47 protein-coding genes and 2 pseudogenes are annotated in these 54,269 nt (G+C 63.8%); 23 read left to right on the plus strand and 26 right to left on the minus strand.

Annotation, left to right across the window (positions count from 1 at the left end):
• The first annotated feature begins 196 nt into the window (after positions 1–196).
• Positions 197–994, plus strand: coding sequence for an NAD-dependent epimerase/dehydratase family protein (locus GCT19_RS28855; protein ID WP_018433100.1), 798 nt, complete (start codon positions 197–199; stop codon positions 992–994).
• 505 nt (positions 995–1,499) lie between these two features.
• Here GCT19_RS28855 and GCT19_RS28865 read toward each other — a convergent pair.
• From GCT19_RS28865 to garL, 4 genes are all read right to left on the minus strand, one after another.
• Entirely contained in the window at positions 1,500–1,790 is a 291-nt protein-coding gene (locus GCT19_RS28865; protein ID WP_026228220.1) for a contact-dependent growth inhibition system immunity protein, read from the minus strand.
• A 9-nt stretch (positions 1,791–1,799) separates the two neighbouring features.
• On the minus strand, positions 1,800–2,636 hold the full coding sequence (locus GCT19_RS28870; protein ID WP_152853836.1) for an RNase A-like domain-containing protein: 837 nt from the start codon (positions 2,634–2,636) through the stop codon (positions 1,800–1,802).
• Positions 2,637–3,030: 394 nt separating this feature from the next.
• Positions 3,031–3,960, minus strand: a complete 930-nt coding sequence (locus GCT19_RS28875) for a 2-hydroxy-3-oxopropionate reductase (protein ID WP_227749346.1) — start codon at positions 3,958–3,960, stop codon at positions 3,031–3,033.
• The gene (garL, locus tag GCT19_RS28880) at positions 3,957–4,757 is read right to left on the minus strand and encodes a 2-dehydro-3-deoxyglucarate aldolase (RefSeq protein ID WP_018433104.1); all 801 of its coding nucleotides are present in this window, start codon (positions 4,755–4,757) and stop codon (positions 3,957–3,959) included. Before garL ends, GCT19_RS28875 begins: the two co-directional genes overlap by 4 nt.
• Before the next feature lie 239 nt (positions 4,758–4,996).
• Here garL and GCT19_RS28885 point away from each other — a divergent pair, with 239 nt between their 5' ends.
• Positions 4,997–6,580 carry an aldehyde dehydrogenase (NADP(+)) gene (locus GCT19_RS28885; RefSeq protein WP_152853838.1) on the plus strand — a complete coding sequence of 528 codons (1,584 nt, stop codon included), beginning with the start codon at positions 4,997–4,999 and terminating at the stop codon, positions 6,578–6,580.
• 150 nt (positions 6,581–6,730) lie between these two features.
• Here GCT19_RS28885 and GCT19_RS28890 read toward each other — a convergent pair whose 3' ends face one another.
• From GCT19_RS28890 to kdgD, 3 genes are all read right to left on the minus strand, one after another.
• Entirely contained in the window at positions 6,731–7,474 is a 744-nt protein-coding gene (locus GCT19_RS28890) for a FadR/GntR family transcriptional regulator (RefSeq protein WP_013091513.1), read from the minus strand.
• A 225-nt stretch (positions 7,475–7,699) separates the two neighbouring features.
• Positions 7,700–9,058: an MFS transporter gene (locus GCT19_RS28895; protein WP_018433106.1), complete on the minus strand. Its 1,359-nt coding sequence runs from the start codon at positions 9,056–9,058 to the stop codon at positions 7,700–7,702.
• Between the two features lie 190 nt (positions 9,059–9,248).
• Positions 9,249–10,166, minus strand: a complete 918-nt coding sequence (gene kdgD / locus GCT19_RS28900; protein ID WP_013091515.1) for a 5-dehydro-4-deoxyglucarate dehydratase — start codon at positions 10,164–10,166, stop codon at positions 9,249–9,251.
• 254 nt (positions 10,167–10,420) lie between these two features.
• On the opposite strand from kdgD, the gene garD reads away from it, so the two are divergent.
• The 7 genes from garD to GCT19_RS28935 all read left to right on the plus strand — a co-directional run bounded on the left by garD (position 10,421) and on the right by GCT19_RS28935 (position 18,850).
• Entirely contained in the window at positions 10,421–12,010 is a 1,590-nt protein-coding gene (gene garD, locus GCT19_RS28905) for a galactarate dehydratase (RefSeq protein ID WP_013091516.1), read from the plus strand.
• Positions 12,011–12,110: 100 nt separating this feature from the next.
• A complete protein-coding gene (locus GCT19_RS28910) occupies positions 12,111–12,962 on the plus strand; it encodes an NAD-dependent epimerase/dehydratase family protein (RefSeq protein WP_018433107.1) in 852 nt (283 codons plus the stop codon).
• Positions 12,962–13,891, plus strand: coding sequence for an SMP-30/gluconolactonase/LRE family protein (locus GCT19_RS28915; protein WP_018433108.1), 930 nt, complete (start codon positions 12,962–12,964; stop codon positions 13,889–13,891). The genes GCT19_RS28910 and GCT19_RS28915 overlap by 1 nt, the downstream gene beginning before the upstream one ends.
• A gap of 609 nt (positions 13,892–14,500) precedes the next feature.
• Complete coding sequence (locus tag GCT19_RS28920) at positions 14,501–15,493, plus strand: TRAP transporter substrate-binding protein (RefSeq protein ID WP_018433109.1); 993 nt, start codon at positions 14,501–14,503, stop codon at positions 15,491–15,493.
• Between the two features lie 177 nt (positions 15,494–15,670).
• Positions 15,671–16,180, plus strand: a complete 510-nt coding sequence (locus GCT19_RS28925; protein WP_035490509.1) for a TRAP transporter small permease — start codon at positions 15,671–15,673, stop codon at positions 16,178–16,180.
• A gap of 13 nt (positions 16,181–16,193) precedes the next feature.
• Positions 16,194–17,546 carry a TRAP transporter large permease gene (locus tag GCT19_RS28930; RefSeq protein WP_013091521.1) on the plus strand — a complete coding sequence of 451 codons (1,353 nt, stop codon included), beginning with the start codon at positions 16,194–16,196 and terminating at the stop codon, positions 17,544–17,546.
• Positions 17,547–17,623: 77 nt separating this feature from the next.
• On the plus strand, positions 17,624–18,850 hold the full coding sequence (locus GCT19_RS28935; protein ID WP_018433111.1) for a porin: 1,227 nt from the start codon (positions 17,624–17,626) through the stop codon (positions 18,848–18,850).
• 165 nt (positions 18,851–19,015) lie between these two features.
• Here GCT19_RS28935 and GCT19_RS44445 read toward each other — a convergent pair whose 3' ends face one another.
• Together GCT19_RS44445 and GCT19_RS28945 are read right to left on the minus strand one after the other, a co-directional pair.
• On the minus strand, positions 19,016–19,327 hold the full coding sequence (locus GCT19_RS44445) for a 4-oxalocrotonate tautomerase (RefSeq protein WP_152853839.1): 312 nt from the start codon (positions 19,325–19,327) through the stop codon (positions 19,016–19,018).
• Positions 19,245–19,751 (minus strand): annotated as a pseudogene (locus GCT19_RS28945) (class II aldolase/adducin family protein); the annotation flags it as partial. The gene GCT19_RS44445 and the pseudogene GCT19_RS28945, both read right to left, overlap by 83 nt.
• Before the next feature lie 312 nt (positions 19,752–20,063).
• Between GCT19_RS28945 and GCT19_RS28950 the strand changes: the two are divergent.
• Complete coding sequence (locus GCT19_RS28950; RefSeq protein ID WP_018433114.1) at positions 20,064–20,882, plus strand: sulfite exporter TauE/SafE family protein; 819 nt, start codon at positions 20,064–20,066, stop codon at positions 20,880–20,882.
• Positions 20,883–21,199: 317 nt separating this feature from the next.
• Here the strand turns inward: GCT19_RS28950 and GCT19_RS28955 are convergent.
• Both GCT19_RS28955 and GCT19_RS28960 read right to left on the minus strand, forming a co-directional pair.
• Positions 21,200–21,544, minus strand: a pseudogene (locus tag GCT19_RS28955) (class II aldolase/adducin family protein); the annotation flags it as partial.
• 171 nt (positions 21,545–21,715) lie between these two features.
• Positions 21,716–22,588 carry an urea transporter gene (locus GCT19_RS28960; protein ID WP_152853862.1) on the minus strand — a complete coding sequence of 291 codons (873 nt, stop codon included), beginning with the start codon at positions 22,586–22,588 and terminating at the stop codon, positions 21,716–21,718.
• 187 nt (positions 22,589–22,775) lie between these two features.
• Between GCT19_RS28960 and GCT19_RS28965 the strand changes: the two genes are divergently transcribed.
• Positions 22,776–23,330, plus strand: a complete 555-nt coding sequence (locus GCT19_RS28965) for a putative glycolipid-binding domain-containing protein (RefSeq protein WP_152853840.1) — start codon at positions 22,776–22,778, stop codon at positions 23,328–23,330.
• Positions 23,331–23,404: 74 nt separating this feature from the next.
• Here GCT19_RS28965 and GCT19_RS28970 read toward each other — a convergent pair whose 3' ends face one another.
• The 3 genes from GCT19_RS28970 to GCT19_RS28980 form a co-directional block, all read right to left on the minus strand.
• Positions 23,405–23,959: a GNAT family N-acetyltransferase gene (locus tag GCT19_RS28970; RefSeq protein WP_152853841.1), complete on the minus strand. Its 555-nt coding sequence runs from the start codon at positions 23,957–23,959 to the stop codon at positions 23,405–23,407.
• Between the two features lie 75 nt (positions 23,960–24,034).
• Positions 24,035–24,943 carry a sap1 transcriptional regulator SapR gene (gene sapR / locus GCT19_RS28975; protein ID WP_018433119.1) on the minus strand — a complete coding sequence of 303 codons (909 nt, stop codon included), beginning with the start codon at positions 24,941–24,943 and terminating at the stop codon, positions 24,035–24,037.
• A gap of 120 nt (positions 24,944–25,063) precedes the next feature.
• Complete coding sequence (locus tag GCT19_RS28980) at positions 25,064–25,951, minus strand: DMT family transporter (protein ID WP_152853842.1); 888 nt, start codon at positions 25,949–25,951, stop codon at positions 25,064–25,066.
• 110 nt (positions 25,952–26,061) lie between these two features.
• Here GCT19_RS28980 and GCT19_RS28985 point away from each other — a divergent pair, with 110 nt between their 5' ends.
• Positions 26,062–27,501, plus strand: coding sequence for an aminotransferase-like domain-containing protein (locus tag GCT19_RS28985; RefSeq protein WP_152853843.1), 1,440 nt, complete (start codon positions 26,062–26,064; stop codon positions 27,499–27,501).
• A 44-nt stretch (positions 27,502–27,545) separates the two neighbouring features.
• Here the strand turns inward: GCT19_RS28985 and GCT19_RS28990 are convergent, their stop codons facing one another.
• The 3 genes from GCT19_RS28990 to GCT19_RS29000 form a co-directional block, all read right to left on the minus strand.
• Positions 27,546–28,619, minus strand: coding sequence for a TAXI family TRAP transporter solute-binding subunit (locus GCT19_RS28990; protein ID WP_152853844.1), 1,074 nt, complete (start codon positions 28,617–28,619; stop codon positions 27,546–27,548).
• A gap of 255 nt (positions 28,620–28,874) precedes the next feature.
• On the minus strand, positions 28,875–30,065 hold the full coding sequence (locus GCT19_RS28995) for a hypothetical protein (RefSeq protein WP_152853845.1): 1,191 nt from the start codon (positions 30,063–30,065) through the stop codon (positions 28,875–28,877).
• Between the two features lie 418 nt (positions 30,066–30,483).
• The gene (locus tag GCT19_RS29000) at positions 30,484–32,031 is read right to left on the minus strand and encodes an MDR family MFS transporter (RefSeq protein WP_152853846.1); all 1,548 of its coding nucleotides are present in this window, start codon (positions 32,029–32,031) and stop codon (positions 30,484–30,486) included.
• Positions 32,032–32,148: 117 nt separating this feature from the next.
• Between GCT19_RS29000 and GCT19_RS29005 the strand changes: the two genes are divergently transcribed.
• The gene (locus GCT19_RS29005) at positions 32,149–32,919 is read left to right on the plus strand and encodes a TetR/AcrR family transcriptional regulator (protein WP_176137158.1); all 771 of its coding nucleotides are present in this window, start codon (positions 32,149–32,151) and stop codon (positions 32,917–32,919) included.
• A 48-nt stretch (positions 32,920–32,967) separates the two neighbouring features.
• Here the strand turns inward: GCT19_RS29005 and GCT19_RS29010 are convergent, their stop codons facing one another.
• The gene (locus tag GCT19_RS29010) at positions 32,968–33,699 is read right to left on the minus strand and encodes a ribonuclease activity regulator RraA (protein WP_152853848.1); all 732 of its coding nucleotides are present in this window, start codon (positions 33,697–33,699) and stop codon (positions 32,968–32,970) included.
• Positions 33,700–34,247: 548 nt separating this feature from the next.
• Here GCT19_RS29010 and GCT19_RS29015 point away from each other — a divergent pair.
• Positions 34,248–34,760: a response regulator gene (locus GCT19_RS29015; RefSeq protein WP_013091538.1), complete on the plus strand. Its 513-nt coding sequence runs from the start codon at positions 34,248–34,250 to the stop codon at positions 34,758–34,760.
• Positions 34,761–34,917: 157 nt separating this feature from the next.
• Here GCT19_RS29015 and GCT19_RS29020 read toward each other — a convergent pair whose 3' ends face one another.
• Positions 34,918–35,493 carry a Fur family transcriptional regulator gene (locus tag GCT19_RS29020; RefSeq protein ID WP_152853849.1) on the minus strand — a complete coding sequence of 192 codons (576 nt, stop codon included), beginning with the start codon at positions 35,491–35,493 and terminating at the stop codon, positions 34,918–34,920.
• 105 nt (positions 35,494–35,598) lie between these two features.
• Positions 35,599–36,225, minus strand: a complete 627-nt coding sequence (locus tag GCT19_RS29025; RefSeq protein ID WP_018433128.1) for a glutathione S-transferase family protein — start codon at positions 36,223–36,225, stop codon at positions 35,599–35,601.
• A gap of 238 nt (positions 36,226–36,463) precedes the next feature.
• Here GCT19_RS29025 and GCT19_RS29030 point away from each other — a divergent pair, with 238 nt between their 5' ends.
• The gene (locus GCT19_RS29030) at positions 36,464–38,131 is read left to right on the plus strand and encodes an ATP-binding domain-containing protein (protein WP_152853850.1); all 1,668 of its coding nucleotides are present in this window, start codon (positions 36,464–36,466) and stop codon (positions 38,129–38,131) included.
• Positions 38,132–38,176: 45 nt separating this feature from the next.
• Here the strand turns inward: GCT19_RS29030 and GCT19_RS29035 are convergent, their stop codons facing one another.
• Entirely contained in the window at positions 38,177–39,124 is a 948-nt protein-coding gene (locus tag GCT19_RS29035) for a phosphoribosyltransferase (RefSeq protein WP_018433130.1), read from the minus strand.
• 266 nt (positions 39,125–39,390) lie between these two features.
• Here GCT19_RS29035 and GCT19_RS29040 point away from each other — a divergent pair, with 266 nt between their 5' ends.
• Complete coding sequence (locus tag GCT19_RS29040) at positions 39,391–39,960, plus strand: molybdopterin-dependent oxidoreductase (protein ID WP_018433131.1); 570 nt, start codon at positions 39,391–39,393, stop codon at positions 39,958–39,960.
• Complete coding sequence (locus tag GCT19_RS29045; protein ID WP_152853851.1) at positions 39,930–41,777, plus strand: ATP-binding response regulator; 1,848 nt, start codon at positions 39,930–39,932, stop codon at positions 41,775–41,777. The genes GCT19_RS29040 and GCT19_RS29045 overlap by 31 nt, the downstream gene beginning before the upstream one ends.
• A 45-nt stretch (positions 41,778–41,822) precedes the next feature.
• Here GCT19_RS29045 and GCT19_RS29050 read toward each other — a convergent pair whose 3' ends face one another.
• From GCT19_RS29050 to GCT19_RS29060, 3 genes are all read right to left on the minus strand, one after another.
• Positions 41,823–42,677, minus strand: coding sequence for a helix-turn-helix domain-containing protein (locus tag GCT19_RS29050; RefSeq protein ID WP_152853852.1), 855 nt, complete (start codon positions 42,675–42,677; stop codon positions 41,823–41,825).
• Positions 42,678–42,989: 312 nt separating this feature from the next.
• Positions 42,990–44,330, minus strand: coding sequence for a type II toxin-antitoxin system HipA family toxin (locus tag GCT19_RS29055; RefSeq protein WP_152853853.1), 1,341 nt, complete (start codon positions 44,328–44,330; stop codon positions 42,990–42,992).
• On the minus strand, positions 44,331–44,585 hold the full coding sequence (locus GCT19_RS29060) for a helix-turn-helix domain-containing protein (RefSeq protein WP_018433135.1): 255 nt from the start codon (positions 44,583–44,585) through the stop codon (positions 44,331–44,333).
• 230 nt (positions 44,586–44,815) lie between these two features.
• Here GCT19_RS29060 and GCT19_RS29065 point away from each other — a divergent pair, with 230 nt between their 5' ends.
• From GCT19_RS29065 to GCT19_RS29090, 6 genes are all read left to right on the plus strand, one after another.
• Positions 44,816–46,156, plus strand: a complete 1,341-nt coding sequence (locus tag GCT19_RS29065; RefSeq protein ID WP_152853854.1) for an NAD(P)/FAD-dependent oxidoreductase — start codon at positions 44,816–44,818, stop codon at positions 46,154–46,156.
• A gap of 42 nt (positions 46,157–46,198) precedes the next feature.
• Entirely contained in the window at positions 46,199–46,831 is a 633-nt protein-coding gene (locus GCT19_RS29070; protein WP_152853855.1) for a C39 family peptidase, read from the plus strand.
• Between the two features lie 89 nt (positions 46,832–46,920).
• Positions 46,921–47,199: a hypothetical protein gene (locus tag GCT19_RS29075; protein ID WP_018433138.1), complete on the plus strand. Its 279-nt coding sequence runs from the start codon at positions 46,921–46,923 to the stop codon at positions 47,197–47,199.
• 83 nt (positions 47,200–47,282) lie between these two features.
• Positions 47,283–48,215 carry a bifunctional Delta(1)-pyrroline-2-carboxylate/Delta(1)-piperideine-2-carboxylate reductase gene (lhpI, locus tag GCT19_RS29080; protein WP_152853856.1) on the plus strand — a complete coding sequence of 311 codons (933 nt, stop codon included), beginning with the start codon at positions 47,283–47,285 and terminating at the stop codon, positions 48,213–48,215.
• 234 nt (positions 48,216–48,449) lie between these two features.
• Positions 48,450–49,931 carry a glucose-6-phosphate dehydrogenase gene (gene zwf / locus GCT19_RS29085; RefSeq protein ID WP_152853857.1) on the plus strand — a complete coding sequence of 494 codons (1,482 nt, stop codon included), beginning with the start codon at positions 48,450–48,452 and terminating at the stop codon, positions 49,929–49,931.
• Between the two features lie 168 nt (positions 49,932–50,099).
• Positions 50,100–51,245 (plus strand): nucleoside hydrolase, encoded by a 1,146-nt coding sequence (locus GCT19_RS29090; protein WP_152853858.1) that lies wholly within the window; start codon positions 50,100–50,102, stop codon positions 51,243–51,245.
• A gap of 33 nt (positions 51,246–51,278) precedes the next feature.
• Here GCT19_RS29090 and GCT19_RS29095 read toward each other — a convergent pair whose 3' ends face one another.
• Together GCT19_RS29095 and GCT19_RS29100 are read right to left on the minus strand one after the other, a co-directional pair.
• Positions 51,279–52,235, minus strand: a complete 957-nt coding sequence (locus tag GCT19_RS29095; RefSeq protein ID WP_026228225.1) for a LysR family transcriptional regulator — start codon at positions 52,233–52,235, stop codon at positions 51,279–51,281.
• A gap of 744 nt (positions 52,236–52,979) precedes the next feature.
• On the minus strand, positions 52,980–54,032 hold the full coding sequence (locus GCT19_RS29100; protein WP_152853859.1) for an NAD(P)-dependent alcohol dehydrogenase: 1,053 nt from the start codon (positions 54,030–54,032) through the stop codon (positions 52,980–52,982).
• Positions 54,033–54,269: the final 237 nt, after the last annotated feature.

Below are 54,269 nucleotides of genomic sequence, written 5' to 3' on the forward strand. Positions count from 1 at the left end.
TTCTTAAGGGAATGCGAAACCCGCTCCGGGCATTTTAAGGGTAAATGCGGAGTTGAAATCCGCTTGTCCATCGCCGATAGTACGTTATCGTACAACTCGGTCGGTTATGCGACGCGCTCAGCGCGATCCGCCGGCCGCTCAAACCCTCTGTCTGTTCTCTGCAGACCTCGCGCGCGGCGCAGTTAAAGGAACCCCTATGAAGAAGATTGCCCTGAGTGGCGCCGGCGGCCAGCTCGGCTCCGTGGTACGTGCTGAATTCGTCGCGCGCGGCGTGCCGGTGCGTTCGGCCGCTGGCTCCAAAGTGCTGACGCCGCTCGTCGACGGCGAAGACGTGATGAACGGAGACCTGCGCGATCCGGCGGTCGTCGACCGTCTGCTGAACGGCGTGGACGTGCTGATCCATTTCGCCGGCACGAGCGTCGAGCGTCCGCTGCCCGAGATCATCGAGAACAACCTGCGCGGCCTCGTCGAAGTTTACGAAGGCGCGCGCCGCAACGGCGTGAAGCGCATCGTGTTCGCGAGCTCGAACCACGCGATCGGCATGTATCCGGTCACCGAGCATCTGAGCCTCGATTGCGAACTGCGCCCGGACGGCTTCTATGGTCTGTCGAAGGTGTGGGGCGAAGCGCTCGCGCGCATGTACTGGGACAAGCACGGCATCGAAAGCGTGTGCGTGCGCATCGGCAGCTGCCTCGACAAACCGACCGAGCAGCGCCACCTGAGCACCTGGTTCGGCCACAAGGATCTGATGCATTTCCTCGATCGTTGCATCGAAGCGGAAGACGTCGGCTTCCTGACCATCTGGGGCGTGTCGGCCAATACGCGCAGCTGGTGGGACAACAGCGTCGGCGCCGCGCGTCTCGGCTACGAGCCCAAGCAGAACGCCGAAGACTACGCGCAAGACATCCTGTCGCGCCCGAATCCGCTCGATGAACTGGGCCAGCGCTTCCAGGGCGGCAGCTTCGTCGGCATCGACTACTCGCGCAAGGATTAAGTCCCGGGCAGTTCGACGGGCAATGCATCAATTTCGGGGCGATCGGTATTCCGCGGATTCTGTCCGGGCCGGCATGGCAAACGAAGCGGCGCGCATGAGTAGGTGCCGCTTCTTTGGTCAGTTTTGCGGCCGATTGCGAGATGGCAGTCCTGCGCCCTGAGCGTTACAGGCGGCAAGCAGATCAGTCGCCCCGCAGACGTTTTAATCCGTCAAAGAACGATACGGTTATACGGTTACTTGTCCCCGCAATTTCGGATAAAAAATTAAATCCATAATCTTCGTAAAATTTTTGGTCGAGATTTTCGCCTGCTTCTTTTTTTTATATCTGTCTATTTCGGCGGGGTCAACATATAACCTCCTCCTGGCTATCGCCTAACAGATCGCTACCCTGGTTGAGATATCCGCCAAACAGGGCATGGAACTGAGGATATGACTCTTCGTCATCACTTGTGGGATCTGAGGCGGTTGACCGGATGCAGAGTGGTGGCGCGAGCATCGCGACAAATCACTGGCTGAGAAGCCTTTTTAGTTCGTCAAGAAATGAGGCAGTCGTGTAGCCCCACAATTCGGGAGAAAAATCCCGGCCATAGTCGTTTTTGAACGCCGAGTCCAGATCGTCCCGGTGTTCGCTCATGAATGAATTGATTTCATGAACCATCTCGAGGTGGCTCTCGCGTGGGCAGTCTCTCTTGTAGCAAGCGATGATATCGGGAATCGTATCTCCCCATATATCGAAATCCTCATTCAGGTATGCGCCAAACAGCTGATACATTTTGGGGTAGCGAGTTGACAGCATAAATTCTCTCTATCTAATGAAAGCAGTAACAATATAGTATGGCATTCCGTTGTAGGTTTGATATTTCAGAACGACTACAACCTCATTCATGGGCGTCAGTTTTCCTGTCTCCCTCGTTATGCCATAGCCGACGTTGCCCGCCACGCGCCGCGTTAGAGCGAGAGGGCCGCCTCTGCCCGAAGACTGCGCCCATTCCCGAATGATGGTCGCATTGGCACGCATGACTTCTGAGATGGCCGATTCGGCCCGCTCAAGGTTCGTGAACGACGAAACCTTCTCTCGACGCGGCTCGCGTTTGAGTCTTTCTCGCAACTGCGCTTCGGTCCGTCCGACATGCTTCAAGAGCGTGTGTCCGCCAATCCCGCTCCCAGCCTTCGCTTCGTGCATGTCCAGACTGATCCGGCCCATCGCGATACGCGAAGCCCGTATAGCCTTGATCGAACTAGCAAAGCCAAACGGCACGACCATATCGAGCCACAGACCGATATTGTTCGCCATATCGGGACTGGCCTTCATCGCTTCCGCGAGTTTCGTCGTGCCCTGTTGGGTCAGCGTCGCCGTATCTCGCGCCGTCCAGATCTGACGCAAGCCAGCGGCCGCCGTGTCCGAGCCATGTACGCCGAACACAACGCATCCAGCCTTGCTCGCCATGGTCGGTTCAGGCATCACACACAGCGCGCCGGCCCCGACCATTTCCAGCAAACCGCCGACAAGTTGCAATCCGCCCCATAACCGGTTGGAAAGCATTTCGCTGTGGCTGATCGATTGGCGGGTCAGCACCGCCGCTAGTTTTTGCGGCGCACTCAGCACGACACGCACGCCGTCTCCATCTTGTTCGCGCGACATTCGGTATTCCTCTGTGATTGCTCGAGGCCGCCAACGTAGCTGTCGACCACAGGGCCAGGGAATGGGCGATGGATGATTCTCGTGTCTACTTAGTCCGAGGAGGGGGAAGCTTTCGACTGCATATCGATCCCGGTCATGCACTAGCCAGGCGGGCTAACACGAAGGAGCAGACGGCAATCCGAGGAGACATGGGGCGGGGAGTCGCCATCGCTAAACACGATACGAACGTGTCGCGTTAGCCGGCAAAAGAGCTCTACGGCCCGGAAGAGGGGAAAGGGCATCACGCGCGAACTACGCACGACACCCAGGAAATGCAGCGTGCAATCGAGCCGGCCATCGGTCAAATGAATGCCGACGCACAACCCGATCGCAACTATTTCGAACCTACATCAAATCAAGCAGCCTTCTGCCCAATCTCGTGATTCGCGAGCACTTCGAGTGCGCGCACCATCGCCGAGTGGTCCCACGCCTTGCCGCCGTGTGCGACACACGCGTTGAACAGTGCCTGGCAGGTGGCGGTGTTCGGCAGCGACACGCCGAGCGCCTGCGCGGTCGACAGCGCGAGGTTCAGATCCTTCTGGTGCAGCTCGATGCGGAAGCCGGGATCGAACGTGCGCTTGGTCATGCGCTCGCCGTGCACTTCGAGAATACGCGACGACGCGAAGCCGCCCATCAGCGCCTCACGCACGCGCGCCGGATCGACACCCGCCTTCGACGCGAGCAGCAGCGCTTCGCCGACCGCCTCGATGGTCGCCGCGACGATCACCTGGTTGGCGACCTTGCACACCTGACCCGCGCCGACCGCGCCGATCAGCGTGACGTTCTTGCCCATCATGTCGAACATGGGCTTCACGCTGTCGAACGTGGCCTGTTCGCCGCCGACCATGATGGTCAGCGAGCCGGCCTTCGCACCGACTTCGCCGCCCGACACCGGCGCGTCGAGGTAGTCGGCGCCGGTTTCGCGCACGCGCGCCGCGAAGTCGCGGGTCGCCATCGGCGAGATCGAGCTCATGTCGACCACGGTCTGGCCGGCGCGCAGCGCGCTCGCGAGGCCGTTCTCGCCGAACAGCACGCGCTCGACGTCCGGCGTGTCCGGCACCATGATGAAGATCACGTCCGCGTTGGCGGCGACCGCGGCGGGGTTGTCGCATGCGACGGCGCCGGCCTGCGTCAGTTCGGCGGGCACGCCGCTACGCGTGAACGCTGCGAGCGACACGCCGTTTTTCAGAAGATTGGCGGCCATGGGCTTGCCCATGATGCCGAGTCCGATAAAGCCTGCTTTTTTCATGGAATGCTCCGAAGATGTCGTGGCGGCCGCGTTCAAGCTTCGCCCGCCGGTTTCTGCATGAAGTGTTTCTGCGCCGCCTGCGCGGCGCCCTTGAGCAGCCCGAGATCCGCGCAGACGGCGACGACGCGCGCGCCCATCGACAGATAACGTTCCGCGTCGGCCTGCACCGGCGCGAGAATGCCGCTCGACTTGCCGGCCGCCTGCGCGCGCTCGAACACATGCGCGATCGCCTGCTGCACGTCCGGATGGCTCGCATTGCCGAGGTGGCCATACGATGCCGCGAGGTCGGACGGACCGATGAACACCGCGTCGATGCCGTCCACCGCGAGGATGCTGTCGATCGCCTCGACCGCCTTGCGGCTTTCGATCTGCGGGATCACGCAGATGTTGTCGTTGGCGATCGCGAAGTAGTCGGGCACTGTGCCATAGCGGTTGCCGCGATGGCCGACCGACACGCCGCGGATGCCGTGTGGCGGATAGCGCGTTGCCGCGACCGCGCGGGTGGCGTCGTCGGCGCTGTCGACGAACGGCACCAGGAAGTTCGAGAAGCCGCTGTCGAGGAATCGTTTGATCACGACGCTGTCGTTAGCCGGTGGTCGGACGACCGGCGCGCTGCCGCTGTCCTTGAGCGCCATCAGTTGGGGGATCAGCGTGAGCACGTCGTTGGGCGCGTGTTCGGCGTCCAGCAGCATCCAGTCGAAGCCGACCGTGCCCAGCAGTTCGGTGGCGATCGGGCTGGCAAGCGACGCCCAGCAGCCGATCTGGGTTTTTCCCTCGCGCACCGCGCGCCGGAAGCGGTTGGGCAAGGACTCGTAAGGCGTGACGGCGGGCATGCGGTGTCTCCTCGAACTACGATGGATCGGGAAAAAAGCTCTGGCGACCGCGACAAACCACGCAGAACGCGAGGTTATAAGTCGTCGTATGACTAACGGCAGATTAGCACTGCGCCCCTCGGTTGTAACCGTCGTGTAAACCCGAATCACCCTGTCCGACAAGCGTTTCGGGTTGCATGGAACCCCCGCAATGTTGTAGGATGACCTATATCTGAAGCCTTCATTCAAGGAAAGCCAAAATGCCCATTACCGGTGAAATGCTGATCGGTCGCAAAGCAGTGCGCGGCGAAGAAAAACCGCTGCGCGCGTTCAATCCTGCCACGGGGTCCGAGATTGCCGAGCCGGTGTTCGGCAGCGGCACCGTCGAGAACGTCGAGCAGGCCTGCGTGCTCGCGCAACAGGCGTTCGACGCCTACCGTCAACTGCCGCTCGCAGTGCGCGCCGAGTTTCTGGATCGTATCGCGGACGGCATCACCGCGCTCGGCGACGAGCTGATCGAACGCGCGATGGCTGAATCGGGCCTGCCGAAGGCCCGTCTGGAAGGCGAGCGCGGCCGTACCACCGGCCAGCTGAAACTGTTCGCGCAAACCGTGCGCGCGGGCCAGTGGCTCAACGCGACGCTCGATTCGCCGCTGCCGGATCGCAAGCCGTTGCCGCGTTCGGATCTGCGCATGCAAAAGATCGCGCTCGGCCCGGTCGCCGTGTTCGGCGCGAGCAACTTCCCGCTCGCGTTCTCGGTGGCGGGTGGCGACACCGCCGCGGCGCTGGCCGCGGGCTGCCCGGTCGTCGTGAAGGCGCACCGCGCGCACCTCGGCACCTCGGAGCTGGTCGGTCGCGTGATCCAGCGCGTCGCGCAGGAAATGGATCTGCCCGAAGGCGTGTTTTCGATGATCGTCGGCGCGGGCAACTCGGTCGGCGAGGCGCTGGTGGCGCACCCGGCCATCAAGGCGGTCGGCTTCACCGGTTCGCGCGCGGGCGGCACGTCGCTGATGCGCGTCGCGGCGGCACGTCCGGAGCCGATCCCCGTCTACGCAGAAATGAGCAGCATCAACCCGGTGTTCCTGCTGCCGAACGCTCTGACGGCACGCGGCGACAGCATCGCGCGCGGTTTCGTCGACTCGCTCGTGCTCGGCGCTGGCCAGTTCTGCACGAACCCGGGCCTCGCCATCGCGATCGACAGTGACGCGCTGAAGGGCTTCGTCGCGACCGCATCGGAAGCGCTCGCTGCCAAACCGGCGCAGACGATGCTGACCTCGGGCATCCACGCCGCGTATGAAGACGGCGAAGGCAAGCTGGCCGCAACCAAGGGCGTCGAAGTCGTGGCACGCGGCGTCGCCGCTACCGGCCCCACCCAGGCTTGCGCGGCGCTGTTCGTGACCGACGCGCAGACGTTCCTCGCGAACGCGGCGCTCGAAGACGAAGTGTTCGGCCCGGTGTCGACGATCATCCGCTGCAAGGACGAGCAGGAAATGCTGAAAGTCGCCGAGCACTTCGCCGGCCAACTGACCGCGACGCTGCAAATGGACAGCGCCGACGTGGCGACAGCGAAGAAGCTGGTGCCGATTCTCGAGCGCAAGGCCGGCCGCATTCTGGTCAACGGCTTCCCGACCGGCGTCGAAGTGTGTCACGCGATGGTCCACGGCGGCCCGTTCCCGGCGACGTCGGACAGCCGCGCGACCTCGGTCGGCACCACGTCGATCGACCGCTTCCTGCGCCCGGTCTGCTACCAGGACTTCCCGGCCGAGCTGCTGCCGCAAACGCTGGCCGACGGCAACCCGCTGGAACTGTGGCGTCGTCGCGATGGCGAACTCACGCGCGCTTAGTCGCGTGACGCCGTCCTGAACGGATGCGCGCCCGGTGCCGATATCGGCGCGGGCGCGCAGCGAAGGGAAGAGCGCAAGCAGGCAATCGCAGGATAAAAAAATGGCCGGGAATTTCCCGGCCATTTTTTTCGCCCGCGTGCTTCGTGAAAATCAGCTATTCGCGTCGCTCGCTTCATTCGCGCGACGCAGCCGCTCGCGGCTATTCGACAGATGCATGCGCATCGCCGCGCGCGCGCCTTCGGCGTCGTGCCGGCTGATCGCCTCGAGAATACTTTCATGCTCGAGGTTCACGAGCGACAGATACGCATCAGGATCGGCGCGCGCGATGCCGGCCGAGTCGAGCCGGTTGCGCGGAATCAGTGCGCTGCCCATCTGCGACAGGATGTCGACGAAATAGCGGTTGCCGGTTGCACGCGCGACCGAGATGTGGAACTGCAGATCGGCCTCCACGCTGTCGAGCCCGTTGTGACGCGTGGCCTCGATCGCGTCGAGTGCGGTACGCATGTGCGCGAGGTCGTCCGGTTTCGCGCGTTGCGCGGCAAGACCGGCACATTCGGTTTCGAGGCTGATGCGCAGCTCCAAGATGGACAGCACGTCGCGCAGCGTGGTGGCGGGCACCATGTCGATGCCGAGCTTTTCGCGCTGCGGCTCGAGCACGAAGCTGCCGATACCGTGCCGCGTCTCGATGATTTTGCCTGCCTGCAGGCGCGAGATTGCTTCGCGGATCACCGTGCGGCTCACGCTGAGCGTGTTCATCAGCTGCGATTCGGTCGGGAGTTTGTCGCCCGGCTTCAGCACGTTGGCCGCGATCTGCTCGGTGACGTAATTGACGACGAACTCGGCAAGATTGCGAGCGCGTCGTGGCGGTGCCGCGGATGCTAGTGGTGTAGCCATCGAAAACGCTCCTTGTCTGAAAAATCGCTGGGAATCCTGCATTTTTATTATATCGACGTCTGACGACTGATTATATAAGCGCCGGTTCGATTTCGGCGCGAATGTCACATATATCGGAGGACGCCTGAAGTTTGGCGCCCCGACGCGCATGGGATCGCGCGAGGCGCCGGGCGGCCGCCGGCCGGAAGTACGATAACCGGAACGATAACCGAGCCTATAACGGGCTCACGCCGCGCGCAACTCGACCCGCCGGATGTCCTTGACGATCACCAGATAGCTGATCACCGTCATCAGAGCATTCGCGCCGACGAACACCAGCGCGCCATTGAACGAGCCCGAACGCGCGACCAGATAACCGATGACGATCGGCGTCACGATGCCGGCGATGTTGCCGAACATATTGAAGATCGCGCCGGACAGACCGAGCGCTTCCTTCGGCGCCGTATCGGCGACAACCGCCCAGCCGAGCGCACCGATGCCCTTGCCGAAGAACGCGAGTGACATCAGCGCGACGACGATCCAGTCGGTCGACACGTAGTTGCAGCCGATGATGCAGGTCGACAGCAGCATGCCGCCGACGATCGGCACCTTGCGCGCCACGGTCAGCGACCAGCCGCGGCGGATCAACCCGTCCGACAGCACGCCGCCGAGCACTCCGCCGAGAAAACCGCAGATCGCCGGCAGCGAGGCCACGAGGCCCGCCTTCAGGATCGTCATCCCACGCGCCTGCACGAGGTAGATCGGAAACCACGTCAGGAAGAAGTAGGTCAGCACGTTGATGCAGTACTGCGCGAGATAGACGCCGAGCAGCATGCGGTTGCCGAGCAACTGACGCACGAGCGTCCAGCCGCCGCTCTTCGATACGTCGTCCGGACGCGCCTTGCGCGCACCGCTGACGAGGCCGCCGCCTTGCTCGATGTACTCGAGTTCGGCGCGCGACACGCCCGGGTGGTCGGCGGGATTCTTCATGACCTTCAGCCACGTCAGCGCGAGCAGTAGCCCGACCACGCCCATCACGACGTAGACCGTCTCCCAGCCGAACGCATGCGTGAGCCACGCCATCAGCGGCGTGAACACGACCGCGGCGAAGTATTGCGCGGCGTTGAAGATCGCCGATGCGGTGCCGCGCTCGTTGGTCGGGAACCAGCTCGCGACCACCTTCGCGTTCGCCGGAAACGCCGGCGACTCGGCCGCGCCCATCACGAAGCGCAGCACGAACAGCGCCGTGATCGCCGCACCGGCGCTGCCGAGCAGGCCGACCGAGCTCTGCAGCAGCGTGAACAGCGACCACAGGAAGATGCTCGCCGCGTACACGCGGCGCGCGCCGAAACGGTCGAGCAGCCAGCCGGCCGGCAGTTGCGACAGCACGTAGGCCCAGCTGAATGCGGAAAAGATATAGCCCATGCGGATCGCGTCGAGGCTGAACGCGGTGCGCATCGCGGAACCGGTGACGGACAGGGTCGCGCGGTCGGCATAGTTGAGGGTGGTGATCACGAAGATCAGCGCCAGAATCCCGTAGCGGACCTTGGTGCGTGCCGCGCTAGAGGCGGCGTCGGTAGAACTGGCCGTGCGGCTCAAGTCCATGGGTCATCTCCTATATGGTTGGGCGAGGTGCGGTCTCTATGCCGGGCGATCCGCGGACCACCTGCCTGTCGCGCAAATGCACGAACGCCCGGCGACGTTGCCGTGCCGGGCGTTCGCAACGGGGCCGTCTATGCGGCCCTCGTCGATGAGGCTTGCGAGCTTCTTCGCTCGAAGCCCCGACGCCGGTGCCTTACTGCGGTCCGAGCTTCTTGATCAGCGCGTCGAGCTGTTCCAGTTCTTCGGGAGTCAGGTCCGTCAGCGGTGCGCGCACCGGACCTGCGTCGTGGCCGACCAGCTTCGCGCCAGCCTTGACGATGCTGACCGCGTAGCCTGCGCGGCGGTTGCGGATCTTCAGGTACGGCAGGAAGAATTCGTCGATCAGCTTGCCGGTCGTTGCGTGGTCGTCAGCGGCGATCGCGCGGTAGAAGTCCATCGCGGTCTTCGGAATGAAGTTGAACACCGCCGACGAGTACACCGGCACGCCCAGCGCCTTGTACGCTGCTGCGTAGACTTCCGCGGTCGGCAGGCCGCCGAGGTACGAGAAGCGGTCGCCGAGGCGGCGGCGGATCGTCACCATGTTTTCGATCTCGCCCACGCCGTCCTTGAAGCCGATCAGGTTCGGGCAACGGTCGGCCAGACGCTCGAGCATGTCGGCGTTGAGCTTCGAGTTCGCGCGGTTGTAAATGATCACGCCCATGCCCGGAACGGCCTTGCAGACCTCTTCGGCGTGCGCGGCGATACCGTCCTGGCTCGCTTCGGTCAGGTAGTGCGGCATCAGCAGGATGCCGTGCGCGCCGAGGCGCTGCGCTTCCTTCGCGTAGGCGATCGCGACGCGGGTCGGGCCGCCTGCGCCGGCGAGGATCGGTACCTTGCCCTTGCAGACTTCGACGGCGGTCTTAACGACTTGCGTGTAGTCGTCTTGCGTCAGCGAGAAGAATTCGCCCGTGCCGCCGGCGACGAACAGCGCCGAAGCGCCGTACGGAGCGAGCCATTCGAGGCGCTCTGCGTAAGTGTTGGCGCGGAAATCGCCTTTAGCGTCGAAGTCGGTGACGGGGAAGGACAGGAGGCCTTCCGAAACGATCTGCTTGAGTTCCTGCGGTGTCGTCATGATCTAAATATCCAGGCGTCGGATGGGGTCGTTAGTAGGATCCAACTAGTACAACGGACGTCGTACTAGTAGAAAATCTTGGAATCAGATTTCTTATACGTCATCGTACAACAATGAATCCGGTAACTCAACGGGGTTTTCACGGCATAATGCTGCCTATAGGGTAAATACGGAACGGCCAGGCAAACTTTAGCGTTGTAGGATGACGTATGATTGCTGGCGAAGCAGGCCTATCACGCCTCAAGGATCGATCAATGGAACAAACTCCGCTCTACATCCGCGTTCATCCCAATGACAATGTCGCGATCGTCGTCAACGACGGCGGCTTGGGCGAGGGCGCGGTATTCGCCGATGGACTCAGGCTGCGCGAGCGCGTGCCGCAGGGCCACAAGGTCGCACTGGCCGATCTCGCCGAGGGCGACGAAGTCATCCGCTATAACGTCGTGATCGGTTATGCGCTGAAGCCGCTGCCGAAGGGCAGCTGGATCAACGAGCACGTGATCCGCATGCCGAGCCCGCCGGGACTCGAAGACCTGCCGATCGCCACCACCAGGGCGCCGGACATGCCGCCGCTCGAAGGCTACACGTTCGAGGGCTACCGTAACTCGGACGGCTCGGTGGGCACGCGCAACATCCTCGCGATCACGACCACCGTGCAGTGCGTCGCCGACGTCGTGCAACACGCCGTGACGCGCATCAAGGCCGAACTGCTGCCGAAATATCCGAATGTCGACGACGTCGTCAGCCTCGGCCACACCTACGGCTGCGGCGTCGCGATCGACGCCCCCGACGCGATGGTGCCGATCCGCACCGTGCGCAACATCGCGCTGAACCCGAACTTCGGCGGCGAAGTGATGATGGTGAGCCTCGGCTGCGAGAAGCTGCAGCCCGAACGTCTGATGCCGCCGGGCACGATTCCGATCGCCGCGGCAGCGGTGGTCGACGACGTCGCCGACATCGGCGATGTCGCGCTGGACCAGAACGGCGATGTCGTGGTGCTGCAGGACGAATCGCACGTCGGCTTCCAGTCGATGATCACGTCGATCATGAGGATGGCCGAAGGGCATCTGAAGCGCCTGAACAACCGCCGTCGCGAAACCTGTCCAGCGTCGGATCTGGTGATCGGCGTGCAGTGCGGCGGCAGCGACGCGTTCTCGGGCCTGACCGCGAACCCGGCCGTCGGCTTCGCGACCGACCTGCTGGTGCGCGCCGGCGCGACCGTGATGTTCTCGGAAGTCACCGAAGTGCGCGACGGCGTCGATCAGCTGACCGCGCGCGCGGCCAACGCGGACGTTGCGGCGGCGATCATCCGCGAGATGCAGTGGTACGACGATTACCTGAAGCGCGGCGGTGCGGACCGCAGCGCGAACACGACGCCCGGCAACAAGAAGGGCGGCCTGTCGAACATCGTCGAAAAGGCGATGGGCTCGATCATCAAGTCGGGCAACTCGGCGATCTCCGGCGTGCTGTCGCCGGGTGAGAAGGTCAATCAGAAGGGCCTGATCTACGCGGCAACGCCGGCCAGCGACTTCATCTGCGGCACGCTGCAGGTCGCTTCGGGCATCACGCTGCACGTGTTCACGACCGGCCGCGGCACGCCGTACAGCCTCGCCGAAGTGCCGGTCATCAAGGTGGCGACGCGTTCGGACCTCGCGCGTCGCTGGCATGATCTGATGGACATCAACGCCGGCACGATCGCGACCGGCGACTCCAGCATCGAGGAGGTGGGCTGGGAACTGTTCCGCCTGATGCTCGATGTCGCGAGCGGCCGCAAGGAAACCTGCGCGGAGAAGCTCGGCCTGCACAATGCGTTGACGCTGTTCAACCCGGCGCCGGTGACCTGATCAGGCAATCCGCACCATCCAATCTCAGGCGAGCGCAGGTCCAACCGGCGCTCGCTTTTCCGTTCAGAAGACCCAATCGCAATCACAACAGCAAAGAGACATGACCGATTTGAACGTTGACCGCTCCGCGGCAAAAAAACCCTTCCGCCGTCTGCTGCTCACCGGCGCCGCCGGCAATCTCGGCAAGCAACTGCGTCCCGCGCTCGCGCAATGGGCCGACATCGTGCGCGTGTCCGATATCGCGCCGCTCGGCGAAGTCGCCGCGCACGAGGAAGCAGCCGTCGTCGATCTCGCCGACGGAGCGGCCGTGCACGCGCTGCTCGAAGGCGTGGACGCGGTGGTGCATCTCGGCGGCATTTCCGTCGAAGCGCCGTTCGAAGACATCCTCGAAGCGAATATCCGCGGCCTGTACAACGTGTACTCGTCGGCGCAGAAGCACGGCGTGAAGCGCATCGTCTACGCGAGCTCGAATCACGCGGTGGGTTTCCATCCGGTGACGTCGGTTCTCGGCACCGACGCGCCGCTGCGTCCGGACGGTATGTACGGCGTGTCGAAGTGCTTCGGCGAATCGCTGTCGCGCTACTACTTCGACCGCTTCGGCCTCGAAACCGTGTGTCTGCGTATCGGCTCGTCGTTCGAGCAGCCGAAGACCGCGCGCATGCTCGTCACGTATCTGAGCTACCGCGACTTCATCGAGCTCGTGCGCTGCTCGCTGTTCACGAACCGCGTCGGCCACGCGATCGTCTACGGCGTGTCGAACAACCGCACCGCGTGGGTCGACAACACGAACGCGGCGTTCCTCGGCTATCGTCCGCAAGACAGCTCGGCGCAGTTCGAGCACCTGTTCCCGCCGAGCGCCCCCGACACGCGCTTCGACGACCCGACCCAGCTGTACCAGGGCGGCCCGTTCGTGCTCGCCGGTCCGATGGAGCCGAAGCGGGAGCCGAAATAATGAGTGCGAATCCGCAAGTGGAACGCTTCGAAGCGGCTGGTCCGTTGCCCGCTGCGACCGGTGAAAGCCCGGTCTGGCGCGCGGCCGAGCAGGCGCTGTACTGGGTCGACATTCCGGCCAGGAAGATCGTGCGCGGCTCGCTCGAAACCGGCAGGCGCACCGAATGGCTTCTGCCGGAGCAAGTCGCCTGTATCGCGTTCGATCACGCCGGCACGGTGCTCGCCGGCTGCGAGACCGGCTTGTTCGCGGTCACGCTCGCGGACGCGTCGAATGCGTCGGGCGGCGAGCCGCTGACAGCATCGCTGCGCAAGCTCGCGGCGCCTGAATTTCCGCACGTCGGCATGCGTTTCAACGACGGTCGTTGCGATAGGCAAGGGCGCTTCTGGGCCGGCACGATGGTGATGGACATGGCGGCGGCGATCCCGGGCGGCGCGCTGTACCGCTTCGACGAGAAGGGCGTGCTGTCGGCGCCGGTCGTCGATTCGCTGATCACGCAGAACGGCCTCGGCTGGTCGCCGGACGGCACGACGATGTATCTGTCGGACTCGCATCCGCTGCGCCGGCTGATCTGGGCGTTCGACTACGACGTCGAAACCGGCGAGCCGCGCAATCGCCGTGTGTTCGCCGATCTGCATCACTATTCGGGCCGTCCGGACGGCGCGGCGGTCGATGCCGACGGCTGCTACTGGATCTGCGCGAACGACGCCGGTTTGCTGCTGCGTTTTACGCCGCAGGGCAAGCTCGACCGGCAGATTCCGGTGCCGGCCATCAAGCCTGCGATGTGCGCGTTCGGCGGCCGCGATCTCGATACGCTGTTCGTCACGTCGATTCGCCCGGCCACCGGCGCGAGCGAGCACGACGGCCACGTGTTCGCGCTGCGGCCAGGCGTGAGCGGGCTGCCTGAGCCCGAATTCGCGGGCCAACTGTAATCTTGCTTACATGAGACATGCGCCGGGACGAAGTTTTTCTCCCGGCGTTTCCATTTTCGGGGTCATTCGTGTGGCCCTTTATTCGTCACTCGTCATACAACATTTGACGGGAAGACCATGTTCCCGCATCTTTGTTCGGCAAAAATACAACAATTCCGAAGACCCATGCCAATTCGCTCTCATTCGGCGCCAGACGGCGCGGGGCTTGGCGGCGTGCGATGCCGGTCATAGGTGCCGGCGCTTTTCTTGATGCGGGTAAATACCGTCTGTACAAGTTAAAACCCCTTTTATAGACTTCGTATGTCGTCGTACAACATATAAGTCCAAACAAACGGCTTTCTATGTTTGTATGACATGCAATTCGGTAGGTTTCAGGTCAGTTGTGCGGCAGCGGTCGATGCCGCATGCATGCCCGAAGCCGGCCGGCGTGATTGAAGTAAGTAGTCGAGTTGTCGACTGGAGTGCTGGGTCAACTGTGCCGGGGACGTTGCACAGCCAGTACGGCCAGCGCCCGCACCTGCGAAGGCAGCGAGCGCGAAGCCGGAGACGCGTCAAAACCATGTCACATCCGCTGTTGATGGGATGGTCCATTTTTCAAGGAATGTCACGATGAACAAGAAGTTTGCCTCTTCCCGTGTTTCGATGATCGTTGCAGCCGCGGCGTTGGCGTTCAGCACGATGTCGGCTGAAGCACGCGTGTTTCGCGTTGCCGATGTGCACGGCGACACCTTCCCGACCAACATGGCCGTGAAGTACATGGGCGAGCAGATCAGTAAGGCGACCGACGGCAAGGACACCGTGAAGGTCTTCGGCAACAGCGCGCTCGGCTCGGAAAACGACACGATCGACCAGGTTCGTATCGGTGCGCTCGACATGACGCGCGCCAACGGTGCTGCGTTCAACGAAATCGTGCCGGAATCGATGATCCCGTCGCTGCCGTTCCTGTTTCGCGACGTCGAACATTTCCGCAAGGTCATGTACGGTCCGGAAGGCCAGAAAATCCTCGACGCGTTCACCGCGAAGGGCATGATCGCGCTGACGTTCTACGAGAGCGGCGCACGCTCGATGTACGCGAAGAAGGCGATCAAGTCGCCGGCTGACATGAAGGGCCTGAAGGTTCGCGTGCAGCCGTCCGACCTGATGGTCGACGAAATCAAGGCAATGGGCGGCACGCCGACCCCGATGCCGTTCTCGGAAGTCTATACGGGCCTGAAGACCGGCCTCGTCGACGGCGCCGAAAACAACATTCCGTCGTACGAAGAAACCAAGCACTTCGAAGTCGCTCAGGTCTACTCGGAAACCCAGCATTCGATGACGCCGGAAGTGCTGGTGTTCTCGAAGAAGGTGTGGGACACGCTGTCGCCGCAAGAGCAGCAGATCATCAAAAAGGCCGCGGCTGACTCCGTGCCGTACTACCAGAAGCTGTGGACCGCGCGTGAAGCCGACGCGCAGAAGACCGTCACGAAGGGCGGCGCAACGGTGGTCGCGGCTTCGCAGATCGACCGTGCGGCTTTCGTGAAGGTGATGCAGCCTGTGTGGACGAAGTACGAAAAAACCCCGCAGATGAAGCAGATCGTCGACGAGATCCAGGCAATCAAGTAAGTCCCGCGTCCCGGACGCAATCAGCAATCGCAACGTTTGTCGCAGCAGCGGCGTGAATGGTCCCGCGAGGAAACTCGCGAGACCTTCCGCCGCGCGATTTCGCACGCGCGTGCGGATCGCGTCGCATCGGGATGGCTGAATTTCAAGCACAGGTCGGACGTAAGCAAGGACAGGGTCATGAGTTTCCTGAAACGCCCAAATGATTTTCTTTTTCGCGTGCTGCTGGTCGCGGCGTCGTTTAGCCTCGCCTCACTTTGCCTGCTCGTGATTTATAGCGTGGTGATGCGCTACGTGTTTAGCGACGCACCCGATTACGTTGAGCCCATCGCATTGTTGCTGGTGATCCTGATCGCGATGTTCGGCGCCGCGCTGAAGGTTCGCGAGGGAGGTCACATCGGACTCGACTCGCTCGTCAAAAAATTGCCGGAAAAAGGCCAACTGATCGCGAAAGGGATTCAGCATGTTTGCCTGATTGCTTTCGCGGTGGCCATTTTCATCGGTTGCTTCGAGATGGCGGAAACCACGATGGGCGACCGCATTCCGATCATCGGCGTGCCGGAAGGCGTGCGCTACTGCATCCCGATCTTCGCGAGCGTGTGCATCGCGTTGTTCTCGATCGAGCATCTGCTCGAGCTCTTTGCCGGGAAACGGGAAGAGCCGGCGCTCGAACTCTCCGTCACGGAATAAAAGCAGAGCCATCATGGAACTTGCCCTCCTCACCGTCAGTTTTCTAGTTTTCCTCTTTCTAGGTGTTCCGGTTTCATTCGCGCTGGGCCTGTCCTGCGTCCTGACGTATCTGTTCGAAGGTCTGCCGACCGCGACCGCGATGCAGGCGATGATCTCGGGCATGAACGGTTTCTCGTTTCTCGCGGTGCCGTTCTTCATCTTCTCCGGCGAGCTGATGCTCCACGGCGGCATCGCTGACCGCATCCTGCGTTTCGCGCAGGCCACGGTCGGCCATTTCCGCGGTGGCCTCGGCATGGCCAACGTGGTCGCCTGTACGCTGTTCGGCGGCGTATCGGGTTCGCCGACCGCGGATACGTCGGCAATGGGTGGCGTCGTGATCCCGCTGATGAAGCGCGAAGGTTATAGCGCCGCATACGCGGTCAACGTGACCACGCACTCGTCGCTCGCTGGCGCGCTGATGCCGACCTCGACCAACATGATCATCTACGCGTTCGCGGCACAAGGCGTGAGCGGCGTGCTGAACGGCAAGCAGATGAGCGGCGTGTCGATCGGCGATCTGCTGTTCTCGGGTCTGTTGCCGGTGCTGTGGGTGATGGGCCTCGTGCTGATCGCCGCTTACTGGCAGGCCGTCAAGTTCGGCTATCCGCGCCGTCCCGACGGCTCGACCCAACTGCAGCGTTTCCCGGGCTGGATGGCGGTGCTGCGTACGTTCATCGGCGCGGTGCCGGGTCTGATGGTCATCGCGATCATTCTGTTCTGCGTGGCGCGCGGTATCGCCACTGCAACAGAGGCGGCCGCGATCGCCGTGGCTTATTCGCTGATATTGACCATCGTCGTGTATCGCACGCTGACGCTGAAAAAGCTCGGCCATGCGCTCGGCAAGGCCGCGAAAACGACCGGCGTGGTGCTGCTGCTGATCGGTGTGTCGAACATGCTGCGCTTCCAGATGGCCTATCTGGAGATCCCGGACGCGATCGAGCGCATGCTCGACGGCGCGACCTCGCTGCCGTGGCTGATGTTGTTGTACATCAACGTGATTCAGGTGTTCCTCGGTACGTTCGTCGACATGGCGGCGCACATCCTGATCACGACCCCGCTGTTCCTGCCGATGGCAATGCACAACGGCGTGGGCCCCGTTCAGTTCGGCATCATGATCCTGCTGAACTGCGCATTGGGTCTCGTGCATCCGCCGATTGGCTCGGTGCAGTTCATTGGTTGCGCAATTGGCAATGTGTCGATAGGGGAAACTACTAAGGTGGCGTGGCCGTATTACCTCGCTATCTTCTCGGCGATCAATATTGTCACCTACGTACCGTGGTTCTCGACTTGGTTGCCAAGCGTCATCAACGGTCATCCGGTGTTCTGATCCAAATAAAACGTCTTACCCACACTCTGCGGCGCTTCCATAGGCTGCATCAAAAAGTTTTTAACAGAGGAGTAGAAATGAAAAAGACTCTCGTAGCTTCGGCAGTGGCGTTGGTCGCGCTGGGTGCACACGCGCAAAGCAGCGTGACGCTTTACGGTATTGTCGATACGGGCCTGGGCTGGCAGAACAGCTCGACGACGCTGAGCGCGCTGGGCTCGTCGAAGCCGTCGGCCGGTGGTCGCTCGGTGGTCAAAATGATTAACGGCATTTGGGCTGGCAGCCGTTTCGGCCTGAAGGGCTCGGAAGATCTGGGTGGCGGCACCAAGGCCATTTTCCAGTTGGAACAAGGCTTTAACAGCGCAAACGGCGCGGAAAGCGTGTCGGGTCTGATGTTCAATCGTCAGGCATGGGTCGGTATGACGAACGCGAAGTTCGGTACGCTGACGGCTGGCCGCCAGTACACCTCGTACTACACGATGCTCTCGCCGTACAGCCCGACCACGTGGCTGACCGGTGCATACGGCGCGCACCCGGGCGATATCGACTCGTTGGATACGGTGTACCGTGCGAACAACTCGCTGGTCTACACGTCGCCGAACTTCGGCGGTCTGACGGTCAGCGGTTCGTACTCGATCGGCGGCACGCCGGGCAGCTTCAGCGCCGGCCAGACCTGGAGCGTGGCAGCACAGTACCTGAACGGCCCGGTCGGTATCGCTGCAGGTATCCAGCGCATCGACAACGGCAACGCGAACGGCGGCGCATGGGGTGCGAACTCCACGCTGATCAACAGCACCACCAGCCCGGCAGCTCCGGCTAACTCGGCTATCAACAACGGCTTCCAGACTGCAGCGAAGCAGCAGCGCATCGCAGTGACGGGCGGCTACGCGTTCAACTCGGCGTGGGACGTTTCGTTCGCATACTCGAACGTTCAGTACGCAGCTGGTACGGGTTCGTTCTTCCACGACACCCAGATCTGGAATACGGGCGGCGCAGTGCTGCACTGGAAGCCGATCTCGGTGCTGGACCTGGCCGCTGGCTACAGCTACACCCGTGCAACGTCGTCGAACGGCATCTCGAACACGGCTAGCTACAACCAGTTCAACCTGTCCCAGTACTACACGCTGTCGAAGCGCACCGGTCTGTACGCGCTGGAAGCCTATCAGCGTGCTAACGGCCAGACGCTGGCAGGCGACGGCAAGACGATCATCAACGCACAAGCAAGCATCGGTGACGGTCAGAACGGTGCCCCGGCGTCGTCGCGCAGCCAGGTCGCTGTCGGCGTTGGTATCATCCACAAGTTCTAAACAGTTACTGAACACGTGGCGGCACGTTGTTTTGCCGCCACACCAACGCAATTTTTTTCGCGTTGTAAGCCTCGAAAGCTGCGCACTTCACGTGCGCAGCTTTTTTTTTCGATGCTCATTTTTATGCATCGAAGCGCCGGTCTCGCCAGCGCTGTCCGGGGTCGGTCAGGCCTCCGACCACAAACGCCCACCCGTTGCCCAGTTTTCGCGCTTCACGTCGGTCAGGATGATGTCGACCGAATTCGGCTCGACGCCGAGCGACTCGCAGGTGGCTTTCTTGATCGCTTCGACGAACTGGCGTTTCTGTTCCAGCGTACGGCCTTCGAAGAGTTCGATATGAAACGTGGGCATGACGTTGCTCCGTGGGGTTGAGAGTTGGGACTGGCTCGGGCATTCAGGTGCGATAGCCGCGATCGAGTCGATCGAGCTTGCGCAGCAGAGCGGGCCATTCGAGCGCGCCTTCGATCGCGCCGCCATCGTAGAGCTGCTCCGCCGTGCGCGCGGCGACCGCGTTGGTCGGGACGACCAGCGGCGCGCCGCAGGTTTGCGCCTGAATCTGGATTTCACACGCTTTCAGCAGTGTCGCCATCAGCACATAAGCTTCGGCAACCGTGCGTCCGAGCGTCAGCGTGCCGTGATTGCGCAATAGCATCGCGGGGTGATCGGCGAGATGCGCGACGAGGCGCTCGCCTTCGGCCGGCGTGAACGCGAGGCCTTCGTAGTCGTGATATGCAAGCTGGCCGTAAAAGCGCAGCGCGTGCTGCGACGCCGGCAGCAATCCTTCCGGCTGCGCGGACACGGCCACGCCCGCGGTGTTATGCAGATGCATCACATATGCTGCGCCATCATGCGCGCGCATAAGGGCCACTATTGACGCGGAATCCTCGGAGAGTGGAACGAGCTTCACCGTGCAACTTCCGCGCTTTCCGTGGAATTCGCAGTGACCTGTACGGCGTTCCGGCTCGACCCGCGACTGGAATGGCGGTCGTCAGGAAAGCGGACTTACGTCTCGTGCCTGACCAGCGTCGGCAATGGGTTTGCGTGTCGCCCTTGGCTGCGCCGCAGATCGACGAGGGGCGATCGGCAAAAGTCGGCCATCAACGGCCTTTGGAACCGACTAGTGAACGTCGCCTTTGGTGCGATGAGCAGACATGCAACAGGCGACCGCTAGAAATGCGGTACGCTACCCACGACGAACTCCGCAGGGGCGCGCGTGGCCACACAAGAGACAACAGATCTGAATTTCCCTCGCCGCAGTCGCCCCGCGACTTTCGGTGGCGGTGCCATCATCGGGGCGCTTGGCGGCTTGATTGGCTTGGGCGGTGCAGAGTTTCGCCTTCCACTTCTTATCGGCGCGTTTCAGTTCAGCGCCCTGGAGGCGGTAATACTTAACAAGACGATGAGTCTCGTCGTGGTTTCTTCTGCGCTTCCTTTCCGCACACATGCGGTGGCGTGGGGCGAAGTGATAGGACACTGGCCGGTGATCGTGAACCTGCTGGCTGGGAGCCTGTGGGGTGCATGGCAGGGGTCTAGCTGGGCCACGCAAGCTCACCCACGAACGTTGTATCGGGTCCTGGCCGTGCTGCTAATAGCGATTGCGGGCATCTTGCTCTTCGGCCATGGCGCTAACCATCATGGCGCACCTGTAGTTACGGGACTCTTGCAGATGGCGCTGGGCGTAATTGCGGGCCTTGGCATCGGCGCGGTCGCTGCGCTGATGGGTGTTGCCGGTGGGGAGTTGCTGATTCCAACCCTGGTGCTGCTATTTGGTGTTGATATCAAACTTGCTGGGAGTCTTAGTCTTGCTGTGAGCTTGCCGACAATGCTCACAGGGTTTGCGCGCTACAGCCAGGATCGCAGCTTTGTTGTTCTCAGGGAAAATTGGGCATTTGTGGTCCTTATGGCTGTCGGGTCAATCGTAGGTGCGTTCGTCGGTGCAAGACTGGTCGGGATCGTCTCCAGCGCCTTTCTGCTACCAATCCTGTCTGCGATCCTTGCCATTTCTGCGATAAAGGTCTGGCGGCACCGCTGAAGAGCACCGCTCCGCGCCGAGCGTCGCCGAAGGTCGCTTCTGTAGCGACTTGCGGCGGTGGCCGTCGGCCCGGGTTGCTAGCACGATGCGGTTGTCTTGGCGTCGGTGTAGGCGAGTTTCGCTCACGCGAACGCCTTCCAGCAGTTCAACGGGTTTCTGGTAGCACATGGCGCGGCCCTCCGACGTTCAACACGGTCGACCACCACAGACGATTTCCGCGCGAACGTCGCGGCGCACCGGAATACGGTCGAACTGCCGCAAACATAAGCCAGGCAAGGCTTTCAGCGCGTTTTTGGAGTTATTTATAGTCGACACGACAGCACACAGAACGCGTCGTCGCGCGCGGCATGCACGGCCGCGTGCAGCGCGAAGCCGGTGGCATTCACCGGATGTTCGCTGGCACCGACGATATTGCCCGCGATGTCGATCTTCACGAGATTCGACGCGCATACCTCATCGAACGCGAGGCCGAACGGATTGATCAGGAAGTGGCCCGGTTCGCCGGGCACGCTCGCGGAAATGTGCGTGTAGATCAGATCGTCCCAGCCGTTCAGCGCGGCGAGACGATAAGCGGCGGCCAGGTCGATGCGGGTTTGCTGTTCCGCTTCCGACAGCGGGCCGGACTCGGCGATGCGGCCGGCGGGTGAGTGGGCGAACGACATATCTGTCTCCTGTCGGTCAGAGTGAGTGGTTTAGCACCGACTCCGGCGCCATGCGATTGATCGCCAAGGCAAGAAGATTGCTGAATACGAGGCCGCGCGACGCGCGAACCGGCTTGGGATGCTACCGCACAATGACGCGCCGGTGGCGACAGCGCACGACCTCTCCTTACGTCACGCGAGGCGGCGCCTGAGCGACTGGATGCTCCACGTCGCGAGCACGAACGGCGCGGTCATCGTAAGCCAACTGCAATGCAGGGCGACCGCTTGCAACAGCACCGACATCGCGATGCCACCGAGCATCGCCGCATAGCCTGAATCGGCTAGCGCGAGCGCGGTCAGCGCGCCGTTGAAGCCTGACAGACCGGCGTCGAATGAAGCAAGGCTCGCGCCGAGCAACAGCTGTGCAGCGCTCGCTAGTGTCGCGCCGCCCAGCGCATAGAGCGCGTGTTTGCGCGAGGCGGCGGCAATCCCGAGCAGCATCAGCACGCCCGCTGGCGCGCCCGACGCGAAGCCGGTCTGCGCAACGCCCGCGAGCACGCCGCTGACGAACCGCATCGCGTCCAGCGGCCGAGCGGCATAGGGACCTGCTGACAATGAACGGCTCGCGATCAGCGGCAACCATAGCCAGGTGACGATCAGGCACGGACTCGACAGATAGCCGAGCCCACGCACGCGCAACCAGTGCGACCACGGTCGCAGCAGCCATGCGGTGGCCGTCGCGGCAAGAATCGCAACGGCCGACGCGCGCGCCGGATCGCTGATGAAGCTGTACGCGGCGAGGCCCGCCAGCGCGCCGTTGAAGCCGAGCAGGCCAGCGTGCAGGTCGGCGTCGGCCGAACCGGCGAGCATCGCGCTGACGTTGGCCGCGATCGCGCCGATCAGCGCGGCGCCCAAGAGACGCGGCTCGCTGAGCAGCCACGCGCCGAGCATGCACGCGCCGGTCGCGGCGTTCGGTTGCAACACGATCTGGCCGAAGCTGCGCAGCAGCGTGCGCAGCGGGGCGCTGAGCGAGGAAGAGGGCGGATCGGTCGCGGCGGTGTGCATCGGCGGCGGGTTCGGAGTCACGACAAACCGCGAGCATAGTCGAGCGCCAAACCCTCAGGCATCTCGGCCGTTGATACTGGCTATTTGCCGGCCGTAAGCGCCTGGGTTCGGATTGACTCGCGCGCGGACTTTCGCGCTACGATGAAAGGCCGGCGCGCCCACCGCGCCGTTTCGCGAGGAGACGCCGATGCGTGAATTACGATGGGCCTCGGAAGAGGGCGACGGCATCGAACATCTGGTGTTCGATGCGCGCGACGACGGCTTTGCCGTGGAAAGCGTCGTGGTCGGGCAGCGCTATGGCAAGGCGTACGGGCTGCATTACGCGGTGCGCTGCGACGCGCGCTGGCGCACGCGCTATGCGCACCTGAAGATCGTCGGCGGCGGCGAGCTGGAATTGCATGGCGATGGCGAAGGCCACTGGCACGACGGGCACGGCCTCGCGCTGAGTGCGATCGAGGGCTGTATCGACATCGATATTGCCGCGACGCCATACACCAATACGTTGCCGATCCGCCGCCTGCAACTGGCCGAAGGCGAACGTCAACCGATCGAAGTCGCGTACATCTCGACGCCGGACTTGCAGGTTACGCGCGCCGAGCAGGCATACACGTGCATCGAATTGAATGGTGAGTACCGCTATGAAGGCATTTTTCGCGAGTTCACCGCCAATCTGCGCGTGGATAGCGATGGCCTGGTGATCGACTATCCGACCTTGTTCGCGCGTTTGCCACGCGCGCGTTAGGTTTTGCGTTCGATGTCGCGGTTGTCATGCCGCGCCGTGCGCGCGGGCTGCCCGTGCGTGCCGCCTGCCGCGTTTCAAACGTCGTCGGGTCCAGTCGATGCGCCGCGGCCGAGCGTGCGTTGCATCAGTGTCGTGTCGAGCCAGCGGCCGTGCTTGTAGCCGACCGCCTTCAACGTGCCGGTCAGCTCGAAGCCGAGCTGCGTATGTAGCGACAACGAGCCGCCGCTACCGCCATCGGCGATCACCGCGATCATCTGACGCCACGGGCCGGTCTCGCATCGATCGATCAGCGCCTGCAGCAGCACACGTCCGATGCCGCGTCCGCGATATGCGTCGTTCACGTAGATCGAGTCTTCGATCGTGTTGCGATAAGCCGCGCGCGGGCGATACGGCGTCGCATAGCAATAGCCGGCGACGTCGCCGTCGATCTCCGCGACCATATACGGCAGTCCGTGGCTGCGCACGCTTGCGAGCCGCGCGCGCAGGTCCTCCACGGACGGCGGGATTTCTTCGAACGACGCGACACCGGTCAGCACGTGATGCGCATAGATGGCCTGGATCGCGGGGAGGTCGGCTTCGGTGGCGTCGCGGATCAGTGGGGCGTCGAGCGGAGGGCGGGGTGAACTCATTCGTGGTCCGGTCGTGGCCGGCTAGTTTGACGGAAGTTTTTACTATGCCTGTCGCCGGTGCGGATTTGAAGCGCGTCAAAGATCGAATTGATCGAACTCGCTCTGCAGTTCGCGATTGCGCGCCACGCGTTCGTCGATAGCCGGTCCACGACGCTCGACGACCGCCGAGATCAGCAGATTGAACAGGCACGTCAGCGGCGCGAGCGAATCCCAGAACTGGCCGACGTCGGTCTTCACCTGCAGCAGGTCGCCGTCGAAATCGCGCGCCCATGGACAGTAGATATCGGTGACGAGCGCGAACGGCAGACCGCGTCGCGAGGCCGCCTGGCAATAGCGTCGCGCGATCGTCGAATAGGCGCGCGTGTCGGTGACGATCAGATACGGCGTACTGAATTCCGAGTTCAGCGAATCGACGTAGGAACCCGACATGCCATCCGAATAGAACACGCGCGGGCGGATGTATTCGAGGTAGCTGTAAAACGCGTTGCTGATACCGCGCGTCGACTGGATGCCGAGGATGTAGACCGCATCGGCGTTCGCGATGCGCTCGGCGACGCGCGCGAAGGCCGGCGAGCGCGCGAGTTCGTATACGTGCTGGATCGCGCCGATTTCGAGTTCGAGCGATTGGGCGAGCGTGGCGTCGCGCGGCGAGGCGCCGTCAGCGACGTCCGGTTGATGCGGCTCGCCGGCTTGCGCGCTGTCGCTCGGGCCACGGCGGAACGCGTCGAGCCGGTCCGTGATCAGCCAGGGCCGCTGCTGCGTGCCGCGCAGCTCGCGTTTCAGATCGTCCAGATTGCGATAGCCGACGCTGCGCAGAAAGCGGCCGACCGAAATGCCGCTGGTGCCGGCTTGCTGCGCGATCTGGTCGGCGGTTTCGAGGCCGAGCCGGTCGAGGTTCGCGAGCATGTAGCTGGCGACGCGTTTCGACGTCGGCGTGAGTTCGGCAAAACGGGCTTCGACGGTTTGGGCAAAAGCGGTCGTCATCGTCAGTCGCGGCGCGGGGCGCTGGTTGTGCCAATCTGCGAAATGATGACATATCGACCTACGACTCGCGCAATTCGATCCTGAAAAAAAGACTATTTGCCGTGCGCCGGTCGAGCCGCGTCAGACCGCCCGCCGCGCCGGCGCCGCGCGCGAAAAATGCCGTGCGCCCGCCACGCAGGCGACCACGATCACGGTGACGATGATCATCGACGGCGGAACCTGTTCGTGCAGCAGTACGCCGGCGAGCAGCAGCCCGAAAAACGGCTGCAGCAGCTGCAGTTGACCGACCGCCGCGATACCGCCGAGCGCCAGCCCGCGATACCAGAACACGAAGCCGATCAGCATGCTGAACAGCGACACGTACGCGAGTCCCCACAGCGCGGCGGCGCCGACACCGTCGAACGATACGGGCCGCGTCCACCAGGCGAGCGGCAGCATCAACGGCAGCGACAGCACGAGCGCCCACGAAATCACCTGCCAGCCGCCGAGGTGACGCGACAGCCGCGCGCCCTCCGCATAGCCCAGCCCGCATACGACGATCGCCGCGAGCATCAGCGCGTCGCCGAGCGGCGACGCGTCGATGCCGTGCCGCAGCGCGAACGCGGCCACCGCCGCGCTGCCGAGCGCCGAGAACAGCCAGAACGCCGGCTGCGGCCGCTCGCCGCCGCGCAGCACGCCGAAGATTGCGGTGGCAAGCGGCAGCAGACCGATGAACACCACCGCATGTGCGGCGCTCACATGCCGCAGCGCCAGCGCGGTCAGCAACGGAAAGCCGACCACGACGCCGAGCGCGACCACCACGAGCGGCAGCAGATCACGCCGCTGCGGCCGCGTCTCGCGGAACACTAGCAAGAGTAGAAGACCGAGAACGCCCGCGATCGTCGCGCGTGCCACGGTCAGAAACACCGGATCGAGTCCCTGCACGGCAAGCCGCGTGGCCGGCAGCGAGCCGCTGAAAATCAGCACGCCCGCGAAACCGCTGAGCCAGCCGTTGGTGGTCTTGTCCATTGCGTACATCCCTGCGCTCAAAGAGTCGCATGATGCGCGCGGCGGCCGTAAACGTTAAGCTACAGATCAGTACAGTTCGCACAAACTGTACCGAACATGGAGCAGTACAGATGGCAGAGAGCGACAACAACGACGCGGTGCCGGGAACGCGTGTCGGCCTCGTGATGGACAGTCTGCGCGAGCGCATCGCGAGCCGCTCGCTGATGCCGGGTGCGCGCGTGCCGTCGATTCGCGCGATGACCGACACGCTCGGCGTATCGAAGTCGACCGTGGTGGAAGCCTACGACCGTCTCGTCGCGGAAGGGGTGATCATCGCGCGGCGCGGCTCCGGCTTCTTCGTGTCGGGCCATGCGCCGCCGCTCGCGCTCGCCGATCTCGGCCCGCGGCTCGATCGCGAGGTCGATCCGCTGTGGCTCACGCGGCAGTCGCTGGAGACCGGCTCGAAAGCGCTGAAGCCAGGCTGCGGCTGGATGCCGGCTTCATGGCTGCCGGAAGATGGCGTGCGGCGCGCGCTGCGTGCGGTTGCGCGTGATCCGCAGTCACTGCTCGCCGACTACGCGAGCCCGGCCGGCTTGCCCGCGCTGCGTCAGCAGCTTGCGTGGCGGCTTTCCGCGCATGGCGTCGATGCGCCTCCCGAGCAGATCCTGCTGACCGACGGTGGCACCCATGCGCTCGATCTCGTGTGCCGCTTCCTGCTCGAACCCGGCGACACGGTGTTGATCGACGATCCGTGCTACTTCAATTTTCAGGCGTTGCTGCGCGCGCATCGCGTGCGGATCGCGAGCGTGCCCTACACGCCGCAGGGGCCGGATCTCGCGGCGTTCGAGCGCGTTCTGGTCGAGCAGCGTCCGCGGCTCTACGTGACGAACTCGGCGATCCACAACCCGACCGGCGCGACGCTCGCGCCGGCCGTCGCGCACAGGCTGCTGAAGCTGGCCGGCGAGCACGATCTGCTGATCGTCGAGGACGACATCTTCGCGGACTTCGAAGACGAACCTGCGCCGCGCCTCGCTGCGTTCGACGGCCTCGCGCGCGTCGTGTCGATCGGCAGCTTTTCGAAGACGCTGTCGGCGGCGGTGCGCTGCGGCTATATCGCGGCGCGGCCCGAATGGGTCGAACCGTTGATCGATCTGAAGCTCGCGACCTCGTTCGGCAATGGCCAGCTCGCGGCGAGCGTCGTGCATCGGATGCTCGTCGACGGTACCTATCGGCGTCATCTCGAGTCGATGCGCGCGAAGCTGGCCGATGCGATGGGAGAGACCATCAGGCGTCTCGGCTATGCGGGCCTCGATATCTGGACACGGCCGCGTGCGGGCCTGTTCGTATGGGCGCGCTTGCCCGGGGCGCTCGATGCCGCCGACATCGCCCGTCATGCGTTGACGGCGGGGGTCGTGCTCGCGCCGGGCAACGTGTTCAGCGCGTCGCAAGCGGCGGCGGGCTTTCTGCGTTTCAACGTGTCGCAATGCAATCGCCCGAAGGTGTACGAGGCATTGCAACGGGCGATGGATGCGTGCGCGGTGTCGGCCGACGCGGGGCGCGAGCACGTCTGAGACGAACTGAATCGAATCAGGCGCTCGCAGTCCTTGCTACAGCGTTATTTGCACAGCAGAAGCATCCGTTCCTGTTCGGAGCAGGGCGTGTGCGGTTTCGGCGCGGGCTGCGCGGCCGCCGCGCTCATCGCCGCGCTGCGGTTCGCGAGACACGCGCGCAGATGCTTCTCGACCGGCCCGTAGTACTTCCACCCGCGTACGAGCGTCGGCAATTCGAGCTTCACCTGTTTCCACTTCGGATGGCCATGCTCCAGCAAATTGTCGAAGTTCGCGCACAACGAGTCGGCGAAATGATTCAGATTGCTGACGGTGTCGCGCAAGCCATAATCGTAGGTGACCAGAAACGCTTTGACTGTGAGGCCCGGCACGTCTTCCTTCAACCAGCCCGGGTAGCTGCTTTGACGGATCGTCGTCGGAAAGTAGGTTTGCTTCGCGCGGGTCGTCTCCGCCGCGTTGGGATCGACGGGCAACAGACGCAACTGTGACAGCAGGTCGGGCTTCATGTCGTTGAACAGCTTCGCCGGCTGCCCGACCACGATGATCGCGACGTCGATCTTCTTCACGATCAGCGCGGCGAGCGCGTCCTCGTTGCTCAGATGCACGACGTTCTGCTCGGGAATCGGCTGGCCGAACATCAGGCGGTAGAGCGTCGTCGCCGACTGCGCGGTGCCGCTGCCTAGCAGGCCGACGCTGATGGTCTTGTCCTTGATGTCGGCGAGCGTTTTCAGCGGCGAATCCGCACGCACGACGACGTTAATTTCCTCGTCGTAGAGCGGCATGATCAGTCGCAGCGGCCGGATCGTCGTGCCCGCATCGGGGTTGCCCGTGTTGGCCATGTCGATGAACGCCTGGTACACGTCGGACTGCACGAGCGCGAGCTTCACGCCGGGCTCGAAACGCATGCGCTGCACGTTTTCGGCCGAGCCTTTCGACGCCACCACTTCGAGGTCGATGCCGACCGGCTGGGCCACCCATTTCGACAGGTCGTTGCCGATCTGGATATACGTGCCGCGCTCGGGCCCGGTGACGATCTTGTAGTGCGCCGGTTCGGCGCCGGCCAGCGAACACACGACCAGTACCACCAGCCCCAGCCAGCCCGCGAGAAGTCTCTTCAGCATGGTCTTTCTACCTATCGGTCAGGTTGATCCCGCTTCACGCGTGGCGCGTGGAAGCACCAGTGATCCGGTTGCCATGTCATGTTCAAACTGCTGCCAGGGTCGCTCCGTCTGTTGCCGCTCAGAGGGCGCACGATTATGTGCGAATCGGCACAGACGGCGACCCTTTGATCTGGTAAGCGAAGCAAGGTTTTTGCGCGACGGCGCAGTCGATTGCGTCTCCGGACCCTGAGCGGAGGGTTGCGTCGCGCGTGAGCGCTAGTTGCTCCGCGGCGTCGCCGTTCTCACGACGCCGGCGTTCGTTGCGGTCGCGGCGAGCGCGCCGTGCTCCAGCATGCCGGCGGGCAGCGGTACCTGCAGTTGCGCCTGCGCGAGCGGTGCGCCCGGCGCGGCGTCCGTCGCCGCATGCGGCGGCGTCAGCGGCGCCCAGCCGGTCTCGCGAATCACGCGCTCGAGGATCACTTTCGCCGCGTCGTTGCTGCTGTCGATCGCGAGCGCCTCGTTTGCGTGCTGACGCGCGCACGGCCACGACTGCTGCGCGACGCAGGCCTGCGCGGCCTGCAGCGCAGTATCGCGACGCTGGACCAGCGGCCGCATCTGATCGGCCAGAGCCTGCGCGTCGCTGTTTCCCGGTTGTAACGTTTGCGCGGCGGCGAGAGCGGCTTGCGCAGCGGACAGGTCGCTGGCGCGGAACGCGGTCCGCGCGACCTGCAATGCCTGTCCGGCATCGCGGAATTGCGTCGCGGGCCGCACGGGCGTCGCGGCCAGCGGCGGCGCGGCAGGCGGTGCAGCCGGTGTCGCCGGAATGACGGGAACCGCGGGCACGACGGGCGCGGGCTTCGCCGCCAGTTCGGTCACGGGCGGTGGCGCAGGCCTGGCCGCGGCCGGCGCGTGCGGGCTCTGAGCCGGGGCAAGCACCGGCGCGGACGCAAGCGGCGCGATCATGCCGGTCGTGGTTGTGCGGGCATCCTGAGTAATCTGCTCGACGCCTTTATCTTCCGATTCGCCACCGTCGCTGAACAACGTATAAGCGATATACGCCAGGCCGATCGCGATAACCGCGCCGATCACGTATAGCACGCGCCAGATCATCTGCGCAGTGGTGCGCGGCGCGTACATCGGATCTTCGTAAGGCGGGATAGCGGTGTCGGTCGACACGAGCGCCGTGTGCATGACCGGCCCGGTCTGCAACATAGATTCGGGCGCCATCGCCGCAGAGGCGATGACGGGCTCGTCGCGTGTACCGAGCTCGTCGTCGAAGCGGGGCAGGGGTTTATGCGTGGCGCTCGCGCGGCTGCCTGGAATACCTGTGCGGATGTGCGGATCGTCGTGATCGAACGGATGCGCAGCGCCACAGTAGGGGCAGGCGTCGACTTGTCGGTAGAGTGCGCCACCGCAGCGTTTGCAGGGCGTGGGGAAACTTTGGCCGGTTGCTGTCTGGGTGGACATGCCGTGGACCCACCTTTGGAAAACGATGCCGTAAAGGCATGCTCCGGATCGTGTTGAGGCAGGAGCCTTGTCCGCGGAATACGATCCACATGCGCCGGAGTCGCGGAGACGCAGGCCGCGCCTGCGTTTCCACGGTTTCCAATATGTGATGTTTCACGGGGGACGTCAACGCGGTAGGCCCCTGGATTGTGTGCGCTACCGCTCATTCGGAGGTATGAAGAAACTTTGGCGACACGCTCGAACCGAACGTATGTATCTGTTGTTTCACGACAAATGCAGAGGGCGCGCCACAGGTGGTGAGCGCGACGAAAAAACAACGAGGCCGACGCGTTGCGCGGGCGGCCTCGTGATCACTCTGTTGCTGGGTGCTTGCTGGTAAGCGTTTGCATCAGCATCCGGATCAGGCGTGGAACAACGCTCAGTGCTTGCGCAACGGATGATCCTTCAGCAGCCACGCCAGCGCGAAGGCGAGCACCACGACGCATGCGGCCGACAGATACACGGTGTGCAACGCGCCGGCGAACGCATGCAGATAGTCGTTGCGCAATGCTTCGGGTAGCTGATGAATCGCGGCGGGACCCAAAGCCTGCGGAAGTTCGGTATCGGGCGGAATCAGCTTTTCGAGGCGTGCGGCGAGGCCGTTCGAAAACACCGCACCGAAGCCGGCCACGCCGATCGAGCCGCCGATCGAGCGAAACAGCGTGACGCCCGACGTCGCCACACCCATATGCTTGAACTCGACAGTGTTCTGGACCGCGAGGACCAGCACCTGCATCACCATGCCGAGGCCGCAGCCGAGCAGACCCATGTACAGATACATCACATGAATCGGCGTATCGATCTGCAGGCGCGCAAGCAGCAGCATCGCCACGGAGACGAGGAACGTGCCGATGATCGGGAAGAGCCGATACTTGCCGATCTTGCTGATCAGGCGGCCCGTCACCATCGACAGGACAAACAGGCCGCCCATCATCGGCAGCATCTGCATGCCGGCTTGCGACGGCGTGGAGCCCTTGACGACCTGCAGATAGAGCGGAATGAACGTAACGGAGCCGAACAGCGATACGCCGATGATGAAGCTCACGAGGCTGCTGATAAGAAACGTGCGTTGCTTGAACAGTCCGAGCGGCATGATCGGTTCGACCGCGCTGCGCTCTTCGTGGATGAAGCCCCAGATCGCTACGAGCCCCATGCCGAGCGTGAACCACAGTTGCGGCGAGGTCCACGGCAGGATCGTGCCGCCCTGGCTCGTGAACAGGATGATGCAGGTCAGCGCGCCGGCGAGAAACGCGGCGCCCATGTAGTCGATCGTGTGCTTGACGTGGCGCACGTGCGGCTTGAACACCGCGCCGATCACGATCAGCGACAGGATGCCGAGCGGCAGGTTGATATAGAAGATCCAGCGCCACGTCAGATGCTCGACCAGAAAACCGCCGAGCAGCGGACCGATGACGGTGGCGAGACCGAAGATGCCGCCGAACACGCCCTGATAACGGCCGCGCTCAGCGGGCGGAATCACGTCCGCGATCGCCGCCATCGTCACGACGAGCAGGCCGCCGCCGCCGAGGCCTTGCAGCGCGCGCAGCACGATCAGCTGACTCATGTTCTGCGCGATGCCACACAGCGCCGAGCCGACGAGAAAGATGACGATCGCCGTCTGCAGCACGATTTTGCGGCCGAACAGGTCGCCGAACTTGCCGTACAGCGGCACGACGATCGTCGAGCTGAGCAGGTAGGCGGTCACGACCCAGGACAGGTTATTGAGCCCGCCCAGATCGCCGACGATGGTGGGCAGCGCGGTCGACACGATCGTCTGGTCGAGCGCGGCGAGCAGCATGACCAGCAGCAGCGCCGGAAACAGCAGTCGGATCGGCGGATGATCGGCTGCGGCTTCGGCCGATGCCGCGGCTTGGCGGGATTCCTCGGGCGCGGACTCGACGGACAGGGTCGTAGCGGGTTGTTCCATGGTGGCAACGCGTTGAAATTAATTAACTGAGAGATTAATATATGCGACATCGCCTCTCACGTCAAATTCAATGCAATGACAAGGATCTCATCTGACGACGCCGCGGCGGACAATGCCGTGACAGCTGCCGGGCCACCCGCGCGGATTGCCGCGAAAGAGCGCGGCGCGTCGAAGCCCAAACTCGAGGCGACGCAGGCGGATACGCAAACCGCGAATCTCGCAGGCAGCGCGCCAACCGGGTCGGCCGCCCGCCGCCCCGGCCGGCCGACGGGCGCCGCGCGCGGCCCCGAGCAGCGCGCGCGCTTGCTCGACGCGGCGCTGACGTTGTTCGCGAGGCAGGGCATCGTCGAGACATCGCTCGGTGAGATCGCCCGCGAGGCCGGCTTCACGCCCGCGATGGTGCACTACTACTTCAAGACACGCGATCAACTGCTCGATGTGCTGATCGACGAGTGTTTCGCGCCGTTGCGCGCGAGCCTCGGTCTGCCGTTCCAGGAAAATCCCGACGATCCGGTCGCGGCGATTACGCAGCTCACCGAGCGGCTCGTGCAGATCGCGAGCGATAACCCGTGGTTCGCGTCGCTGTGGATTCGCGAAGTGATCAGCGACGGCGGGCTGTTGCGCCAGCGCATGCACGAGCGTTTCGGTTTCGCGCATCAGAAGGAGTCGCTGCTGGCGATCGCGCGCTGGCAGAAGGAGGGGCGCCTGAATGCATCGCTCGAACCGGCGCTCGTGTTCGTTACGCTGCTCGGCATGACGATTCTGCCGCTGGCCACCTCGAAGCTGTGGCGCAATGATCCGTTGCGCCGCAGTATCGGCGGCGCGGAGATCGCACGGCACGCGGTGGCGTTGCTCGTGCAGGGCATCGGGCCCGCCAAGCGCGATTGAACCGGCGGCCGGTGTGCCGCACTGGTCGCCGTATCCTTTGAAAAGGCCCTAGATTTTGCGGTTTTTATTCCACGCGTCGAACGCCGCCTTCGTCTCGTCGTTCGGCGGATAGGTGCCGGGCAACGCGGCGCCGGCACGAATCCTTTCGGTCAGAAACGCTTCGAGCCGTTCCTGCTCGGCCGCGGCTTGCGCGACGTCGTCGGCCATCTTCAGCGGAATCACGACGACCCCATCCACATCGCCGACGATCACGTCGCCCGGAAACACCGCGACGCCACCACAGCCGATCGGCACGTTGATGTCGACCGCGTGATGGCGGATCAGATTGGGCGGCGCGCTCGCGCCGGCGCAAAACACCGGCATGTCGAGCGCGGCGATCGTCGCGCTGTCGCGCACCGGGCCGTCGGACACCATGCCGGCCACGCCGCGCACCTGCAAACGCAGCGACAGAATCGAACCGAACGACGCGCTGCCGCGCTCGCCGCGGCAATCCTGCACGAGCACATGGCCCGGCGGAATGGTCTCGACGCATTTGCGTTGCGCGTACTCGGGGTCCGCGAATAGCTCCAGCACGTCGATGTCTTCGCGCGACGGGATATTGCGCAGCGTGAACGCCGGCCCGACCAGGTTCGCGCCTCGGCGCGGACCGAGCGGCGCGACGCCCTGCATGAAGGTGTTGCGCAGACCGCGCTTGAATAGCTGCGTGGTCAGCGTGGCGGTGCTGACGTGACGAAGAATCTCGAGCGTTGCGGTGCAAAGCGCGGGCGATGTGGCGGACATGGTGTCGTGTGACCTCGGGTTGGGATCAGGGACGTCGATAGACGCATGCGGGCGGCCGCGATCCGAAGCATGCCGCGCACGCGCGCCCACGATGATAGCGCCGCGACGCCAACGGTTAGCAGACAAGCGCCAATTCATCTACGTGTCATCGGCACGCGCGACCGGGTCCCTCTTCACGCAAAGCGAACCGCTGCAGCAAGGCACGCGACATGCTTGCAGAGTCGTCGGGTGTGAGCGGCGCAAGACGAACGACAGCGCCGCGTCGCGCGAACAATACGAAGGACTGAATCGATACCGGGCGGAGAAGGCCGTACGAACGGGGTTCGTGCGAACCGCGCCGGAACATCGGGTGCCGGCAATCGGCGAGCCGCGGAAAAACTGCGGACACACAGCAGCTAAATCGCGGTATGCGTCGAGCGCCGTTTTTTTCATCGACGTGCAATTTTGGCGCGTTACCGTGCGCACGCGTTGTACTCGGGAAGGTGCTCAGCAATGTTTTACAATCGCGGACCTGTCTGCAACTCGGCGTGCGAAATCGAGTCGGAACCATGGACAGCAACACCTTGGCCGCGCAAATCGGCGGCAATCAGCAGAGTGAAACATTGGCCACTTCCGATGGCCTAACCGGTTTTCCAGAGCAACAACATACGATGAATGCAGCAATGAGGCTCGATCAGGCCACGATCGTGCTGGTAGAGGACGACCCCGACAGCCGGGAATCGTTGACCTTGCTACTCGAGGCGGAAGGCGCGAAGGTATGCGCGGTCGCCGATGCGGAAGAGGGTGTCGTGGCGGCGATGGAGTTGCTTCCCGACGCGGTCGTCTGCGATCTCGACTTGCCGACCATGGATGGCTTCTATCTGATCCAGCGGCTGCGCGACCACGAGATTTGCGGCGGCCATTCGCCCGCGGTGGCGGTGGCGCTGACCGGCCATACCGACGACGCATACCGGCTGCGCAGCATCGGCGAAGGCTTCCAGCATTTCATGACCAAACCCGCGTTACCCGAAGCGCTCGTGACGTTGCTGCGCGACGCGATCGACGCCCGCGCGGCGGGTTGATCTCCGGTTCGCAGCCGGTTCGCAGCGGGCTCTCGTGGGCAGTGAGTTATAGCAGGCCGGCGCGCGGCGGGAAGACGTCGTTTCGCAAAGCAGCGCACGGCCATCGACGCTTCGCAGCGCATTACACCGCGTTGCGCCCCCGACGCGTAGAGCGCCGCTATTTCGCCGCGGCCACCGGCGCGGCCTCGCCGGCCACTGCGGCCGCCTGACAGGCCGCACACAGACCCTTCAACTCGATTTCGTCGCTCGCGAGCCGATAGCCCGCGTCTTCGATCTGCGCGATGAGAGCCTGACGCAATTTCGGTTGATGCAACTCGGTGACGCTGCCGCATTGCTGGCACACGACGAGAATACCGTGCTGGCATTGCGTCAGATCATGACAGACGGTGAACGCATTGATCGACTCGATCCGATGCACGAGCCCCGCCGACAGCAAAAAATCCAATGCGCGGTAGACGGTTGGCGGCGCCGAGCCAGGGTGAATCTGGCGCATTTCGTCGAGCAGCGAATAAGCCTTGGTCGCGCGTCCCGAGTTCAGCAGCAGTTCGAGCACCTTACGGCGAATCGGCGTGAGTTTTTCGCCGCGTTCGCGGCAATATTCCTCGGCCAGTGCGAGAGCCGCTTCCTGCGACGGCTGATGCACGTCGTGATGCACATGATCATCGTGCGCATCGGCGGCGGCTGGCACGGGAGTGACCGGATGGCCGATTGCGGCGGGCTTGGCGGTTTTCATGCGTCGATTATAGAGGCATGCGGGGTGGGCCGCCGCGCCGGTCGTGGGATCGGCGCGGCACAGGCGCGCGGGCGGCGACCACGAAGCCGCCAATCAACCGGCCGTTCAGGTCAACGGAAAATCCACGTACTTCTTGAACCCGGTGCGCGTTGTCAGACGCGAATACCAGCGCTCCAGACTCGGCAGCGGCGGCCGCTGCAAACCGTCGAGGCCGAACCAGCGCTTCGCGTACGCGCCGATCACGATATCGGCGAGCGTGAACTTGTCGCCTTCGAGAAAGAAGCGGCCCTGCAGATGCGTGTCGAGCAGGCGCCACAGCACGGTGACCGCCTGCACGTCGGCAGCGAGTTTGGCGGTGTCGCGTTCAGCCTCCGGCGTGCGCACGAGCGACCAGAACACGGGACGTTCCACCGGCTGCAGCGTCGACAGCGACCAGTCCAGCCAGCGGTCGATGCTCGCGCGCAGTTTCGGCTCGGCCGGATACAGCAGGCTCGATTCGCCGTATTGCATCACCAGATAGCGCAGGATCGAGTTGGATTCCCACAGCACGAAGTCGTCGTCGACCAGCGTCGGGATCTTGCCGGTCGGGTTCATCGCGAGATAGTCGGGTTCGTTGTTGCGGCCGAATTGCAGGCCCGCGTCGATGCGGTCGAATGGCAGTACGAGTTCGTCGCAGCACCACAAAACTTTCTGGACGTTGACTGAATTGGTACGTCCCCAGATCGTAATCATCCGGTAAATCCTTTTCTGTTACGGTTGGCAAGCCGCGCCTCGCGCGCGGCGTTCAGCCAGTTACGATACACGATGCGCGAAGCTTTGCGCGGCGTACGAAAGGCGCCCTCCGCGCGAGGCGGCACGCCGCCTCGCGGCTGCGACGCCCGCCACCGCGTTGCGTACAATGACCGCACCCCGAATTGCGCACTGAGCCGACACGCGTGGACTCACGCATCCAAACCCAATAAGGCACCGCATGGCCCGCATTGTTCCCGACGACTGGAAGAGCCTCGAAGCGACCGGCGCGGCGGCGCGCGAACGCGAAACGCTCGCGTTGCTCGAAAAGGCATTGCCCGCCGATTACACCGTCTATCACGGCGTGCATTGGACTCGCCTGAACCAGAACTTCTCGGTATTCGGCGAGGCCGACTTCGTGATCGTGAGTCCCGCCGGGCGTCTGATGATCATCGAGCAGAAGACCGGATTTCTGCGTGAAACGCCGAAGGGGCTCGTCAAGGTGTATCTGCAGACCGAGCGCAACGTCGCGATCGCGCTCGCGCATACGATCGAAAGTCTGCACCGGCGCTTTACCGCGGCGTTCGGCGCCGGCACGTATTTCATCGAGGAACTGCTGTACTGTCCCGATCACATCGTCAAGGATGCAGCGATCGCCGGCGTGAATCCCGCGCGCATCGTCGACGCGACGCGGCGCGAGCGGCTCGCGGCGATCATCCGCGAAGCGTTGCCGGCCGATGAGCCGCGCCTTCCCAGCGCATCGAAAATCCATCACTTTCTCGCCGACGAACTCGCGCTGGCGCCCGACACGAGCGCGCTCGTCGGGCAGGCGGGCACGCTCGTCACGCGCCTGTCGGGCGGACTTGCGACATGGGCCCGGCGGCTCGAATTCGCGCCGTTCCGTTTGCGCGTGGTCGGCACGGCCGGCTCCGGCAAGACGCAACTCGCGGTGCAGGTGATGAAGGACGCGGTCGCGCGCGGCGAGCGGCCGTTGTACGTGTGCTTCAACCGGCCGCTCGCCGATCACATCGCGCGGGTCGCGCCGCCGGAGGCGAAGGTCGCGAACTATCACCAGCTGTGCGACTGGATCACGCGCGACGCGGGCCGCGCGCCCGATTTCGAATCCCCACAGGTATTCGATCAACTGGAAGCCGGATTCGCCGATACGCCGATCGAACCGCGCTGGCAATTCGACGTGCTGATCGTCGACGAAGGGCAGGATTTCCAGCAGTCGTGGATTACCTCGCTCGAGCGGCTGCTGCGGCCGGGCGGCGCATGGTGGTGGCTCGAAGACCCGCTGCAGAATCTGTACATGCGCGAGCCGGTCTCGTTACCCGGCTGGGCCACGCTGAAGGAGACCACCAATTACCGCAGTCCGCGTGACATCCTCGACTATCTGCGCGACGTGATGGGCTCGTCGGTGCCGCTTGCCGCAGCGCTCGCGTCGGGCAGTCCGTTCGACGGCTCAGACGTTTCGGTGTCGGTCTACGACGAAGCGCAGGCCGCTGAAAGCAGTATCGACGCGACCAAGCGCGCGATCACCTACGCGCTCGGGCTCGGCTTTCGCAAGCAGGACATCGTGGTGCTGTCGTTCCGCGGCAGGGAGGGTTCGGCGATGAGCGCGCTCGATCATCTCGGACCGCATCGGCTGCGCAGCTTCACCGGCAAATACGATCTGTTCGGCAACCCGGAGTATCGCGAGGGCGACGTGCTGTTCGAGTCGATCTACCGCTTCAAGGGGCAGGCGGCTCCATGCGTGATCTTCACCGAGATCGACTTCGACGCGTTCGACGAACGCGTCGCGCGCAAGCTGTTCGTCGGCGCGACGCGCGCGACGATGAAGCTGATCGTCGTCGCGTCGCAGCGGGCCGCACGGCATTTGCAGCTGCGCGAGGGGAAGGACAAGTAGCGCTGGCGTTCGGACGCTGCACGCACCTGCAACGCTGAGCGCAGCTCAGCTCCACGCCCTTGCGCTCACCAACATCCCCGTGCTCGTTAGCGCATCCCACCAGATCACGCGCAGCAAAGGCGCCTGCTGCGCGATCAGCAGCGCCTGCACCGGATCGCTTTCGACGAAGTGCGTGACTCCCGCGCGCAGCGCCGCGCTCGCCTTGTGTGCGGCCGCGCCGGAGGGGCTGTCGTCGTGCAGGCCGGGCGCGCGCATCACCAGTTGCATGTGAGCGAAGCCGTGTCGCGCGAGCCACGCTTCGGTGCGCGCGCGATCCATCTCCGGGCGGCCCGTGATGATCGTGCGCACGTGCTGCAGGTCGATGCCGGGCAGCACCTCGAACGGCAGCAGCGCGTCGCGCTCGGCGAGCGCGGCGGCGAGGTCTTCGTCGTAGCGCGCGAGCGGGACGTCGGGCAACAGGATGCCGTCGAGGTCGATCGCGTACGCCGCGTATTCGTGGTCGTTGGCCATCGCGGGCGCGGCGCCGGCTTCGACGCGCGCCCAGTCGTCGCGGTAGCGCTCGGTGTACGCCTGGCGCTCCCATGGGAAGAGCGCGAAGTAGCCGTGCGCGTCGATCGCGTAGTCGGGCTGCGCGCGGCTCAGATCATCGACCGCGGCGGTCAGCGTCTTGACTTCGAGCCCGTGCGATTGCAGGAACGCGATGCAATCGACGAGCGTAAAACCGCGTCCGGCGATGTCCTCGCACAACAGCACTTTCGAGCCCGCGGGCGGGATCGGCAGCGTCGAATCCCATGCGACCGCGCGCGTCTGGCGGTCGTAGCGCAGGAACGCGACCGGCGCGCCGACCGCGTGCGACACCATCAGCGCGAGCGGCGCGCCGCCGCGCAGAATGCCGAGCGCCATCGTGAAGCGCTCGGCGAGCAACGCGGGTTGCAGCGATTCGATCCAGTGATCGAGCTGTTCGTACGTCAGAGGCAAGACCGGCTTGTTCATGACTATCGAGGCGCCGATGGCGCGATGGAAGGCATTGGTCCGCGGGGAGGCGCCCGTGCTCGCTGACGCACTGGCGCGACATCGCGGGTCCCCGCTTTTGAGTCAGCGCATTTTGGCGATATTATGCATGCGGGTCAAAGGTCGCGTGTCGGGGTGGCACGCGTTTGACTGCACGGTATGGCGCAACACTTCGCGTGGCATAAGATCGGCTGACCGTGGCGCCGTCCATGGTCCGGCGAATCAACGAAAACGGATAAAAAAAGCAAATGGCCAACCTGATTGCAACGCTGCGCAATGCAGCCGGCGGAACCGGTGTGCCCTGGCGGATGCGCTGGCTGACGGGGCTCGCGGGACTGATCGTCGGGCTTACTGTCTATGGCGCGCATGCGCAGCCGGGCGCGCGGCAGTCACTGGCGCTGGCGCTCGACGTGCAGGGCAAGATCGCCAACACCAACGACGCCGCGCATCGCACCTATCACTTCGACGAGGCTCAACTGCTCGCGCTTCCCGTGCATACGATCACGACTTCGACCACCTGGACACCGCGCTCGACGTTCGCCGGTCCCAGGCTCGCCGACATCCTGAAGGCCGTCGGCGCGCGCGGCACCGAAATCGAGCTTCACACGTACGACGATTACACCTACACCGTTCCGGTCGCGGACTGCGAACGCTACGGCGTGATCGTCGCGTACAGCATGAATGGCCAGCGCCTGAAACTCAGCGACTTCGGGCCGCTGTTTCTGATTTATCCGCGCGACGCTTTTCCGGGTGAACTGACTGGCGCGGTCGGCGACTCGAAATTCGTATGGCAGATCAAGGCCCTCATCGTCAAATAGCGCGCCGTCCGTGGCGGCGCGTCGTATACGTGCTGATCTGGCTGATGGCGCTCGCGGCGCCCGTCGGCGCGATCGGCTATCTGCTGTATGCGAACCTGTTGAACCCGCGTGCGACCGAGCAGTTGACCGGCACCTACGACGGTTTCTACTGGGACGCCGCGCAACTGCAGATTGCGTACGCTCGCTTCGAGAACCAGCTGCTGCTGTATCAGTCCGGCGCCGACGACGACTATCAGCGGCTGCTGCTGCGCTTCCAGCTGCTGCAATCGAAGCTGCGCGTGATGGCCGGTTCGACGCAGCGGCTCTCCACGCAGCTAGCTCTGTTGCAACGGCAGATCGACGAAATCAAGACGCTCGAGGACGTGCTCGACGACATCCAGCCCGAGATCGACGTACTGCCGCGCGACCGCACCCGTGCCGCGCGAATCGACGCGCAGCTCCGTCAACACTGGAGCGACGTCAACGATCTCGCGCTGTCGCGCCGTTTCGCCGATGTCGCCGACCGCGAAGCGATGAACCGCGATTTCATCGACAAACGCCGCATGCTGTTCGCGGGCGGTCTGGTGCTGCTGTTGCTGTCGGCGGCGGCGACGCTGCTGCTCGTACTCAACGGCCGGCGCCGCACGCGGCTCATGCGCCAGCAGCGCGCGGCACTCGAAGCCGAGCATCAGGCGAGCCGCGCGGCGCGCGAGGCGAGTCTCGCGAAGGATGCGTTTCTCGGCATGATCAGTCATGAGCTGCGCACGCCGTTGCATGCGATCGTGTCGTCGGTGGAACTGCTCGGCTTCCACTATCACTCGGAGGCCGACCGCAAGGTGATCCAGCGGCTCGAAACCGCGGCGCGCCATCTCGAAGCGCAGATGAAGGACCTGACCGACTACGCGCGCCTCGGCGCCGGCAAGCTCGAACTGCGGCACCAGCATTTCGAGCCGCGCGAACTGCTGGCGTCGATCGTCGATGAACACACAATGTCCGCCCAGGCGCGCGGCCTCAAGCTCGAAAGCGAGGCGAGCGGCGTGAGCGGGCTCGTCGAGTCGGACCCGCACCGCATCCGGCAGATCGTCAACAACCTCGTCACCAACGCGATTCGCTACACCGAGACCGGCACGGTGCGCGTCGAGCTGCGGCAGGAGCCGGCGCTGCTGGTTTTCGTCGTCAGCGATACGGGACGGGGCGTGCCGTCGGAGCAGATCCCGCTGATCTTCGAGGAGTTCACACAGCTCGACGCGTCGCGCACGCGCCGCTTCGAAGGCGCGGGCATGGGGCTCACGATCGTGCAAGGGCTCGTCAAGCTGTTCGGCGGCACGGTGGATGTCGCGAGCACGGTCGGCGAAGGCACCCGCTTCACGGTGACGATTCCGGTCGTGCCGGTCGCGACCGTCGAGCCCGCCGACGTCGCGGCGCAAGCCGAGCCGGACGGCGCGCAGCCGTGCGTGCTGATCATCGACGATAACCGCCTGATCCGCGAGTCGCTCAGTGAAATGGTCGCGCACATGGGCTACGACTCGCTCGCCCTCGGCAATGCCAACGACGCGCTCGAGTGGCTCGATACGCACCGCTGCGAAGTGGTGCTGCTCGATCTGCATATGCCCGAACGCGACGGCTATACCTTTCTCGAGGACTTCGCGGCGCGCGGCGGACCGTCGGCGGGCGTGCCGGTGATCGTGGTCAGCGCGTACGCGCCGGAGATCGCGCGAGATGATGAAGGTGGGGGGAGTGGCGCGCCGTCGGTGTTCGAGGCGCTGCTAAAGCCAGTCCATTACGAGGATCTGAAGCACGCGCTGCAGCGGGCGCTAGCGGCGCGGCATCAGGCGTGAGGGCGTGAGGGTGTGAGGTCGCGAGGGCGGCGTTCCGCGCGTGGTTCAGGGGCGATTCAGCCGCTTCGACAGATCGGCGACGAGGATCGCCATGCGCGCGGGCTTCTCGTAGCAGGCGACGTCGTAATCGCGAATCACCTCGCTAATCTCCGATTCGCTGGCCTTGCCGGTCAGCAGCTCGCCGGTCAGCACGAAGATCGGTGCATCCGGGTTCTCCGACGCGCGCACCGCGCGAATTGCGGCCGCCGAGGTCTGCGAGCCGAACAGCCAGTCGATGATCACGCCGTCGAACACCTGCGTCTGCAACTGCTCGCTGAAGGCCGCGAGCCCATAGATCGCGACCGCCGTGAAGCCGCTGCGCTCCAGATAGTCGCGCAGGTTATCGGCGCTCGCGCAATCGTCGTCGACGACCGCGATGGCGGGCTTGTCGGTTTCGGCGCGGCGCGGATAGATCTCGATCTTGTGGACTTCATAGGCGCTTTGATACAGCGCGCCATCATGACGCGACACACGCCATTGACCGAGCCGCGAATAAGCGACGAACTCCGGACGGCTACCCGGTTCGAGCGCGGCGCCGACCCACGCGGTACAGGCGATTTCGGTCGCGCCGATGCAGAACACCGCTTCCTGGGCGATTGCGCCGACCACGCCCGGATCGAGCGACTGCGCGCCGAACAGCTGCGCCGCCGGTTCGTCGAATACCTCGGCGACTTTCTTGATCTGCGACAGCGTCCACGGACTATTGCCGCGCAGTTTGCGGTGCCCCTGAGAAAAACTCAGATCGAGGATGCGGCATAGCTCCGTGGTTTGCTGGCGCTTGCCGATTCCATGCCGGCTCATCAACTCGCGCACGCGCTCGGCGACCGCGATGGAGTCGGGTGAGTGTGTTTCGTTGGCCATACTGCGTGAAAATCCGCGAGTTAAAAGGTACAGGTGGTACGCGCTCGACAGGCGCAAGCCGACCCTGCGCATGCAATGCGCATGAATCGGCCACGCGGGGACAGCAAATGTACCGTAAAAAAATTCACTGTTTATGATTTTGTCAGACCGTCGCCGAGGCCGCTGATGCGAGCGACGCAGCCGTCGCGCGGGTGACTTTTGATGCATGGAGCATCAAAAAGCATTCTACCGGTGAATCGATGACGAAACCGTAGGGAATCCACGAATGAGGCGTGCGCAAGGCAACAGTTCCGGCTTCTGGCCACAAAGCGTTCAGCTTGCCGGCATCGTGTCGAGGCGGGCCGCCGAGTTTTGAAGTCCTTTGAAGATCCGCTCGGCGACTTTGTCCGGAAAGCGCTCGGGCAACTCCGCCGACACCCGCTCGATCACACCGGGTGTCTGCTCGATCAGACGCTGGATCAGCGGCTCGGCGTTAGCGCCGTACGAGCACTTCAACGCCATTGCGTTGAAGTGCCGCCGCTGCACGTCGCGAAACGCATCGTGCTTGCTGCGCGACCACAGACCCATCGCAAGCCGTGCCTTGTACCACGACCACTGGTTCGGGCCATTGCCTTCGACCGGCCAGATCGACATCACGTCGTAAAGCGGCGTCAGGCGGTACTGGCCACCCGCGAGCAGACGGATGCTGAAGTTCTTTGCATGGCCGTCCGGCGCGGCCAGCATCCAGAACAGGATCTGGCTCGCGAGCAGGGTCTCGAGGTCCTGCCGCGCATCGACCGACTGCTGCAGAATCCGCGCGAGGTCGAGCACGCCGGGGCCACCCTCGTTTTCGTACTTGCGATGCGACGGCACACCGTACACCTGGCAGAAATCTTCCTGCGGCAAACGCAATAGCCATGTGCCGCTCGAATGCATCTGCCGGTCGAAGCGTTCGACGGCGAGCACGCGCTGCTTGCCGAAGCTGAGCACCTCGGTGTTGGCGACCGGCAGGCCGAACTCGCGCAGAATCCGCATGCACAGCCACTCGTTTTCGACCGACGTGCTCAGATCGGCAAGCCGGTTGCCGACCAGCCCGAGCGGCAGCTTGAAGATATGCGTGGTCGGCGTCGCGCCGTGCGGCCGCTGCCATTGGCCGTCGTGCCACAGCAGCGCGGTTTTCTCCTGCGCGCCGGCGAGCGAGATGCGGAAGTCGTCGGCTTCGTCGGGCGCGCCGAGGGTCGGTTTGCCGACGGTTTGCGCAAGCAGCGCCTCGATGTCGTCGTCGGAAAGCGGCGTGCCTTCGATGCGCTGGACCCCGGCCGGGGCGTCGTCTTCGGCGAGCAGCTGGACCGCGCCGACGCAGTCGCGGCCGATGGCCTGCAGCAGGTCGAACGCGTCGAGCGTTTCGGTGCGGTAGCGTTGCGCGATGCGTTTGCGGATCGCGTCGCTATCGGGCAGCAGGTTGTCGAAGTAGTTGAGCACCCGCGGCCCTTTGTGCGTCATGTTGCCGGGCGTGAACGGCATTGACAGCGACAGCGGACGACCCGCGGGCGACGCGATCCAGGCGGCGTCGTAGGCGAACTCCATCGGGCCGCGGGAGGGCAGGCGCCAGCTGCCGACGCGCTCGCCGTTGGCCCACACCGACAATGCCTTCGAGGCGGTTTGCCGGGCCATCTACCACTCGACGTTCGGTGCCGGCTCGGCGCTCGGCTGATTTTTGTCGCGCAACTGGAGTTGCAGGCCGTAGGCGCCGCACAGCGCGAGCAATTGGGTGAGCGTGAGCCCGCTCGCATCGGTTTCGAGCGCGGAAATGCGGCTTTGGCTGACGCCGACTCGCGCGGCCGCCTCGGTCTGCGTGAAGCCGGCCTGGCGGCGGCTGGCCGCTAGCAGCTGCGCGAGCTGGTCCGAGGTGGTGATCAGATGGAGCATGGCAGATTATCTGTGAGACGAATAAACGAAATTTATGCGTTAGGCGAATAATTGTCAAATATTCGCATCACAGATAATGGCCGAATATTCGTTTGACCGATAATCGGGGATTCCGGCAGGAGCCGGCCGCGCCGTCCCGGTTGCGACCGGCAGCGGTGCCGAGCTCCCGCGGCATTGCGGACAATGGCTGCCACTGCGAAGATGACGCCCACATCTCAACCCGCCCAACCATGACCACGACTTACCCGCTGCACTCGACCTTTACGCCCGCCGACCAACCGTTTCCCAGCCGCGCCGACGTCGTGATCGCCGGTGCCGGCATCATGGGCTGCGCGGCCGCTTATTACCTGGCGCGGCGCGGCCTGTCGGCGGTGGTGCTCGACAAGTCGCGGATCGCCGGGCAGCAGTCGTCGCGCGCGTGGGGCTTCGTGCGTCAGCAGGGTCGCGAAGCCGCCGAGGTGCCGCTGATGATGGCGAGCATTCCATTGTGGAAAGAACTCGAACGCGAGCTGAACTTCGATCTCGAATGGCGCCAGGGCGGTTGCCTGTATGTCGCCACCAATGACGAAGACTGGACCTCGTTCCAGCAGTGGATCGAGGTCGCCCGTCAGTATGGCCTCGACACCCGCACGCTCGACCGCGGGCAGATCGACGCCGTCGTCACCGGCATGCAGGGCCCGGCGCTCGGCGGCCTGTACACGCCGAGCGACGGTCAGGCCGAACCGCGCCGTGCCGCGGCGGCGTTCGCGGCGCGCGCGGCCGAATCCGGCGCGCTGTTTTTCGAGGGCTGCGGCGTGGTCGGCGTCGAACGGGCTGGCGGCGCGATCGCCGGTGTGGTCACCGAGCGCGGCACGATTCGCACCTCGCGGTTGATCTGCGCGGCCGGCGCGAGTAGCTGGCGGCTGCTCAGGACGCTCGGCCTCGAACTGCCGCAGCAGGCGGTGCGCGGTACCTGCATGCGCACCAATCCGCTGCCGCCGGTCACGGCGTCGACGTTCTGGGGCCACGGCCTCGGCATCCGGCAACGCGCGAACGGAGCGATCAATCTCGCCGACGACATGCAGGTCGACGTCGACATGACGCTCGGCCATTTCCGCGCGCTCAAATGGTTTTTGCCGGAACTGTGGACGCAGCGCGACAAGTTCAGCTTCCATCTGAACGGCGCCTGTCTGCGCGATCTGCGCGAGCGTCTGCCAGGCGGCGTGCCCGACGCCGAACGTGTGCTTTATCCGCGTGACCCGCATCCGCAGCCGAACCCGAGCCACGCGCCGCGCGCGCTGAACAAGCTGCGCGCGCTGTTTCCGGCATTGCGCGACGCCCAGGTGGTCGAGGCGTGGGCGGGCCTGATCGACGTGTTGCCCGATGGCATTCCGGTCATCGATGCGCCGCCGCACGTTCCGGGCCTGACGATCGCGACCGGCTTTTGCGGACATGGGTTCGCGATGGGGCCGATCGTCGGCAAGCTGCTGGCGGAACTCAACGATGGCGGCAAGGCGTCGCTCGATCTGTCGGCGTTCCGTTTGCAGCGTTTCTTCGACGGCACGATGAAGCGGCCGCGCAGCATGCTGTAACCGCGCGCAACCCAATCCAACTCAATCCGACCGATACCACCGATGAGCGAACCCGTTCTCCGCCACGCCGATGTCCCGTACTACACGCAATGGGGCAGCCCCGAGTGGGTGCGCGACATCGTCGAACAGCAGCGCGATCCGTGCGACGACCCGCACTGGCGGCGCAGCGGTTTCGCCGACCCCGAGCGCTATCGTTTCTGGGCGCAACGCCTGTGCGGGCTGACGTGCCTCGAATCCGCGCTCGACTACTGGGGCATCGATCATGCACCGCGCGCCGCATTGCTCGACGACGCGCTGCGGCACGGCGTGTATCGGCTGCGCGACGATGGCGGCGTCGACGGTCTGATCTACCGGCCGTTCGCCGACTGGGCGGGCCCGGCGTTCGGTCTCGATATCGACGTGCTGCCGCAGGCGTCGCTCGAGGAAATCGCGGCGCGGCTCGACGCCGATACGCTCGCAATCGTGTCGGTGAGCCCCGAGATCCGCTATCCCGAACGGCCGAATCAGCAGCGGGGCGGCCATCTGATCCTGCTGCACGGCCGGGATCGCGATGGCGTGTGGTTTCACAACCCGTCGGGCGTCGCGCCGCATCAGTCCGACGTGTACCTGCCGTTCGCGACGATGTCGCGTTTCTACGCGGGGCGCGGGATGACGCTCGGCCGCCGCACGCGCTAGCTGGCGCGCTGGGCATGACGCGGCGTTCGCGATTCGGGTCTGCTTCCTGCTAACGCAGCATCTTCGACGTTCGACCTATCGGATCTGCCATGAATCGAGCCTTCCGCCTGCTGGCCGCCAGCCTCGTCGTGCTCGACGCCGCCGGCGCCGCGAATGCCGCGACCCGCGACGAGCAGGCCCATGCGTGCCGTCACGATGCGTTCCATTTCTGCGCCGCGGAGATTCCGCACCGGGCGAAGATCATCGCCTGCATGAAGCGGCACCTCGACGAACTGAGCCCCGCGTGTCGGGCGATGTTCGGCAACGGCAACGGCAACGGTAACGGCAAGAACGGCGACAAGAATCGTGACCAGAACGGCGGGAAGTAGGCGCCCACACGACTGGTCAATTTTTTCGCGCTCGGTTACGGTGACGCCATGCCCACTCCATCCAGCATTGGACCGTCCCGCCCATGACCCGCCCGACCACGCAGATCTTCGACGCCGCCGCCACCGCGCGGCTGATGCCTTATGCGGCGCTTGTCGACGCATTGCGGCGCGCAAGCATCGACTACGCGCAACAACGCATCGTGAGCCCCGAGCGGCTCGTCGTGCCGCTGAACGCCGGCGGCATCATGCTGTCGATGCCCGCCACCGCGCCCGATCTCGCCATCCACAAGCTCGTCAACGTGTGCGCGAGCAACGGCGCGCGCCATCTGCCGACGATCCACGGCCAGGTCATGGCTTTCGATGCCGATACCGGCGAGACGCTGTTCGTCCTCGACGGTCCGACCGTGACGGGCCGCCGGACCGCGGCGATGTCGATGCTCGGCATCGCGGCGTTCGCCGCGCGCACGCCGCGCGAATTCCTGCTGATCGGCACCGGCACGCAGGCGCTGAACCATCTGGAAGCAATCGGCGAACTGTTTCCCGACGCGCTGGTGTGGGTCAAGGGCAGCGGCCCCGCGCGCGCCGAAGCGTTCTGCGCGGCGCAGCGCGGCAAGGTGCGTGAGTTGCGGCCGCTCGCGGAAGCGGGCGCGACGATCCCGGTTTCGGTCGAGGTCGTGATCACGTTGACCACCAGCAAACAGCCGGTCTACGACGAGCCAGCGCGTGCCGAGCGGCTCGTGATCGGCGTCGGCGCTTTCACTCCGCAGATGGTCGAGATCGGCGCAACGACGATCGCGGGCAGTGTGCTGTTTGTCGACGACGAGGCCGGTGCGAAGCACGAGGCCGGCGATTTCATCCAGGCCGCCGTCGACTGGGCGCGGGTGGGCGGGATCGCCGCGGTGCTCGGTAAGACGCAGCCCGGGCCCGCGGGGCCGGTGGTGTTCAAGAGCGTCGGCTGCGCGGCGTGGGATCTGGCCGCGTGCCGGGTCGCGCGTGACGCGCTGGCGCGCGGCTGACCGTTAGCGGCGCACCCGCCAAAATCACGCAAAATATCCCGAAAAAACAACCGTGTGGCGCGCAAGCTTGGCAACTTGCGCTAACCTGCGGCAGATGTTGCCGTGCAAACTATCTCAAAACGTTGCACCATAGATGTTTGCCGGAAAAAGCGCCATACCGGACGTGAGCCATAGCCCGTCCGCCCGCCGCCGATTCCTGATCGACGCCTTCCCCCTAGACGCTGCGACCGTGCCATGACGACCCAACAAGCTCCTGCCACCCCCGACCTGCCGCTCGACATGATCATCTTCGGCGGCACCGGCGACCTGTCGTTCCGCAAGCTGCTGCCCGCGCTGTACATGGCGCATCTGCACTGCAACCTGCCGCCGGACACCCGCATTCTGACGATCGGGCGCAAGCCCTGGTCGCGCGAGGAATACATCAGCGAATTCATGGAGCAGAAGGCCAAGCCCTTCATCGACAAGAAGGCGTTCGATGCGTCCGCGTGGGACAAATTTCTCGCGATTTTCGAATACGTGCGGATGGACGTCGATTCGCCCGAGGACTACCTGCGCCTGAAGGAAGCATCGCGCGACGGCGTGAACCGCGTGTTCTATCTGGCGACGTCGCCGGATCTGTTCACCAATATCTGCGACAACCTGTCGGCGGCCGGGCTCGTCGACGCCCTTTCGCGCGTGGTGCTCGAAAAGCCGCTCGGCCACGATCTCGCGTCCGCGAAGGAGATCAACAACGCAGTCGGCAAGCATTTCGAGGAAGCGCAGATCTACCGGATCGACCACTACCTCGGCAAGGAAACCGTACAGAACCTGATGGTGCTGCGCTTCGGCAATCCGATTTTCGGGCCGCTGTGGCAGGCGCCGTACATCAAGAGCGTGCAGATCACGGTGGCCGAAACGGTCGGCGTGGGCACTCGCGCGGGGTTCTACGACAAGACCGGCGCGCTGCGCGACATGGTGCAGAACCACCTGCTGCAACTGCTGTGCATCGTCGCGATGGAGCCGCCGGTGTCGCTCGATCCCGACGCAGTGCGCGACGAAAAGCTGAAGGTGCTGCGCTCGCTGCGTCCGATGACGCCCGAGGACATCGCTCGCGACACGGTGCGCGGCCAGTACACGGCGGGCGCGGTCGACGGCGAGGCGGTCAAGGGCTACCTCGAGGAAGAAAACGTGCCGGCGGGGAGCCGCGCCGAAACCTTCGTCGCATTGCGCGCGCGGATCAACAACTGGCGCTGGGCCAACGTGCCGTTCTTCCTGCGCACCGGCAAGCGGATGCAGAAGAAGCTGTCGGAGATCGTCATCGAGTTCTCCGAGCTGCCGTTCTCGATCATCCCGAGCAATGGGCGCACTTACGGCAATCGTCTGGTGATCCAGTTGCAGCCCGAAGAGTCGATCCAGCTGCAGGTGCTTGCGAAAGAACCCGGCAGCGGCATGCACATGGTGCCGGTGAACCTGAACCTGGACCTGCAGCAGGCGTTCACCGAGCGTCGCGCGGAAGCCTATGAGCGGCTGCTGATCGATGTGATCCGCGGACGGCTGACGCACTTCATGCGCCGCGACGAACTCGAAGCCGCATGGGCGTGGGCCGAGCCGATTCTCGACGGCTGGGCGAAGTCGGGCGAGCGGCCGCGCTCGTATTCGGCGGGCACGTTCGGACCGGCGGCATCGACCTCGCTGATGACGCGGGAGAACGCCGTGTGGGCGGAGGAATCGCAGTAACGGGCTTTTGACAGCGCTATTCGAGGCGGCTCGCGACGTTGCAGTGGCGTCGCGAGCCGCTTTTGCTTGGGCTGTGGCTGGCGCGTTGATTGTTCGTCATTCATATGGCTTGCGCCTATGATGGTTTCCTTGTCCGCGTCACTCAGCGGCATTCCAAATGAGGCATCGATGAGGCGAATTCTCGTGGCATTGATCTGGGCGGCAAGCGTGGCAACCACACTCAATCTCACGGCTTACGCCAGCAACGGTGTCAATGCCCTCAGCGATCCGCCGAAGGTGATCATCGACAGCGACTACAACACGCTCGGCGACGACGGCCAACTCGGCGTGATGGCCGCGCAATTGCAGGCGCAGGGTTCGCTGGAAGTGCTCGGCATTACCGTGGTCTCCGGCAATCAGTGGCTGAAGCAGGGCGTTGCCGATGCGTTGAAATCGGTCGAGCGGCTCGGCGTCGACCAACAGATCGGCGTGTATGCGGGCGCCAATTACGCGTTGTCGCACGACTTCACGACGATCCAGCGGGAACTGAAGGCATTCCCCGGTGGTGACGGTTACATTGGCGCATGGAGCAAGCGCGAGCCGAAATCGGCTGACGAGCTCGTCGCGCCGCCGGACGGCTTTGCGACGCACACGAAGGTGCGGAGTCAGAGCGCGATCGACTTCATCGTCGAGTCGGTGAAGCGCTATCCGGGCGAGGTGACGATCCTCGCAATCGGCCCGTTGACCAACATCGCGTTGGCCACGCGCGAGCATCCCGAGATCGTGCCGCTGATCAGGCAGATCATTTACATGGGCGGCGCGATCGACGTACCCGGCAATACCACGCTCACCGCCGAATTCAACTGGTGGTTCGATCCGGAAGCGGCGAAAACAGTGCTGCGTCTGCCGATCAAACAGACGGTGATTCCGCTCGACGTGACGAACACCGTGAAAATGGACAAGGCGCTTTACGATCGCATTGCACACGATCCGGCGAAGCAGACCATCATCACGCAACTGTTCAGGACGCTGAACGGCTACGGCTACGACGGCAAAAACGGCTTCGAGACCGATCCGAACTACACGACGAACATCTGGGACACGCTGACGCTCGCGTATCTGATGCATCCGTCGTTCGCGACGCAGACCGTCGAGGAGTGGGTGGACGTGGATACGAGCTTCGGCGCCAACGATGGCAAGGCAACGGGCTACAGGAGTTCGCCGCCGCCGGGATTGCAGAAGATGACAGTGGTCAAACGATTTGATAATCCGGCGTTTTTCAATTTCTATGTCGATCTGTTGACGCGGCCGGTGCCGGTGCGGCCGATGGACTGATCGACGCGCGAGCGCCGCGCGCCCGCACCCGCTTTACGCGGGATGCAGGCCGCGCAGCAACTGACGCACGCGCGACAGATCCTGCTCGACATGGCCGGCTTTCTCGAACAGCTCCGCGAGCCAATCGACGAACGCGCGCACGCGCGGCGACACGCGGCGGTTCTTCACGTATGCGACCGAGACCGGCATCGGCACGGGTTTCCATTGCGGCAGCACTTCATGCAGCAAGCCCGAATCGAGGTAAGGCTGTGCGGCGATGCGCGCGGGCTGGATCATGCCGAGGCCTTGCAGCCCGCAGGTCAGGTACGCCTGTTCGTCGCTGACTTGCACGAAGCCATTGAGCTTGACCTTACGCGCTTCGCCATCCACTTCGAAATCGAAGTCGCATTCGCGGCCGCTATGTGGCGACACGCAGTTGACCGCGACATGCGCGCGCAGCTCATCGAGATCGGCGGGCGTGCCGTGGCGGGCCAGATAGGCTGGACTCGCGCAGGTGACCTGATCGAGCGTGCCGAGTTGCCGCGCGACGAGATTGGAATCGGGCAATTCACCGAGCTGGATGCTGCAGTCGATTGCCTCGGAAACCATATCGACGGTGCGGTTGCTGACGCCGATCGCGAGATCGAGGTTCGGGTAGAGGGCGTGGAATTCGTCTAGCGATGGAAGCACGATTGCGCTTGCTACTGCGCTTGGCATTTCGATCCGGAGGCGGCCTGTCAGGTTGTCGGTCGAATTGCGGATACTGGCTTCCATTTCGTCGATGTCGGCGAGTATTTGCGCGCAGCGTTCGTAGTAGGCGGCGCCTTCTGGCGTGATGCTCAGACGGCGCGTCGTGCGGACTAAGAGCGCGGTGCCCAGCAGGGCTTCCAGGTTCTGGACGATCGTCGTTGCGGTTGCGCGCGGAATGTTTAGTGATTCCGCTGCGCGGGTGAAGCTGTTGGTGTCCACAATTCGGATGAATGTGCGCATTGCAGTTATTCTGTCGATCACTGGGATGCTCCAAATGAGGTTTGTCTTTTTTGCCTGCGGCGGTTGTTTTTGTCTTTGTTCTTTGCGGTGTTGGCCTTTCCTTGCTGACTTATCGGTCTATTGGCGTTGCCCCTGTGCGGGGCGGCACCTACTTTCTTTGCTGCTGCAAAGAAAGTAGGCAAAGAAGACAGCTCAAACCGCTAACTCTTAAGCGGGTCCCTCGGTCCACATGAGGTAGTGGTGCATCTGGAATCCGTGCCCTCGCACATTCGACGGCAGTGACAAAGCCGTCATCCATCCCACTCCGCACTGCGTGCGTCGCGGACCGGCATGCAAGGGAAACCAGTGTGTTTTTTTGTGCTAGTGGGGCCATCGGCGGCGCCTCGGCGACACGCCGAACCAACCAATGGTTTGAGAACAGTGCTTCGGCGCGCGCAGCGCCGCCGGAGATATGACTGCCTTGTCACTAACGCGGAATGTGCGAGACGACAGATTCCAGATGCACCACTACCTCATGCGGACCGAGGGACCCGCTTAAGAGTTAGCGGTTTGAGCTGTCTTCTTTGCCTACTTTCTTTGCAGCAGCAAAGAAAGTAGGTGCCGCCCCGCACAGGGGCAACGCCAATAGACCGACAAGAAATCAAGGAAAGGCCAACACCCTAAGAACACAGAAAAAGAGCGAAGGCAAAAAAAACACAACAACAAACAAAACCCCGCGCCACAGGCGCAAAAAAAGCCACCCGCTGCGCGGACAAAAAAAAGCAACTATTTCCGCAGGGAATCCATATCAATCACAAACCGATACTTCACATCGCTCTTGAGCATCCGCTCATAAGCCTCATTGATCTTCTGCATCGGAATCATTTCAATATCAGAAGTAATGCCATGCTCCCCGCAGAAATCGAGCATTTCCTGCGTCTCGGCAATACCACCAATCAGCGACCCAGCAAGGCGCCGCCGCTTAAAGATCAGATTGAACACCTGCGGCGACGGATGATCATGCTCCGGCGCACCGACCAAGGTCATAGTGGCATCCCGCTTCAGCAGATTCAAAAACGGATTCAGATCATGCTGCGCAGCCACCGTATTGAGAATGAAATCGAAGCTATTCACATGCGCTTCCATCTCCTGCGGATTCTTCGAAACCACGACTTCATGCGCGCCAAGCCGCTTCGCATCCTCGATCTTCGACGGCGACGTCGTAAACAGCACGACATGCGCGCCCATCGCCCGAGCCAGCTTCACACCCATATGGCCGAGTCCGCCGAGGCCGACAATCCCGACCTTCTTGCCCGGGCCCACGCCCCACGTGCGTAGCGGCGAATACGTGGTGATGCCCGCGCACAGCAGCGGCGCGACACTCGCAGGGTCGAGATTCTGCGGAACGCGCAGCGTAAACGCCTCGTCGACGACCAGTTGCGTCGAATAGCCACCGTACGTGACCTGTCCGTCGACGCGATCGACACCGTTATACGTGCCCACCCAACCGTTCTCGCAATACTGCTCGAGACCTTCCGCGCAGCTCGAACAGGTGCGGCACGAATCGACCAGACAGCCGACCGCGACCAGTTCTCCGACTTTGTACTTCGTTACGTTCGAACCCACCGCGGTCACGCGGCCCACGATTTCGTGGCCCGGCACCACCGGGTACATCGTGTTCTTCCATTCGTTGCGCGCCTGATGCAAGTCGGAATGGCACACGCCGCAGTACAGCACTTCCATCTGCACGTCATGGGCGCGCGGTGCGCGGCGCTGGAATTCGAATGGGGCGAGCGGCGTGGTGGCGTCGGTCGCTGCATAGGCATACGTCGTGCTCATGGGTAGCTCCAGCAAAGAGGGTGATGGTGCAACATGCGACGCGCCGGCGATACGCAACACCAGGTTGCGGATGCGGCGGGCCGCAGCATGAACCGGAATCGGGGAGCGGGCATCGGTGACCAACATTCGCGTTGGCCAATGACCGCAGCACGCTGCACGCGGCGAGAAGGGCGATCCGGCAGGGTTCCCATATTAGGAGTCCGGCACCCGTCGCGGAATACCTGATTGTCTTGAAGA

The sequence above is a fragment of the Paraburkholderia atlantica genome, assembly GCF_009362785.1.
GTDB lineage: Bacteria > Pseudomonadota > Gammaproteobacteria > Burkholderiales > Burkholderiaceae > Paraburkholderia > Paraburkholderia atlantica.

What these genes read in the sequence shown, in the direction of transcription:
- sapR (WP_018433119.1), bottom strand. Translation starts at nt 24,943, where the DNA reads ATGACGACCGCTTTTGCCCAAACCGTCGAAGCCCGTTTTGCCGAACTC.
- GCT19_RS28935 (WP_018433111.1), top strand. Translation starts at nt 17,624, where the DNA reads ATGAAAAAGACTCTCGTAGCTTCGGCAGTGGCGTTGGTCGCGCTGGGT.
- GCT19_RS28990 (WP_152853844.1), bottom strand. Translation starts at nt 28,619, where the DNA reads ATGCTGAAGAGACTTCTCGCGGGCTGGCTGGGGCTGGTGGTACTGGTC.
- GCT19_RS29065 (WP_152853854.1), top strand. Translation starts at nt 44,816, where the DNA reads ATGACCACGACTTACCCGCTGCACTCGACCTTTACGCCCGCCGACCAA.
- GCT19_RS28890 (WP_013091513.1), bottom strand. Translation starts at nt 7,474, where the DNA reads ATGGCTACACCACTAGCATCCGCGGCACCGCCACGACGCGCTCGCAAT.
- GCT19_RS29045 (WP_152853851.1), top strand. Translation starts at nt 39,930, where the DNA reads ATGGCAGATCAAGGCCCTCATCGTCAAATAGCGCGCCGTCCGTGGCGG.
- GCT19_RS29025 (WP_018433128.1), bottom strand. Translation starts at nt 36,225, where the DNA reads ATGATTACGATCTGGGGACGTACCAATTCAGTCAACGTCCAGAAAGTT.
- GCT19_RS29040 (WP_018433131.1), top strand. Translation starts at nt 39,391, where the DNA reads ATGGCCAACCTGATTGCAACGCTGCGCAATGCAGCCGGCGGAACCGGT.
- GCT19_RS29070 (WP_152853855.1), top strand. Translation starts at nt 46,199, where the DNA reads ATGAGCGAACCCGTTCTCCGCCACGCCGATGTCCCGTACTACACGCAA.
- GCT19_RS28920 (WP_018433109.1), top strand. Translation starts at nt 14,501, where the DNA reads ATGAACAAGAAGTTTGCCTCTTCCCGTGTTTCGATGATCGTTGCAGCC.
- GCT19_RS28910 (WP_018433107.1), top strand. Translation starts at nt 12,111, where the DNA reads ATGACCGATTTGAACGTTGACCGCTCCGCGGCAAAAAAACCCTTCCGC.
- GCT19_RS29020 (WP_152853849.1), bottom strand. Translation starts at nt 35,493, where the DNA reads ATGAAAACCGCCAAGCCCGCCGCAATCGGCCATCCGGTCACTCCCGTG.
- GCT19_RS29035 (WP_018433130.1), bottom strand. Translation starts at nt 39,124, where the DNA reads ATGAACAAGCCGGTCTTGCCTCTGACGTACGAACAGCTCGATCACTGG.
- GCT19_RS28885 (WP_152853838.1), top strand. Translation starts at nt 4,997, where the DNA reads ATGCCCATTACCGGTGAAATGCTGATCGGTCGCAAAGCAGTGCGCGGC.
- GCT19_RS29050 (WP_152853852.1), bottom strand. Translation starts at nt 42,677, where the DNA reads ATGGCCAACGAAACACACTCACCCGACTCCATCGCGGTCGCCGAGCGC.
- GCT19_RS28930 (WP_013091521.1), top strand. Translation starts at nt 16,194, where the DNA reads ATGGAACTTGCCCTCCTCACCGTCAGTTTTCTAGTTTTCCTCTTTCTA.
- GCT19_RS28965 (WP_152853840.1), top strand. Translation starts at nt 22,776, where the DNA reads ATGCGTGAATTACGATGGGCCTCGGAAGAGGGCGACGGCATCGAACAT.
- GCT19_RS28870 (WP_152853836.1), bottom strand. Translation starts at nt 2,636, where the DNA reads ATGTCGCGCGAACAAGATGGAGACGGCGTGCGTGTCGTGCTGAGTGCG.
- GCT19_RS29030 (WP_152853850.1), top strand. Translation starts at nt 36,464, where the DNA reads ATGGCCCGCATTGTTCCCGACGACTGGAAGAGCCTCGAAGCGACCGGC.
- GCT19_RS28970 (WP_152853841.1), bottom strand. Translation starts at nt 23,959, where the DNA reads ATGAGTTCACCCCGCCCTCCGCTCGACGCCCCACTGATCCGCGACGCC.
- garL (WP_018433104.1), bottom strand. Translation starts at nt 4,757, where the DNA reads ATGCCCGCCGTCACGCCTTACGAGTCCTTGCCCAACCGCTTCCGGCGC.
- GCT19_RS28980 (WP_152853842.1), bottom strand. Translation starts at nt 25,951, where the DNA reads ATGGACAAGACCACCAACGGCTGGCTCAGCGGTTTCGCGGGCGTGCTG.
- GCT19_RS29015 (WP_013091538.1), top strand. Translation starts at nt 34,248, where the DNA reads ATGGACAGCAACACCTTGGCCGCGCAAATCGGCGGCAATCAGCAGAGT.
- GCT19_RS28960 (WP_152853862.1), bottom strand. Translation starts at nt 22,588, where the DNA reads ATGCACACCGCCGCGACCGATCCGCCCTCTTCCTCGCTCAGCGCCCCG.
- GCT19_RS28855 (WP_018433100.1), top strand. Translation starts at nt 197, where the DNA reads ATGAAGAAGATTGCCCTGAGTGGCGCCGGCGGCCAGCTCGGCTCCGTG.
- GCT19_RS28925 (WP_035490509.1), top strand. Translation starts at nt 15,671, where the DNA reads ATGAGTTTCCTGAAACGCCCAAATGATTTTCTTTTTCGCGTGCTGCTG.
- GCT19_RS29100 (WP_152853859.1), bottom strand. Translation starts at nt 54,032, where the DNA reads ATGAGCACGACGTATGCCTATGCAGCGACCGACGCCACCACGCCGCTC.
- GCT19_RS29010 (WP_152853848.1), bottom strand. Translation starts at nt 33,699, where the DNA reads ATGTCCGCCACATCGCCCGCGCTTTGCACCGCAACGCTCGAGATTCTT.
- GCT19_RS28915 (WP_018433108.1), top strand. Translation starts at nt 12,962, where the DNA reads ATGAGTGCGAATCCGCAAGTGGAACGCTTCGAAGCGGCTGGTCCGTTG.
- kdgD (WP_013091515.1), bottom strand. Translation starts at nt 10,166, where the DNA reads ATGACGACACCGCAGGAACTCAAGCAGATCGTTTCGGAAGGCCTCCTG.
- GCT19_RS28865 (WP_026228220.1), bottom strand. Translation starts at nt 1,790, where the DNA reads ATGCTGTCAACTCGCTACCCCAAAATGTATCAGCTGTTTGGCGCATAC.
- GCT19_RS29090 (WP_152853858.1), top strand. Translation starts at nt 50,100, where the DNA reads ATGAGGCGAATTCTCGTGGCATTGATCTGGGCGGCAAGCGTGGCAACC.
- GCT19_RS28895 (WP_018433106.1), bottom strand. Translation starts at nt 9,058, where the DNA reads ATGGACTTGAGCCGCACGGCCAGTTCTACCGACGCCGCCTCTAGCGCG.
- GCT19_RS28985 (WP_152853843.1), top strand. Translation starts at nt 26,062, where the DNA reads ATGGCAGAGAGCGACAACAACGACGCGGTGCCGGGAACGCGTGTCGGC.
- GCT19_RS28995 (WP_152853845.1), bottom strand. Translation starts at nt 30,065, where the DNA reads ATGTCCACCCAGACAGCAACCGGCCAAAGTTTCCCCACGCCCTGCAAA.
- GCT19_RS29060 (WP_018433135.1), bottom strand. Translation starts at nt 44,585, where the DNA reads ATGCTCCATCTGATCACCACCTCGGACCAGCTCGCGCAGCTGCTAGCG.
- GCT19_RS29075 (WP_018433138.1), top strand. Translation starts at nt 46,921, where the DNA reads ATGAATCGAGCCTTCCGCCTGCTGGCCGCCAGCCTCGTCGTGCTCGAC.
- lhpI (WP_152853856.1), top strand. Translation starts at nt 47,283, where the DNA reads ATGACCCGCCCGACCACGCAGATCTTCGACGCCGCCGCCACCGCGCGG.
- GCT19_RS44445 (WP_152853839.1), bottom strand. Translation starts at nt 19,327, where the DNA reads ATGGCGGCGCGATCGAAGGCGCGCTCGAATGGCCCGCTCTGCTGCGCA.
- GCT19_RS29055 (WP_152853853.1), bottom strand. Translation starts at nt 44,330, where the DNA reads ATGGCCCGGCAAACCGCCTCGAAGGCATTGTCGGTGTGGGCCAACGGC.
- zwf (WP_152853857.1), top strand. Translation starts at nt 48,450, where the DNA reads ATGACGACCCAACAAGCTCCTGCCACCCCCGACCTGCCGCTCGACATG.
- GCT19_RS29000 (WP_152853846.1), bottom strand. Translation starts at nt 32,031, where the DNA reads ATGGAACAACCCGCTACGACCCTGTCCGTCGAGTCCGCGCCCGAGGAA.
- garD (WP_013091516.1), top strand. Translation starts at nt 10,421, where the DNA reads ATGGAACAAACTCCGCTCTACATCCGCGTTCATCCCAATGACAATGTC.